This window comes from Pelomonas cellulosilytica (genome assembly GCF_021353265.1).
Classification (GTDB): domain Bacteria; phylum Pseudomonadota; class Gammaproteobacteria; order Burkholderiales; family Burkholderiaceae_C; genus Pelomonas; species Pelomonas cellulosilytica.
Map to the genome: position 1 here is coordinate 112798 of NZ_JAJTWU010000006.1, position 57074 is coordinate 169871.

Genomic DNA, 57074 nt, shown 5'->3' on the forward strand with positions numbered 1-57074 from the left:
CAGCCGCTCAACGGCCGGGTCATCAAGGCCAGCGAGTAAGTTCAGCCTGCGGCTAAGAGCAGGGCCTGCAGGCCGGCCTCGTCGAGCACCGGTACGCCCAGCGTGCGGGCCTTCTCGAGCTTGCTGCCTGCCTCTTCGCCGGCGATCACATAGCTCGTCTTCTTGGACACCGAGCCGCTGACCTTGCCGCCGGCGGCCTCGATGAGGGCCTGCGCCTCGTCGCGCGTCAGCGTCGGCAGCGTGCCGGTCAGCACCAGCGTCTTGCCCAGCAAGCGCCGCGGGCGATCGTCGCCCTCGCCTTCGCTCTCCCGCGGCGCGACGCCGGCGGCCAGCAACTGTTCGATGACCTCAACGTTGTGCTGCTGGGCAAAGAAGGTGTGCACGCTGGCGGCGACGATAGGGCCTACGTCGGGCACTTCCAGTAGTTGCTCGACGCTGGCGTTCATCAGCTTGTCCAGCGTACCGAAATGCCGTGCCAGGTCCTTGGCGGTCGTCTCGCCCACCTGGCGGATACCCAGAGAAAGCAAGAAGCGCGCGAGCGTCGGCGTCTTGCTCTTCTCCAGTGCGTCGACCAGGTTCTGCGCGCTCTTCTCCGCCATGCGCTCCAACACGGCCAGCTTGGCGACGCCCAGCTTGTAGAGGCCCGGCAGGCTCTGCACGATGCCCGCATCGACGAGTTGCTCGACGAGCTTGTCGCCCAGCCCCTCGATGTCCATCGCGCGGCGGCCGGCGAAGTGCAGGATGGCCTGCTTGCGCTGCGCCGGGCAGAACACGCCGCCGGTGCAGCGGTACTCGATGCCGCCCTTCTCGCGCACCACGTCGCTCCGGCAGACCGGGCAGTGGCGCGGCATGTGGAAGTTGAGTACGTAAGCCGGCCGCTCGCCGGGCACGCGTCCGACGACCTCGGGAATGACGTCACCCGCGCGCCGGATGACGACCTTGTCGCCCACTCGCACGCCCTTGCGGCGCATCTCGAAGACGTTATGCAGCGTCGCGTTGCTGACCGTCGTGCCGCCGACGAATACCGGCTCCAGCCGCGCCACCGGCGTCAGCTTGCCGGTCCGGCCGACCTGCACGTCGATGGCCAGCAGCGTCGTCACCTGCTCCTGCGCCGGGTACTTGTGCGCGACCGCCCAGCGCGGCTCGCGCGTCTTGAAGCCCAGCCGCTGCTGATGTTCCCGGCTGTCGACCTTGTAGACGACGCCGTCGATGTCGAACGGCAGCGCGTCGCGCGCCGCCGCGACGCGCTGGTGGAAGGCCATCAGCCCGGCCGGCCCGCGCGCGACCTCGCGCAGGTCGTTGACGGGCACGCCGAAGGCAGCAAGCGCATCCAGCAGGCCGGACTGCGTGGCCGGCAACGCCCAGCCCCGCACCTCGCCAATGCCGTAGGCATAGAAGCTCAGCGGCTTGTCGCGCGCCTGGCGCGAGTCAAGCTGGCGGATCGCGCCGGCGGCGGTGTTGCGCGGATTGACGAAGGTCTTCTCGCCCTTGGCACGCTGGCGCTCGTTCAACGCCTCGAAGGCGTCGCGCCGCATGTAGACCTCGCCGCGCACCTCCAGCACCTGCGGTGCGTCGCCACGCAGCCGCAGCGGGATCTGGCCGATGGTGCGCACGTTGTGCGTCACGTCCTCACCGGTCTCGCCGTCGCCGCGCGTGGCGGCCTGCACCAGCACGCCGGCCTCGTAGCGCAGGTTGATGGCCAGGCCATCGAACTTCAGCTCGGTGTTGTAGTCCACCGGCGGGTCCGCGTCGGTCAGCCCCAGCTCACGGCGCACGCGCGCGTCGAACGCGATGGCGCCGCCTTCGGTCGTGTCGGTCTCCGTCGTGATCGACAGCATGGGCACGGCATGGCGCACTGGCGTCAGCCCCGGCAGCACGGCGCCGATGACGCGCTGGGTTGGCGAGTCGGCCGTCTGCAGCTCGGGATGCGCGGCTTCCAGCGCCTGCAACTCCTGGAAGCGCTTGTCATACTCGGCGTCCGGCAGCTCGGGCGCATCGAGCACGTAGTACAGGTGGGCGTGATGGTGGAGCAGATCGCGCAGCTCTTGTGCGCGCTGGGCAGGGGTCGCGGTCATAAGGGCATTGTCGCGGCCGGAGAATCGCCGGATGAGCTCCCGTACCGTCCTACATGCCGGCCCGGCCGTCGGCTTCGACCAACCCTTCGAGATGCTGGCCGCCTGCCACGAGCGGGTGCGACGCACGTTGGACCTGCTGCAGCGCCTGCAGGCGCATGTGCAGTCCCACGGCGCTGACGCCCAGGCGCAGAGCGCGGCGACGGACGTGTTGCGCTACTTCGACATCGCCGGTCCGGCCCACCACGAGGACGAAGAGCGCCACGTGCTGCCCCGGCTGCGCGAGGCCGGCGAAGCGACGCTGGCCGACCGGCTGGCGGCGGATCATCGCGAGATGACGCGGCTGTGGACCTCGATCCGTGCGCCGCTGCAGTCCTGGGCCGCTGGACAACCGGCGCTCCTGGATACCGACCTGTTGGCCGCCTACTCCCGCAGCTACGAGGATCATCTGAGCGTTGAGGATGCGCGGGCGTTCGCGATCGCTCGCGCTGCCACGGAGCCCTCGGCGCTGAAGCCCATGGGGGAAGAAATGGCCGCAAGGCGCCAACGCTGACGGCGCCGTCGCCAAACGCCGACATGTCAAGCCGTGCGCTTGCCCGCGCCCGGTGGAAGTCCTTCGGCACCACGGGCCCGCCCCAGTTCCGCAGCACGACTTGAGAGCGCTACCATCGCCGCCCAGGCCGGCCGGGCTCCCCGGCATGACCTTCCCGGTTCCGCACAGCGTGCACCGGGATCGGCTCGATCCACGGAGATGGTGCGGTATGGATCGATCCACCCCATCCACCACCGTCCGCCTCCTCGCGGGGCGGCTGCTTCATGGACGATCCAGTGACCACTTCCGCCGCCCTCACCCGACGACATCTCCTCCTCACCACCGCAGGCATGGCCAGTGTCTGGGGCGCGCCTACGCTCGCCGCCACTACGCCAACGCCCGCCGTCAAGGGCACCATCGACACCCGCCAGCGATTCAAGCCCATCAACCCGTACCTCTACGGCGGCTTCCTGGAACACGGCGCCAACATCATCAACCACACGATGTGGGCCGAGATGCTGCACGACCGCAAGTTCTTCTACGGCGTGTTGTCGGCCGAGGAGCCCAGGCCTGACCCGAAGGACTTCCGCGCGTCGATGGCCTACATCCACAAGTGGACGGCGGTCGGCCCGATGGACAGCCTCTCCCTCGACAAGGCGGACGCCTACGTCGGCGAGCACAGCCCGGCCATCGGGCTGTCACCCACCGAGCCGCGCGGCATCACACAGGGCCACATCGCGCTCGTCAATGACAAGGCCTACACCGGTCGCATCGTGTTGAAGGCGGCGCGGCCGACGACGGTCACATTGACGCTCGCTGAAGGCCGTGGCCGCGAGCAGACGGTCAAGGTCCAGGCCACATCGGCATGGAGCACCATACCCTTCACGTTCACCGCCACCGGCGACACGATGGACGCGCGCCTGAGCATCACCGCAACCGGCTCGGGCACGCTGCTGATCGGCGCCGTCTCGCTGATGCCGGCCGACAACATCAAGGGCTTCCGTGCCGACACCATCGCGTTGATGAAGGAGATGGACTGCAAGATCCTGCGCATGCCGGGCGGCAACTTCATCTCGGGGCCTTACGACTGGAAGAACACCATCGGCGACCCCGACAAGCGACCGCCCGTCTTCGACCCCGTCTGGAAGGCGTTGCAGCCCAACGACGCCGGCCTGGATGAGCTGCTGCAGATGTGCGAGCTCATCCGTTGCGAGCCCTACTGGTGCGTCAACACGGGCTTCGGCGAGGCGCGCTCGGGTGCCGAGATCGTCGAGTATGTCAACGGCGCCGCCAACACCTTCTGGGGCGCCAAGCGCGCCGCGAACGGCCATGTACAGCCCTACAAGGTCAAGTACTGGAACATCGGCAATGAGATGTACGGCCACTGGCAGTTCGGCCACATGGCGCGCGAGCAATACGTCATCAAGCACAACCAGTTTGCCGACGCGATGCGCAAGGTGGACCCGTCCATCTACATCGTCGCCCCCGGCGGCTTCGTCGACGAGATGACGACCGGCCAGGGCATCTTCGTGGCCGGCCAGCCTGAGGTTAAGGTCGGCTCCGACCGCGACTGGGCCTACGGCATGCTGAAGTTCTCCAAGGGCAAGTTCGACGCGCTGGCCACGCACGCCTACCCGCCCGAGAACAAGCGCTTCGACCTGCAGAGCGGCAAGCTGTTCGACGTGAAGCAGACGCTCACCGAATGGGCGCGCCAGCCGGCCCAGCGCGTCGCGACGATGGTCGACGCCTGGGAGGAGTACAAGAAGCGCTTCCCCGAGTTGAACGACGGCAAGGTCAAGGTCTTCTTCGACGAATGGGCCTTCAGCTTCCGCGACAGCTACAAGGGCACGCTGGCCATCGCGCTGGCCTTCCACGAGTTCTTCAAGCACACCGACTTCATCGACATGGCGGGCTACACGATGGCCACCGCGTGGCTGAACGTCAGCCCGACGGGCTCCGTCATCAGCACCAAGGGGCGCGTGTTCCAGCTCTACAACCGGCACTTCGGCAGCATCCCCGTGGCCGTGGGCGGCAACTCGCCGCAGCCGGCGCCGGCCTACCCCGTCGGCGGCGATCAGCCAAAGGTGAACACCGGCAGCGCGACCTATCCGCTGGACGTGATGGCCGCGCTGACGAAGGACGAGAAAGTGCTTACCGTCGCCGTGGTCAACCCGACCGAGGCGGTCCAGAACCTCGAACTGGCGCTGGACGGCTTCAACAGCGGCGCCAAGGGCCGGACCTTCGCCCTCGTCGGCAAGAGCCTGGACTCGACCAACGCGGTCGACGCCCCGCCCGAGGTGGTCATCCAGGAAGACAGCTTCGACGCGCGCACCCGCCGCTTTGAAGTCACTCCGGCCTCGATCAGGATCTTCCACTTCCCGCGCTCGGCCTGAGGCCCGGTCGATGGCCAACGCGTCGAACGCCGGTCACGCCAGCGACTGACGGCGCGATGGCCGACCGGCGCCGTCAGTCGGCGAAGCGCTCGCGGATGAGGCGGCGCGCCTCGTCGTCGGCCAGCAGGGCGTCCACGCAGGCCGCATCGATCAGTCCCCGCTCGGCTTGGCTGCGCAGCTCCACCGCACAGCGGTCTTCATCCCAGGGTTGCTTGTACGGTCGCGTCGACGACAGCGCGTCGTACATGTCGGCGACCGCCACGATGCGCGCAGGCACGGGGATGTCGGCCATGCGTAGGCCGCGCGGGTAGCCGCTGCCGTCGCCGCGTTCATGGTGGCCGGCGACGACCTGCCACATGATTTCCGCCGCCGTGTCGCCAGCCAACCCGAGGTCACTGACGATGTGGCCGATGAGCTCCTCGCCGATGGCGACATGCTGCTGCATCAGCTGCCACTCGTCGGCATCGAGCTTGCCGGGTTTCAGAAGGATGGCGTCGGGGATGCCGACTTTGCCGATGTCGTGCAGCGGCGCGAACAGATGCAGGTATTCGATGGCCTCGTCGCTGAGCCCGTAGCGCTCGGCCACACCGCGTGCGATGAGTCGCGAGTACTTGGCCATGCGCTCGAGGTGGTGGCCCGTCTCCACGTCGCGGATGCGGGCCAGGCCGGTGGCAATGTCCACCGCGCCGATGAGCTGCTGCACGGCGGAGATCCGCAGCAGGTAGAGCTGCGAGACGATGTCTGCGAACTGGTCCAACACCTGCGTCACGGCCGGCACGAAGGCCGCGCGCCGGGTCGAGTCGAAGAACAGGAAGGCGGCCAGCTCGGTGCCACGAAAGATGGGCAGCGTGTAGCTGCTGCGAAACTCCTGTGCCTTCAGCCACGCGGTGTGCGCCGCGGCGGCATGGAAGGATTCTTCGATGTCGTCGACGACGCGCGCAGTGCGCTCCTGGCGAAGGCGCAACAGCGATGGCACGCTGGACAGCGTGGCCTCGTACTGCTGCAGCGTGCGGCCATTCAGATTGCTGCTGACGAAGGTCTTGAGCAGATCGGTGGCCGGGTCATAAAGCGCCAACGCCACGCGCTCGATGATCGGATAACGACCGCGCAGCAGGCCATGCAGGCTCTGCAGGCGTTGCCCGAAGCCGGAGCGCTCGATCTCGGCGCGATGAAGGACGTGTGCGGATGAGCTCATGGCAACACCGTCAAGACGACGCGACGATGTTAGGCCGGCACCCTCGGGCCGCCGTTCACTTCAAGTCGGCCCGAAGCGGCAATTCTTCCCGGTCCAGGGCTGGCCGTAGGCGCTGGATGCGGCCCAAAGGCGTGGCTCGCCCGGCTCAGGCCCGGGTTTGATGGCCTGCGGCGCCACCGGCACGGATGATCATGACCTGGTCCACCCTGTAGGCGTCCACGTCGACGACCTCGAAGCGCCAGCCCTCCCACTCTACGACGTCCGTTCGGCGCGGGATGCGGCGCAGCATCACCATCAGGAAGCCGGCCAGCGTGTCGTAGGTACCGGCATGCGGCCAGCCTTCGATGCCCAGCGCCCGCTCCACATCGGGGATGGGCGTGATGCCGTCGGCAAGGAACGAGCCGTCCTCGCGCCGCACGATCTGCTCCTCGTCGTGCGGCGCGACGAGTGAGCCCATCACCGTGCTCATCACGTCGTTCAGCGTCACGACGCCCACGACGAGGCTGTACTCGTTGACGATGACGGCAAAGTCCTCGTGCGCCTCGCGGAACTGGATCAGCATCTCCGACAACGTCAGCCGGTCGGGCACGATGAGGACCTTCTTGACGAGGTCGCCGCCCGCCAGCGACAGCGGCTCGCCGCGCAGCACGCGCTGGAACAGGTCGGTGGCATCCACATAACCCGCGACTTGGTCGATGTCGCCGTCGCCGTCGCAGACCAGGTAGGTCGAATGCGGCGTCTCGGCAATGCGGTTGCGGATTAGCGCATCGTCGTCATCGCGGCTGAAGAACACGATGCGCTCGCGCGTCGTCATCACCGTCTCCACGGTGCGCGTGTCCAGCTCGAAGACGTTCTCGATGACCTGCTGTTCTTCGTCGGCCACGACGCCAGCCTGGTAGCCGGCTTCGGTCAGCGCGAGGATATCGCGGTAGGTGATGGTCTCGTCGCGCTTGGCCGGCAGGCCCAGCAGCCGGATCAGGCCCTCGGTGATGCTGCTGAAGAACCAGGCCAGCGGCTTTAGCAGCCGGCACAGCAGCAGCATCGGCCCCACCAGCGCCATCGCGACGCGCTCGGGCTCGTTCATCGACAGCCGCTTGGGCACGAGGTCCGCCATGACGATGAACAGCGCCGTGATGCTGACGAACGAGCCAGCGAAGCCCAGCGTAGCCGCCGCCTCGGGCGCCAGCACGACGCTCAGCGCCGCCTCGAAATGAGGCGTGAAGGCCCCCTCACCCACGATGCCGGCGAGGATGGCCACGGTGTTCACGCCGATCTGCACGACGGTGAAGTAGTGGCCCGGGTGCGCCTGAACGGCCAACACCTGGGCGGCTCGCGTGTCGCCGCCGTCGGCACGCTGCTGCAGGTTCAGCCGCCGCGATGCGGCCAGCGACAGTTCCGCCATCGAGAAGAAGGCGCTGGCAAGGATGAGCAGCCCGATCAGCAGCAGCGAGGTAGCCACGGTTCAAGCCCTCGCAAGAACGAGACCGGCCGCACGGCACAGCCCAGCCGGCCATCGCGCTGGGGGCAAGCTCCGTGCTGGCGTGGAGGCTCGCATCGGTTCAGCTGAAGAGGCGCCTCGCGGCGGGAGAGCCCGCGGCAAGATCCCGGGCGGCCAGCGCTTCGTAGAGCTTTTTAAGCTCCACATCGATGGCGGCGAAGGCATGCAGGCCGAGCGCCTGGCCGCGGTCGTCGCAGACCTCGGCCTCCAGGTCGCGCGCCAGCGCGCGCGCGGATTCCTGCCACGCCGCGAACGGCTCCTGCTCGGACGGCGTCTGCGGCACGTCCAACGCCAGCGTCAGCTCGCGCAGCGACAGTGCCTCCGGATCCTCCGCAAGCGCGGCCTGCGCGTCGAACTGCAGCGTCAGCACCGGCGGCGCGCCGTCTTCGTGCGATGGCAGCACCAGGCGACCAGGCAACGCGCCGGCCACGAAGCCGTGCCGTGCGGCGGCCTGCTGGACGAAGCCGGGCGTCCACGCCGCAGCCCTTGCACGCAGCAGCAGCGCGAGCTGGGCATCGTGGCTGGCGGCGAACTGGTCCAGTTCACGGGCGCGGGCCACGACGTCCAGCATGTCCGGGAACTGCACGAAGCCGCCCAGACCCTCGGCAAACGCCTGGATCTTCTGCACGAACTCGGAGTACTCGATCTCGTTGAGCGCACCGCCGCGGTTGGCCATCTTGAGACCGGCCTGGAACTCGCTGTAGCGCTGCCCCGGCCCCGGCAGTTCCCAGTCGCCGGTCCCGGCATTGAGGCCCTCGATCTGGAAGGGCTTGGTACCGGCGCGGCGGCTGCCGGGCTGATGCTGCAGCGCCATCTCGCCAGACACGGGCTGTTCGACGGTGATGGTGGCGATGGCGTCGATCAATGCGTCGATGCGGTTGGACGGGCGACGCACCGGGCGGGCGACGGCGGGCACCGTCACGTCCATGGAATCCGGCGACACGACGGCTGCGGCATCGGTCGCCTCGGCCGCAGGGGACGGATTGTCGAAGTGCGGTTCTTCCATCGGCGGCACGGCACGCTTGGGGCCGGCCTTGCGCGCGGCCCAGGCGCCGTGGGCCACGACGCCGGCCAGCACCACGCCGCCGGCCATCGCGAGAAGTTCAGTGAGGGTGACGCTCATGCGATTTCTGCCATGGCGAGGGCCTTGTCCATGTCGACGGCGACGATGCGGGACACGCCCTGCTCCTGCATCGTCACGCCGATCAGCTGTTCGGCCATCTCCATCGCGATCTTGTTGTGCGAGATGAAAAGGAACTGGGTGCCGGCGCTCATCTGGGCCACCAGCTTGGCATAGCGTTCGGTATTGGCGTCGTCCAGCGGCGCGTCGACCTCGTCCAGCAAGCAGAACGGCGCGGGGTTCAGCTGGAAGATCGCGAACACCAGCGCAATGGCCGTCAGCGCCTTCTCGCCGCCCGACAGCAGGTGGATGGTGCTGTTCTTCTTGCCCGGCGGCTGGGCCATGACCTGCACGCCGGCGTCCAGGATCTCGTCGCCTGTCATCACGAGCTTGGCCTGGCCGCCGCCGAACAGGCTGGGGAACATGCGACCGAAGTGGTCGTTGACCTGATTGAAGGTCGAACCCAGCAGGTCGCGCGTCTCCAGGTCGATCTTGTGAATGGCGTCTTCCAGCGTCTTGATGGCCGCGTTCAAGTCGGCGCACTGCGAGTCGAGGAAGGTCTTGCGTTCGCGGGCAGCGGTCAGCTCGTCGAGCGCGGCGAGGTTGACGGCTCCCAGCGCCGCGATCTCGCGATTGATGCGGTCGATCTCGCCCTGCAGGCCGTACAGCTTCACACCGCCTTCCTCGATGGATTTGGCCAGCGCGTCGAGATCGACGGCCGCCGCCTCCAGCTGCTCGCGGTACTGCGCGCCGCCCAGCTGCGCGGCCTGCTCTTCCAGCTGCAGCTTGGTGATGGCCTCGCGCAGCGGGTCCAGGCTGCGCTCGAAGGTCATGCGCTGCTCGTCGGCCTTGCGCAGCCGCAGGCTGAGGTCGTCGTAGCTGGAGCGCACGGCGGCCAGCTCCTGTTCGCGCTGCACCTTGAGGGCCAATGCGTCCTGTAGGCCGGCCTGCGCGGCGGCGTCGTTGAGGCCGTCCAGCTCCGCCTGCAGGTTGGCGGCGGAGCCGGCCACGGTGGCGATTTGCGCCTGCGCCGTTTCGATGCCGCGCTGCAACTCGCCGCGCCGCGCGGCCAGCGTCTGCGTTGCAAAGCGTGCCTCCTGCACGCGGCGCTCCAGCGCGCGCAACTGCTCGCGGGCATCGGCCAGCTTGCGTTCGGCCGCGATGACGCCGTCTTCCAGCTCGGCATGGCGCTGCTGCGCGTCGCCCAGCTGGATGTCCAGCTCCTCGAAGCGCGCCTCGCCGACGGCGCGGCGCTCCTGCAGCGCCTCCTGCTGTCCGGCGATCTCGGCCAGTTCGGCATCCAGAGCGCTGCGGCGCTGCTGGCTGGCTTCGGCCTGCTGCGTTAGGCGCAGCAACTCGACGTGCAGCTGGTGAGCGCGCGTCTGCGACTCGCTGGCTTCGCGGCGCAGCGCGGTCAGGCGGCCGTTGGCGTCGTTGAACTGGTGCTCGATACGGCTGAGCTGCACACGCGCCTCTTCGGCGATGAGGTGCTGCGCGCGCGCTGCGGTCGTCAGCTGCTCGATCTCCTGCGCGCGGGCCAGCAGGCCGGCTTGCTCAGAGTCGGGCGCGTAGAAGGTCACCGAGAACTGACCGACCGCATGGCCTTGCGGCGTCAGGATCAGCTCGCCATGCGTCAGCTGGCCGCGCGCGGCCAGCGCAGCGTCCAGGTTCGTGGCCGTGTAGACGCCTTCGAGCCAGTCGTTAAGCAGCGCGACAAGGCCGTCATCGTTCAGCTTCAGCAGCGACGTCAGCTTGGGCAGCGTCTCGTGCGTGTTGGCGATGGACGCGGCCGGCGTCGAGTAGAAAGCCAGCCGCGCCGGCGGCGCGTCCTTCTCGAAGGCGCGCACCGTGTCGAGCCGGCCGACGCTGAGCGCGCCCATGCGCTCGCGCAGCGCGGCTTCCAGCGTGTTCTCCCAGCCGGGCTCGATGTGCAGCTTCGTCCACAGGCCCTGCAGCCCGTCGAGGCCGTGCCTGGCCAGCCAGGGCTTGAGCTTGCCTTCGGTCTGCACCTTCTCCTGCAGGGCCTTCAACGCGTCCAGCCGGGCCGACAGTTCCGATTGCTTGGCGAGCTGCGCATTGGCGTCCTGCTGGGCCGCGCGGCGCCGCTCTTCCAGCTGCGGTAGTTGCTCGGCCAGCTCCTGCAGCCGCGCTTCGGCGAGGTCGCGCGCCTCGACGGCCTCGGCGCTGCGGGCCTTCAAGGATTCCAGCGCGTCATGGTCCGGCGCACCAAGGGCGCGGCTCTCGGCCGTCAGGCGATCCTCCCGCTGGCGCAGCGCCCTCGCCTGCTCGTCCACGCTCCGGCTCTCGGCCGCCAGCACCTGGATCTGCTGCTGCACCTGGGCCACCAGCGCGCGCTGCTCATTGGCACGGGCCTGCGCGGCGCGCAGCGCATCCTCGTTGAGCGGCAACTGCGCCTGCTGCTCCTCGGCCTGCGCGGCCAGGATCTCACTCTGCTCGTCGGCGCCGGCTATCTGCTCGGCAATGCCTTCCAGCTCGGCGGTGGAGTCCTCGACGCGCTGGCGCCATTGCTGGTCCTGCGCATGCAGCTCGGCCAGCCGTTGCTGGGCGCGGTTGCGGCTTTCGACGACGAAGCGGATGCGCTCCTCCAGACGACTCACTTCCAGCTGGGCTTCGGCATGACGGCTTTGCGAGGCGTGCAGCTCGTCGCCGGCGGCGTAATGCTGCTGGCGGACCTCCTCCAGCGTCGCTTCAACCGCGCGTAGCTCGGCCAGGCGCGACTCCAGCGCGTTCTGGGCCTCGGCATGCGCCACCTTCACACGCGTCGCCTCGGTGCCGGCATCGCGCAGCTTCAGCCACCACAGCTGATGCAGCTTCAAAGTGCCGGCGTCCTGCAGTTGCCGGTAGCTGGCGGCGACCTCGGCCTGGCGTTCGAGCTTTTCGAGGTTGGCGTTCAACTCGCGCAGGATGTCGTCGACGCGCGTCAGGTTCTCGCGTGTGTCCTTGAGCCGGTTCTCGGTTTCGCGGCGGCGCTCCTTGTACTTGGAGACGCCGGCGGCCTCCTCCAGGAAGAGTCGCAGCTCCTCGGGCTTGCTCTCGATGATGCGCGAGATCGTGCCCTGGCCAATGATGGCGTAGGCCCGCGGGCCCAGGCCCGTACCGAGGAACACGTCCTGCACGTCGCGGCGGCGCACCGGCTGGTTGTTGATGAAGTAACTGCTGGTGCCGTCGCGAGTCAGCACGCGCTTGACGGCGATCTCGCTGAACTGGTTCCACGGGCCACCAGCTCGCGCGCTGGCGTTGTCGAACACCAGCTCCACGCTGGCGCGGCCCGCGGGCTTGCGGTTGCCGGAGCCGTTGAAGATGACGTCCTGCATGGACTCACCACGCAGCTCGCTGGCCTTGCTCTCGCCCAGCACCCACCGCACGGCGTCCATGATGTTGGACTTGCCGCACCCGTTGGGCCCCACCACGCCCACGAGCTGCCCGGGCAGCTGGAAGGTGGTCGGTTCGGCAAAGGACTTGAAGCCGGCGAGCTTGATCGAGTTCAGCCGCATGTAGGAGGCGCTAAGCCGTTGATTTGGCTAAAGAAAAGCGCCTTCAAGGGGCGCTTCGATGGGGTCGGATGATAGCATTCGCCCCCTCTTAGAAAGCTCCGACCATGGCCACGAAGAAGTCCGCCGCCACTCCTGCCAAGAAGAACAGCAAGCCCAAGATGCGCGAGGTGCCCAAGAACCCGCCGAGCAAGCCCAGCAAGGACCTGCTCGTGTTCCCGAACCCCAACCCCGAGCGCGACTACGTCATCCAGTTCCAGGTGCCCGAGTTCACCTGCCATTGCCCGTTGACCGGCCAGCCCGACTTCGCCCACTTCACGATCGACATGATTGCGGACGAGCTCTGCGTGGAACTCAAGAGCCTGAAGATGTACTTCTGGAGCTACCGCAACGAGGGTGCCTTCCATGAAAAAGTCACGAACGCCATACTCGACGACATCGTCAAGGTGACCGACCCGCGCTTCATCCGCATCACCGCCAAGTGGTACGTGCGCGGCGGCATCTACACCAACGTCGTAGCCGAGCACCGCAAGCCCGGCTGGACGCCCGCCCAGCGTGTGGACCTGCCGGCGCACGGTTTCGAGTCGGGGATGCTGGGCTGACATGAACCCCTTGCTGGAGAGGCTGCAGCCCTACCCGTTCGAGCGCCTGCGGCAACTGACCGCGGGCATCACGCCCAACCCCGAGTTCGCACCCATCTCGCTCGGCATCGGCGAACCCCGCCATGCCGCGCCGGCGTTGATCGAGGAGGCGATCAAGGGCGCGATGGTCGGCCTGTCCGGCTACCCGGCCACGGCTGGCACGCCGGCGCTGCGCGAGGCCATCACAGGCTGGATCTCACGCCGCTACGGCCTCACGCTGGATGCAGCCACGCAAGTGCTGCCCGTCAATGGGTCGCGCGAGGCGCTGTTCGCCATCGCGCAGACGGTGGTGGACGCCAGCCGCCCGGGCGCAACGGTCGTCTGCCCCAATCCGTTCTATCAGATCTACGAAGGCGCCGCGCTGCTGGCCGGCGCCGACGTGGCCTACGCCAATTCGGACCCGGCGCGCAACTTCGCCGTCGACTGGCGCCAGATCGACGAAGCCACCTGGGCCCGCACGCAGCTGATCTACGTCTGCTCGCCGGGCAACCCCAGCGGCGCGGTCATGCCGCTGGACGAATGGCAGGCGTTGTTCGAGCTGAGCGACCGGCACGGCTTCGTCATCGCGTCGGACGAGTGCTATTCGGAGATTTACTTCCGTGACGACGCGCCGCTCGGCGGTCTGGAGGCGGCTGCCAAGCTGGGCCGCGGTGACTTCAAGAACCTCATCGCGTTCACGTCGCTGTCCAAGCGCTCCAACGTGCCGGGCCTGCGTTCCGGCTTCGTTGCCGGTAACGCGGCGCTGCTGAAGAAGTTCCTGCTCTACCGCACGTACCACGGCAGTGCGATGAGCCCCCTGGTGCAGGTGGCCAGCATCGCTGCCTGGGGCGACGAGGCCCATGTCGTGGAGAACCGCGCGCGCTACCGCGCGAAGTTCGCCGAGGTCACGCCACTGCTGTCCGGCGTGCTGGACGTGGCACTCCCGGACGCCGGTTTCTACCTCTGGGCGGCAGTTCCAGGCGGTAACGATGTCGCCTTCGCCCAGGGCCTGCTCGCTCAATACAATCTCGCGGTCCTGCCGGGCAGCCTGCTGGCCCGGCCCGCCCATGGGGCCAACCCCGGCGCCGGGCGCATCCGACTGGCGCTCGTCGCCGACGAGGCCGAATGCCTCGAAGCCGCCCGCCGCATCGTCTCCTTCACCCAATCGCTCCGATGAACACCGCCGAACTGCAAAGCCTGATCGACCTCGCCTGGGACAACCGCGCGTCTCTGGACCCCACGAACGCGCCGGAGCTGCGCCAGGCTGTCGAGCATGTGATCGCCGAGCTGGACGCCGGCCGCCTGCGCGTGGCCACGCGCGAAGGCGTCGGCCAGTGGACGGTGCACCAGTGGATCAAGAAGGCCGTGCTGCTGTCCTTCCGCCTGAACGACAACCGCCTGATGGGCGACAAGGACCTGACCTTCTTCGACAAGGTGCCCACCAAGTTCGCCGGCATGAGCGAAGCCGCGCTGCGCGCCACCGGCGTGCGCGTCGTGCCGCCGGCCGTCGCCCGCCGCGGCAGCTTCCAGGCGAAGAACGTCGTGCTGATGCCCAGCTACGTGAACATCGGCGCCTACGTCGATGAAGGCGCGATGGTGGACACCTGGGCCACCGTCGGCTCCTGCGCGCAGATCGGTAAGAACGTGCACCTGTCCGGCGGCGTCGGCATTGGCGGCGTGCTGGAGCCACTGCAGGCCAACCCGACCATCATCGAGGACAACTGCTTCATCGGCGCCCGCTCCGAGGTCGTCGAAGGCGTCATCGTCGAGGAGAACTCGGTCATCTCGATGGGCGTGTACATCGGCCAGAGCACGCCGATCTACGACCGCGCGACCGACACGGTGAGCTATGGCCGCATCCCGGCCGGCTCCGTCGTCATCTCGGGCAGCCTGCCCAAGGACGGTGGCCGCTACTCGCTGTACGCCGCCATCATCGTCAAGCGCGTCGACGCCCAGACGCGCTCCAAGACGAGCATCAACGAACTTCTGCGCGCCTGATCATGGCGACCAGCGGCAACATGGAGCGCATCCTGCGGCTGATGGCCGAGAAGGGTGCATCGGATTGCTATCTCTCGGCCAACATGCCGGTGCTGATCCGCATCAACGGTCAGACGGTGCAGCTGTCCGACCAGCTCCTGACGCCGCCCCAGCCGCGCCAGCTCATCGCCGAGGTCATCGACCCGGCCAGCCTCGCCGAGCTCGACAACACGGGAGAGCTGAACCTGGCCGTGTCGGTCAATGGCGTCGGCAGCTTCCGCCTGTCAGGCTTTCGCCAGCGCGGTTCCATCGCCGGCGTGTTCCGCCACATCCCGCACGACATCCCGACCATGGACAGCCTGGGCCTGCCGCCCATCCTCGGCACCATGATCAAGGAGAAGCGCGGCCTCATCCTGATGGTGGGCGCCACCGGCACCGGCAAGAGCACGACGCTCGCCTCCATGCTGGAGCTGCGCAACCAGACGATGACCGGGCACATCCTCACCATCGAGGACCCGATCGAATACCTGTTCAGCAACAAGCGCTCGGTCGTCAATCAGCGCGAGGTGGGCCGCGACACCGCGTCGCTGCAGATCGCGCTGAAGAACGCGCTGCGCCAGGCGCCGGACTGCATCCTCATCGGCGAGATCCGCGACCGCGAGACGATGACGGCGGCGATCTCGTACGCGCTGTCTGGCCATCTGGTGCTGGCCACGCTGCACGGCAACAACACCTACCACGCGCTGAACCGCATCCTGTCGTTCTACACGCCAGAGTCGCGCCCGGCGCTTCTGAACGACCTGGCCGCCGGCCTGAAGGCCATCGTGTCGCAGCGCCTCGTGCGCGCCACGTCTGGCGGCCGCGTGCCAGTCGTCGAGATCCTGTTCAACACCAAGCTGACGTCCGAACTGATCGAGCAGGGCGATTTCGCCGGCGTGAAGGAGGCGATGGAGAAGTCCATCGCCGAAGGCTCACAGACGTACGAAGAGCACTTTGCAAAGCTGATCGGCGATGGCGTCATCACCCGCGAGGAAGGCCTGGCCTTCGCCGATTCGCCAACAAACCTGCTGTGGCGGCTGCAAAACGAGTCCAGCGCCCAGCGCCTGGTCTCCGCGCCACGCAAGGAAGAAAAGGCCGGCGACGAAGCCAGCTTCACCGAAATCACCCTGGACGTCCGCGGCACTTGAAGCTGATCGACTGCATTGACACCCAAGCCGCCCGCCTCGCCCAGGCGGGCTTGTTTTTTGGCCACGGCACTACGAACGCCTTCGACGAAGCGATGTGGCTGGCGCTGTGGCGGCTGGGCCTGCCGCTGGACACGCTGGACGAGCACGAAGACCGCGAGCTGACCGAAGCGGAGGTTGCTTCCATCTCCGCGCTGATCGATGAGCGCATCACGACGCGCAAACCGGCTGCCTACCTGACCGGCGAGGCCTGGCTGCAGGGTGTGCCCTTCACGATCGACGAGCGCGCCATCGTGCCGCGCAGCTTCATCGCTGAGCTGATCGCCGACGCGAGCATCGACCCCTGGCTGAACCCCGACAGCCGCCGCGTGCTGGACCTGTGCACCGGCAACGGCAGCCTGGCCGTGCTGGCCGCCATGGCCTGGCCGGACGTCGACGTTGATGCGCTGGACATCGACACCCATGCGCTCGCCGTGGCCAAACTGAACGTCGAGCGCCACAACCTGGCCCTGCGCATCCGCCTGCTGCAGGGCGACGGCCTCGGCGCCGTCATCGATCAACGCACCGGCCCCTACGACTTGATCCTCTGCAACCCGCCTTACGTCAACAGCGCCAGCATGGCCGCGCTGCCCGCTGAATACCGCGCCGAACCCGAACTGGCGTTGGCCGGCGGGAGCGACGGCATGGACTTCATCCGCGAGATGCTGCGCGCGGCACCCGCGGCACTGGCCGACGACGGCGTGCTCGTGCTGGAGATCGGCAACGAGCGGGCGCATTTCGAGGCGGCATTCCCCAGGCTCGAGGTCGTCTGGATGGACACCTCCTCCGGCAGCGACCAGGTGCTGCTCGTCACCAAGGACCAACTGCTGTGATCACGCTGCGCGACATCACGCTGCGTCGCGGCGTCAAGATGGTGCTGGACGGCGCTTCGGCGACGCTGCAGCCCGGAGAAAAGATCGGCCTCGTCGGCCGCAACGGCGCGGGCAAATCCAGCCTGTTCGCGCTGCTGACCGGGCGCCTGTCCAATGACCGCGGCGACGTGGAAGTGCCCCGACACTGGATGCGCGCCGAGGTCGCCCAGCACATGCCCGAGACCAACGACGGCGCGACCGACTTCGTGCTGGAAGGCGACGTCCGGCTGGAGGCCGCCAAGGCCGCACTGGTCGCCGCTGAAGCCGCCAACGATGGCCACGCGATGGCGGACGCCCATGCGCTGCTATCCGATGCTGGCGCTTTCGACGCCCGCGCCCGCGCGCAGACGCTGCTGATGGGCCTGGGCTTCAGGACCGAGCAGCTCGATGCGCCGGTCAACAGCTTCTCCGGCGGCTGGCGCATGCGGCTGCAGTTGGCCCGCGCGCTAATGTGCCCGGCCGACCTCATGCTGCTGGACGAGCCGACCAACCACCTGGACCTGGACGCCCTCGTCTGGCTGGAGGCCTGGCTGCAGCGCTACGAGGGCACGCTGATCGTCATCAGCCACGACCGCGAGTTCCTGGACGCGATCACCAAGGTCACGCTGCATCTGGACGAAGGCAAGCTGGTGCGCTACGGCGGCAACTACACCAGCTTCGAGACGCAACGTGCCGAGCGCATGGTGCTGCAGCAGGCCGCGTTCGCGAAGCAGCAGGAAAAGGTCGCCCATCTGCAGAAGTTCATCGACCGCTTCAAGGCCAAGGCCAGCAAGGCGAAGCAGGCGCAGAGCCGCGTGAAGGCGCTGGAGCGCATGGAAAGGCTCGCGCCGGTGCTTGCGTCGGCCGACTTCAACTTCGAGTTCCGCGAGCCGGTCAGTCTGCCCAACCCGATGCTGATGTTCGACGACCTCAGCGCGGGCTACCGCACCGACGACGGCGACAAGATCATCGTGCGTGGCGTGGACCGCTCGGTGCTGGCAGGCCAGCGCATCGGCATCCTGGGCGCCAACGGCCAGGGCAAGTCCACACTGGTCAAGACCATCTCCCGCGCGCAGGCGCCGATGGGCGGCACGATGACCGAAGGCAAGGGTCTGTCCATTGGCTACTTCGCTCAGCAAGAGCTGGACGTGCTGAGGCTGGACGAAGGACCGCTGGAGCACATGGTGCGGCTCGCGCGCGACGTCGGCCCGGCAGGCCGCGAACAGGAGCTGCGCGACTTCCTCGGCCAGTTCCGCTTCACCGGCGACATGGTCAGCCAGCAGGTCGGAAGCCTGTCCGGCGGCGAGAAGGCGCGGCTGGTGCTGGCGATGCTGGTGTGGCAGCGCCCCAACCTGCTGCTGCTGGACGAACCGACCAACCACCTGGACCTGAACACCCGGGAGGCGCTGTCGCTGGCGCTCAACGAGTTCGAAGGCACGGTCATGCTCGTCAGCCACGACCGCGCGCTGCTGCGCGAGGTCTGTGACGAGTTCTGGCTGGTGGCCGACGGCGTCGTCAAGCCCTTCGACGGTGATCTGGACGACTACCAGCGCTGGCTGCTGGACCAGAGCAGGGAAGCCGCCCGCGCCGCGAAGAAACCCGCCGCCGCGCCGGCGCCCGTGGCCGTCGTCGCGGCACCGCCACCGGCCGCTTTGCGCGAAGACCGCAAGGCCGCAGGCCAGGCCCGCGCGAAGCTCGCCGAGCAGACCCGCCCGCTGCGCAAGGAGATGGACGCTATCGACAAGCGGCTGCACGCGCTGGCCCAGGAGCGCGCCGACATCGAAGCGCAACTTGCCGAAGGCGCAGCCTCGTCAGCTATCGCCGAGATGGGCCGTCGCCTGAAAGCCATCGGTGACGAGCAGGAAGCGGCCGAGATGCGCTGGCTGGAACTGGGCGAGCAGATCGAGGCGCTGAGAGCCTAGTTCAGTTCCGTTGACTCGTCGCAAATTTCTTGCATTTGCATTCGGCATCGTTCGAACAGGAGATGCCGACTTATAGACGGGGCGACCGAAGGCCGATCTGGTCCTCAGCGAGGCGGAGCGAGCGCAGTTGAGCTCGATAGTGCGCTCGTTCCATGCCTGTGGCGGCATCGCTGCGTTCGCGCATCGTGCTGGCAGCAGCCGTCGGCGATGCCGACAGTGAGATCGCCAAGCGGGTGCAGCTGACCCGTACTACGGTCGGCAAATGGCGACGCCGCTCCATCGAGCGGAGCATGAACGCGCTGCGCGACGAACTGCGTCCGGCAAGCCAAGCAGCATTGACGACGAGCGGGTGGCGGATCTGATAAACAAGACGCTGTGCACCAAGCCCACCAATGGCGCTACGCCCTGGAGCGTCCGTGGCATCGCAGCAGAGACCTCGATGTCTGCGACCAGCGTGCATCGCTGCTTCAAGCTCCGGGGGGCTGCAACCGCACAGCACCGAATCGTTCAAGCTGTCCACCGATCCACTGTTCATCGAGAAGCAGCGCGATGTGGTGGGTCTGTATTTGACTCCTCCAGAGAACGCCTTGGTCATGTGCGTGGACGGGAAGAGCCAATGCCACGCTATAGAGCGCACGCAGCCGATGCTGCCATTGGGTCTGGGCTACGTCGAAGGCTCACGCACGACTATGTGCGCCATGGCGCCACAACGCCGTTCGCCGGTCTACTCGTCCGGCGCGCCATCCGCACGCTGATGAACTGGGACGTCGAGGTCGACGAGGCCATGTTCCTCGGCGGCCCGGCCAAGGGCGAGTTCCTCCGCGTGTTGGAGCCCGACTTCTTCTTCGACGACCAGGAGCGCCATGTCGAAAGCGCCGCCGTGCAAGTGCCGGCGGGGCAGGTGGCGGCAGGGGTCGCGGCGAGCCGAGCGGCTGGAAGCGAGCGACTCCGGAAGACTTCAAGTAAGGGGGGGCCGGCTCCATCGCCAATCTTGGCGTGCGCAGCCCATCAGAATCCCGGCCACCCCAACGTCTCTCAGGAGCAACATGTCGATCCGTGGCCTCGCCCTTGCCTTCTCCCTGTTCGCTGCAGCGTGCAGCGCCCATGCCCAATCGGTGCCACTGGTGATGGAGACGATGGGCCTCAAGATTGGTCAAACCGCCGCCGAGGTCGAGCAGGTCGTGCGTGCCCTGGGCTACAAGCAGGCCCGCGCGACCGCTTACCCGGCCAAGTTCGGTTTGCCGCAACGCATGGCTGAGGTGACGTTCGAGCGACAGAGGCAGGAGCTCAGGTCCGAAGACTTCATCATCGTTGCCTACGGCGCCATGACTGGCAAGCTGACCGCCATCAGCCGCTCCGAGACTTACGCAGAGCCCTTGATCGTTGGCGAAGTCGTGAAGGCGCTGGACCAGAAGTACGGCCCGCACAACGGTCGGCCCGGCACAGGCCAGTTCGGCTGGGTTGACCGCGCGGCCGGCGCGCAAGGGTCTCTGCCCGGCTACTGCCATGCGATGAGGGGCACGGTCAACTACATGGCCATCCTGGACAATGCGACGGCGGCTGGCTGCAAACGCGCCATTCGCGTTGACATGAACACGCAGTCCGACAACCCCAACGTGCCTTTCAAGCAGATCCTCGTCAGCATGGTCGACTTCGAAACGATGGCCGCAGAGGGACGCCAACTGGGCAAGCTGCTGGCACAGGAGCGCGAAGCGGAGTTGAACAAGCAGAAGCAGCAACCCTTGCCCAAGCTGTAAGCCACGCTGGCCTGTTTCTAAGGCCCATACCGCACCAGCACCTCCCCGCGCCCTCGGCAAGCTTCAGCGGCACCGCGTTGTTGGCCAGCCAGCGCTTCATGAACGCTGCGTAGCGCACGCCGCCCGGCTGGTCGCTGAGGGCGCCGGGCCAGTCGTTCTCCGCGTGCGTCATGCACCCGCTTGGCGATCTCGCTGTTGGATATGCCACGAATTAACGGAACGGGACACTAGTTCAGCAGCACGGCGGCCAGCGTGATTGCGCCTGGCAGCGCCTGCACGAACAGGATCTTGCGCGACGCAGTGGCTGCGCCGAACACGCCGGCCACGATGACGCAGCCCAGGAAAAACACGAGCCAGGGACGGCCCGCGCCCGCCGCGCCCTGCAAGACACCCCACGCCAGTCCGGCGGCCAGGAAGCCGTTGTAGAGCCCCTGGTTGGCGGCCAGCACGCGCGTCTGCTCGGCGAAATCGGCCTTGAGCCCGAAGGCCTTGCGTCCCTGCGGCTTCGTCCACAGGAACATCTCCAGCACCAGGATGTACACGTGCAACAGCGCCACCAGCGCAGCGAGCACGTTAGCAACCATCGCCATCCCGCTTCTCCTCTTTTGTTGGGGGTCGCGCATCCTCTCAGATCCTGACAAGCTCCAAGTCTCCCGCGGCGCGATCACGAAAGACCATTTAAGTTGTGTGCAATTGAATTGCTCACTACATTAATGCCATGGCACGCAGCAACGCACCCACACCCGACGATCCCCGCGATGAATGGTTGCGGTTGGACCGGCAGCTGTGCTTTGCGCTGTACAGCAGTTCGCTGGCCATGACCAAGATCTACAAGCCGCTGCTGGCCCCGCTGAGCCTGACCTACCCACAGTACCTCGTCATGCTGGTGCTGTGGGAGGCTGACGGCGCGGAGGCGGTACTTAGCGTGGGCCAGCTCGGCCAACGACTCTCGCTGGATTCCGGCACGCTAACGCCGCTGCTCAAGCGCCTGGAAGCGCTGGGTTATGTCGAACGCCGCCGCGCCCGCGATGACGAGCGCCGCGTCGACGTGCTGCTGACGCCTTCCGGCCGCAAGCTGCGCAAGCTGGCGCGCGACATCCCCGGCCAGCTCGCCGGCGCCAGCGCCTGCGAGCTCGACGAACTCGTCTCGCTGACGCAGCGGCTCCAGCTGCTGCGCCAGCAACTTCACCGCGCCGCCGAGGCCGCCGCCTGACCCCGTCCTTTTTTCCCCGCCCCCCCCAACCACCTGAAGGAGCCCACCATGGCCATCGAAAAAGCCCTCTATACCGCCACCGCCACTGCCACCGGCGGCCGCGCCGGCACCGCCAAGTCGTCGGACGGCGTGCTGGACCTCGTGCTGACCACGCCCAAGGAACTCGGCGGCAACGGCGCCACCGGCACGAACCCAGAGCAGCTGTTTGCCGCCGGCTACTCGGCCTGCTTCATCGGCGCGCTGAAGGCTGTCGCCGGACGCCAGAAGATCAGCCTGCCGGCCGAGGTCTCCATCACTAGCGACGTGGCCATCGGCCCGCACGCCAACAAGCCCGGCGCCTTCGGCATCCAGGTCGACATGCGCATCTCCATCCCCGGCATCGACCGCGCGACGGCCGAGACGCTGGTCGCGACGGCCCACGAGGTCTGCCCGTACTCCAACGCCACGCGCGGCAACGTCGACGTGACGCTGACGCTGGTCTGACCCCGCGTTCGAGTGGCAGGCGCGCTGGCGCCTGTCACGCCGCCGTCATGCGGGCTGGCAAGCATCCCGGGTTCCCCATTCCTCAGGAGACCCGTCATGCGCCCCAGCCTTGTCACCACTGCCGTCGCCGGCGCCTTGCTCGCCCTGTCGGCGGGCACCCGGGCCGCCCAGCCCGTACTGATCGCGACCGGCAGCCTGAGCGGTGCGCTGAATGACCTCTCCGGGCTGAACTACTCGCTGGAGAACGGCGCCTCGGCCAGCTTGCTCGGCGGTCTGGGTTCCGGGCTGGCCTGGGCCGGCGGCAACACCTTCCTGGCACTGCCCGACCGCGGCCCCAACGCGACGTCGTGGAATGCGGCGGTGGACGACACGACGTCCTTCATCCCGCGCTTCCAGACGCTGCAGCTGAATCTCACCGCCAGCGCCCCTGGCACCACGCTGCCGTTTACGCTGACGCCGACGCTGCAGAACACGACGCTGCTCTACAGCAGCTCGGCTCTGAACTACGGCGCCGTCGCACCGACGACGACCGGCCTCGTCGCCAGCAATGCGCTCAACGCCGGCGGCAAGTACTACTTCTCCGGCCGCTCGGACAACTTTGCCGCCGGCCTGTCCACCAACCCGGCCAATGCCCGCTTCGATGCCGAAGGCCTGCGCGTCTCGGCCGACGGCAAGAGCGTCTTCATCTCCGACGAGTACGGCCCCTACGTCTACCAGTTCGACCGCGCCACCGGCCAGCGGCTGCGTAGCTACGCGTTGCCCGACTCCTTCGCGATCAGCAAGCTCAGCGCGAGCAAGGACGTGGAGTTCACCAACACCAGTGGCCGCGTGACCAACAAGGGCATGGAAGGACTGGCGATCTCGCCCGATGGCAAGACGCTGTTCGGCTTCATGCAAAGCCCGCTGATCCAGGACGGCGGCGATGGCGGCAGCTTCAACCGCATCGTCAAGATCGACGTCGCCTCGGGCGCCGTCAGCCAGTTCGCGTTCAACAACGTCATCAACGGCAAGAGCTACAACAGCAGCGAACTGCTAGCGCTGAACGACCACGAACTGCTGGTGCTGGAGCGCGACGGTAAGGGCCTGGGCGACGGCTCGCCGGGCTCCAATGCAGCCGTCAAGCAACTGATCAAGGTCGACCTGACCGGCGCCACCGAGGTCAGCGGCATCGCCGACCTGCGCACGCAACCCGGCGCCGCCGTGGCCGGCACGCAGTTCCTCGACATCCGCGCCGCGCTGAACGCCGCCGGCATCTCCGACGCGCAGATCCCTTCAAAGCTCGAGGGCATCGCGTTCGGCGAGGACGTTGTCGTCGACGGCGTCACGAAGCACACGCTTTACCTGGCCAACGACAACGACTTCCTCGGTGCCGTGACGCCCAAGGGCGGCAAGGTCGCCAGCCAATACAACAACCAGTTCTTCGTCTTCGCGTTCGACAGCAGCACTTTCGTGCCGCAGGCCTTCACGAGCGCAGTGCCTGAGCCGGGCAGCTACGCGATGCTGGCCGCCGGCCTCGGCGTGCTGGGCGTCATCGCCCGCCGCCGCAAGGCTTAAGACGCCAGAAGGGCCAGCAGCATCTCAATCCTGGCCTTGACCGGGCTCAGCGCGCCGGCCGCTGGCAGCTGGCCCGGCAGGTTCATGACGGGGCCGGCATCGCAGCGGGTGCTGCGCAACACGCGCGCACCCGCTGCCTCGGCTTCGCGCAAGGCGGCGTCGAGCGGCGCGGCCAGCGTGCCGTTGCCGGTTCCTGCAGCAACGATGCCGTCCACGCCCGCCGCCACCAGGGCACGCACGATGCGGCCATCGGCCCCCGCGTGGTTGAGCACGATGTCCACCCGCGGCCACAGCGCCACGGGCCGGGCAATATGCGCGAGCCCCAGCGCATCACCTGCCGGCCAACGGCCCAGCAGTCTCACGGCGCCCTCCTCTACGCGCGCGACGAGCGCACCGTCGGCGGACTCGAACGCGTCGACGCGATAGCTGTGCACCTTGCGCACCTGCGTCGCGTCGTGCACCCGCCCGGCGAGCGCCACCACCACGCCCGCCGCACCCGGCGCGCGCGCGACCTGCACGGCGTCGAACAGGTTCTGCGGGCCGTCGGCAGCCAGAGCGGTCGCCGGTCGCATTGCTGCGGTCAACACCACAGGCTTTTCAGGCGCCAGCACGCGGTGCAGAAAATAGGCCGTCTCTTCCAGCGTGTCGGTGCCGTGGGTGATGACGATGCCGCCCACCTCGGGCCGTCGCAGGTGCTCGTCGACGGCCTGCGCCAGTCGCTGCCAGGTCGCGCCGTCCATGTCCTTGCTGTCCAGTTGCGCCACCTGGTGCGCCTCCAGCGGCTGACCGGCCAGGCCCGGCACGGCGGCGAGAAGGTCGTCCACACGCAACTGCGCGGCGGTGTAGCCGACCCCGTCGCCTGCGGTTCGGGCGGTGCCGGCGATGGTGCCGCCCGTCCCCAGAATGACGGTCAAACGGTCAAGGGTTTGCAATTCACTGGTCTCCTGGACAAAAATACAGGTGCTGGACAAATTGCCAGCCATCAAAAAGGCCGCCCGTGCAAGACCGACCCAAGCTTACCGCCCGCCAGCAGCAGATCTTCGACCTTGTCCGCCACACCATCGAAAGTACCGGCGCCCCGCCCACCCGAGCGGAAATCGCCACCGAGCTGGGATTCAAGTCGGCCAATGCGGCCGAGGAGCATCTGCAGGCGCTCGCGCGAAAGGGCATGCTGGAACTCGTGGGCGGCACGTCGCGCGGCATCCGCCTGAAGTCCGACGCGCTGAATGCCGTCAATCGCGCCCGGCAGACGCACCTGCCGCTGCCCACGCTGGCCCAGCTCACACTGCCGCTGATCGGCCGTGTCGCCGCGGGCGCGCCCATCCTCGCGCAGGAGCACGTGGAGCAGACCTACACGGTCGAGCCCGCCCTCTTCGCCCGGAAGCCCGACTACCTGCTCAAGGTCAAGGGCATGAGCATGAAGGACATCGGCATCCTTGACGGCGACCTGCTCGCCGTGCAGTCCGCCAAAGAGGCGCGCAATGGCCAGATCGTCGTGGCCCGCGTCGGCGAGGAAGTGACGGTCAAGCGATTCAGGCGCGGGCCGCAGGGTATCGAACTTCTGCCTGAGAACCCCGACTTCGAGCCCATCCGCGTCGACGAGACGGCAGACCACTTCAGCATCGAAGGCTTGGCCGTCGGCCTGATCCGCGGCCAGGGTTTCAACTGAGCCGCTGAAGCCGGTCGACCTCGCGGGCACGCGCCCTTCCCTCCGGCGGCCATGGGCAGCAGGGCACCGGCGCCGCGAGGCGACATCCGCATCGGCATCTCCAGCTGGCGCTACGCGCCGTGGCGCGGCGTGTATTGCGCGAAGGGCCTGTCGCAACGGCGTGAGCTGGAGTTCGCCTCCCGCATGGTGGCGACGATCGAGATCAACGGCTCGTTCTATTCGCTGCAGCGGTGCGGGACGCACTGGCGGGCTTCACCGGCGGACGCGACGAAGCGATCGCCAAGCGACGGCTTCTGCTACTTCGACAACGATGTGAAGGTCCACGCGCTATACGACGCCGCGGCACTCAGCCGCAAGCTGGGCGTCGCCAGCGCGCTCGGCGAGCGGGGCGCCGCGTTGCCCGCGGGCTGGGCCGAGGAGACGCCGCGGCCCCGCGCGCCGGGCTTTTGGCCGACACGCTGAACGACCCGACGCCCGCCGCGGGGCCACTGCCCCTGCTTTGGGCGACAACCTGAACCTGCTCCGGCAACCTGCGACCCCACGAGCCGCGCATACTGCCGCGCCCGTCGACTGCGACGTTTACCCGCACGCTGTCATGCCGTTCCTGCCGCAACTTCCAGATCGACCTGCACTGCGGCTCCTCGTCGCCGCGCTCGCATCGCCGTTGGCGCCGGCCTGGGCTGCGCCAGCCGCGCCGGCACTGCCCACGCAGCTCGTCTGCAAGCCCGACGTGAATCACGTCTTCAGCGTCAGCCGCTATGCAGTGGGCACGCCGCTGGCGGTGAGCGCAAGCGTCAGCGCCGGGACCCGGGATTGCGACTTCGCCAGCACCGGGTCGCCGACGGCGCTGCCAGGTGGCGCATGGCGGTTCGAATGGGATGACGAGACGCTGGGCCAGCGCCAGCGTGTCGACGTGAGCCGGGCTGGCGCCGATGGCTACACGGTCGCCTTCAATCCCGCCACCTGTGGCGCACTGCGGCTGCCCGCCTCGGTCGCGCTCAGCCCCAGTGGCAGGGGCTGCGCTGTGTCGGTCGACCGCGATGGCGCGTTCGTGCAGTTCTGGCAGCAGCTGCGCGACGCGCTGGCGCGACGCGACGGTGACTTGCTGCAGCGGCTCTCGCTACCGCAGCTTGAGTTCGTCGACGGGCCCGACATCGTCAAGGCCCCGTCGTCGATTATGCGCACGGCCGCCCGTTGCCTGCCCGGCGTACCGGCGACGACGAAGGCGCTGGACCTGGGCGAGATCCTGCGTTCCGCCGAGGCACCGCGGCTGGACATGCCGCCGCTGTCGCGTCGAGGCGATGCGCGCATCGACTTTGCCGGCGCGATGAGCCTGACCTGGACGCCTCAGGGCTGGCGCATGGACGGCTTCAACGCCAGCCCGGGCGTCTTCAGTCGCTGCGAGACCCGCTGACCAGACACGGCCGCCGGCCGGGCCGCCCGCCACACGCACTACCATCCCGCCCCTGATTCGAGGGACATGAAGCATGCAGTGGATGGATTTCGCTGAGGGCCTCACATGGGCGTGAGGCTGCTCGTGGGGCTGGTGTGGCTGCTGAGCTGGCTGCCGTTCCGCGTCATTTCGGCGCTGGGCTGGCTGTTCGGCCAGCTGATCGCCGCACTGCCAACGTCCCGCCGCCACATCGGCGAGGTGAACCTGCGGCTGTGCCTGCCGGAGTGGACGGAGGCCCAGCGCCGTCGCCTGCTGCGCCGGCATTTCGTGGCCATGGTGCAGATGCTGCTGGAGTACGGCTACGGCTGGTTCGCGTCGCAGGAGCAGCTCAAGCGCCTGGTGCGCATCGAAGGCATTGAGCACTTGCGGGCGCTCGAAGGACGCAACGTCATCCTGATGATGCCGCACTTCACCGGCCTGGACCTGGCCGGGCTGCGCATCTCGCTGGAGACGCCCGTCGTCAGCATCTACTCGGTACAGAAGGACCCGTGGCTGGACGCCTTCTTCCGGGCGAAGCGGCTGCGCTTCGGCACCGGCATCATCTTCGCGCGCCAGCAGGGCACGCGGCCGACGCTGCGCGCGCTGAAGGACGGCTACCGCCTGTACTACCTGCCCGACCAAGACTTCGGCCACCGCGACTCGGTCTTCGTGCCCTTCTTCGGCGTGCCGGCGGCCACCATCGGCGGGCTGTCGCGCATGGCGGCAGTCACGAAGGCTGCCGTGCTGCCCTGCTACCCGCGCCGCGAGGCCGATGGCTACACGCTGATCATCGAGCCAGCGCTGGACAACTTTCCCACCGATGACCTCGTGGCCGACGCGACGCGCATGAACGCCGTCATCGAAGCCCAGGCCAGAAGACAATTGCACCAGTACTTCTGGCTGCACAAGCGCTTCAAGTCCCGGCCGCCCGGCGAACCGGACTTCTATTCCTCATGACTCACGACGTCCCGTACATCAAGCTCGCCATCGTCGCGGCCTTCATCGCCAGCACGGTCTACGTGCACTACCGCGGCCGCGTGCGGCTGCGCTTCTTCCGCCAGTTGATGGATCACTCCACCTTCATGGCGCCGATCAACTGCCTGATGTACATGTTCTCGCGGCTGCCGGCCCGACCCTACCTCCCGGTGGCGAGCTTCCCCGAGCTCAAGCTGCTGGAGGACCGCTGGAAGGACATCCGCGCCGAGGCCTTCAAGCTGGCCGAAGCCGGCGAGATCAAAAAGAGCGACAAGTACAACGACGCTGGCTTCAACAGCTTCTTCAAGACCGGCTGGACTCGCTTTCACCTGAAGTGGTATGACGACGCGCACCCGTCGGCCAGGGCGATGTGCCCGGTCACGACCGAGCTGCTGCAGCGCATCCCGAGCGTGAAGGCCGCGATGTTTGCCGCGCTGCCGCCCGGTGGCCGGCTGGTGACGCACCGAGACCCGTTCGCCGGCTCGGTGCGCTACCACCTGGGACTGGTGACGCCCAACGACGACCGCTGCTACATCTCGGTCGACGGCGAGCGCTACTCCTGGCGCGACGGCCAGGGCGTCATCTTTGACGAGACCTACCTGCACTACGCCGAGAACCAGTCGGACCAGATGCGCATCATCCTGTTCTGCGATGTCGAACGGCCGCTGAACAACCCGGTGGCGCGCTGGTTCAACCGCTTCATCAGCGGCACGCTGATCCGCGCGGCCGCGGCCCCCAATTCGGACACCGACCGCACCGGCGGCATCAACCGGCTGTTCGCCTACGTGCAGCAGGTGCGCCTGTTCGGCAAGCGCATCAAGGCACGCAGCCGCTTCGCCTACTACGGGCTGCAGTGGCTGATATTCGGCGGCCTGCTGGTCTGGTGGCTGTTCGGCTGAAACCAGTGGCGAACCTTGTCCACCCGTGACGAACGGTGGGCAAGTCAGCCTTGTTTAGCATCGAAGGCTTGGTCATTTCACCCGCCTTCGATGTCCCGACTGACTGCCACCCCGGCCCTGCTGCTGGCCGCTGCCCTCGCCGCCCACGCCCAGCCGGCGCGCCAAGACTCTGCCGCCGCCCCGGCTGTGGCGGCGTCGGCCGCCTGGAACGTCAATACGCCGCCCGGCGTGCCGAAGACGGCCCGTATCGACGTCACCACCGGCACATGGATGAGCGTGGACGTCAGCCCTGACGGCAAGACGCTCGTCTTCGATCTGCTGGGTGACCTTTACACGCTGCCGATCAGCGGCGGCGAGGCCCGGCCGCTGACGCATTCCATCGCCTGGGAACAGCAGGCGCGCTTCTCGCCCGACGGCCAGCGGATTGCCTTCCTGTCCGACGCGGGCGGCGGCGACAACCTCTGGGTCATGGATGCCGATGGCCAGAATGCCCGCGCCGTCACGAAGGAAGACTTCCGGCTGCTGAACAACCCCGTCTGGCATCCCGGCGGCAAGTTCTTGCTCGCCCGCAAGCACTACACCGGCACGCGCAGCGCCGGCTCGGGCGAGATCTGGCTCTACGCGGTGAACGCCGACGCCGCCACGAACAAAGGCGTGCAGCTCAACGAGAAGCCCAACTGGCAGAAGGACCTCGGCGAGCCTGCCATCTCGCCGGACGGCAAATACCTCTACTACTCGCAAGACACGACGCCCGGCCGCGTGTTCGAGTACAACAAGGACGGCAACCGCGAGATCTACAAGATCTTCCGCCAGGACCTGGCCGACGGCTCGGTCGAGCCCTTCGTGCAAGGCCCCGGCGGCGCTGTGCGCCCGACGCCATCACCCGATGGCAAGTACCTCGCGTTCGTGCGCCGCGTGCGCAACCAGAGCACGCTGTTCCTGAAGGACTTGCAGACCGGCGTCGAGCGCCCGGCCTGGAGCGGCCTGTCGCGCGACCTGCAGGAAATCTGGGCGATGTGGGGCGTTTACCCGAGCTTCGCGTGGATGCCAGGCAGCAAGGAGCTGGTCGTCTGGGCCGAGGGCAGAATCTGGCGCGTCGACCCATTCAAGGGCAGCGCCGCCGAGATCCCGTTCCACGTGAAGGACACGCGCGAGCTGCGCGAGCCGATGCGCTATGCGCAGACCGTCGCGCCGGACAGGTTCCCGGTGCGCCAGGTGCGCGGCGCCCAGGTGTCGCCGGATGGCCGGCGCGTCGTCTACTCGGCGCTGGGCTCGCTGTACGTCAAGGACCTGCCCGACGGCACGCCGCGCCGCCTGACCAGGCAGACCGAGGCCTTCGAGTTCGACCCGCGCTGGTCGCGCGACGGCAAGAGCCTCGTCTACGTGACGTGGCGTGACGACACGCAGGGCAGCGTCCGCCGGCTGGACCTGAGCACCGGCAAGGACACCTTGCTTGTCAAGGAGCCCGGTAAGTACCTGGAGCCGCAGCTGTCGCCAGACGGCCGACAGGTGGTCTACCGCAAGGTCAAGGGCGGCGGCCTCACCAGCCCCTGGTACAGCCTGGACACCGGCCTCTACATTGCCGCGGCCGATGGCTCCGGCAAGCCGGAACGCTTCAGCAAGGACGGCAGCGACCCGCAGTTCGGCGTGCGCAGCGACGAGGTGTTCTTCACGAAGACCAGTAGCAACAGCGAGGTCGAGCAGCGCTTCTCGCTGATGCGGCTGAACCTGCGCGACCGCAGCGAAACCGAGGTGGCGCGCAGCGAGGCCGCCAGCGAGTACAGCGTCTCGCCCGACGGCCAGTGGCTGGGCTTCGTCGAGCGTTATCACGCCTACGTCACGCCGCTGCCGCATGCGCAGGGCCAGGCCGGCAAGACGCTCACAGTCGGCGCCAAGATGGACGCGCTGCCGGTAAGGCAGCTGGACGTCAACGCCGGCCATGACCTGCACTGGAGCGGCGACAGCCGCCTTCTGCATTTCACGCAGGGCGACGAGCTGTTCACCGCGGCGGCCGAGGGCAAGGACAAGGCCACGGGCCAGAAGATCGGCTTCGACCAGGCCAGCGACAAGCCGACCGGCCGCATCGCGCTGACCGGCGCGCGGCTCGTGACGATGAAGGGGGACGAGGTCATCGAAGATGGCACCGTCGTGATCGACGGCAACCGCATCGTGGCCGTCGGCAAGGACGTCGCCATCCCGGCCGACGCGCAGCGCATCGACGCCCGCGGCAAGACCATCGTGCCGGGCTTCATCGATGCCCACTGGCACGGCGCGATGAACGACTCGGGTCTGATCCCGCAGCAGAGCTGGGTCAACCTGGCGTCGCTGGCCCTCGGCGTGACGACGCTGCACGACCCGTCCAACCTCAGCTCAGCCGTCTTCACGCAGGCCGAGATGCAGCGGGCCGGCATCGTGCAGGGGCCGCGCATCTACTCGACCGGCACCATCCTCTACGGCGCCCGCACGCCGTTCTACTCCAACGTCAACGGCCTGGACGACGCCCTCACGCACCTGAACCGCCAGAAGTCCGACGGTGCCATCAGCGTGAAGAGCTACCAGCAGCCGCGCCGCGACCAGCGCCAGCAGGTGCTGGAAGCCGCTCGCCAGACCGGCCTGATGGTCGTGCCCGAGGGCGGCGCGCTGTTCCAGAACAACATGACCATGGTCGTCGACGGTCACACGACGGTGGAGCACGCCTTGCCCATCGCCGAGGTGTGGGACGACGTCAGGCAGCTGTGGGGCCAGCAGGCCACCGGCTACACGCCGACGCTGAACGTCGGCTATGGCGGCCTGGACGGCGAGCACTACTGGTACGCGCGCACGGACGTCTGGAAGCATCCGCTGCTGAGCCGCTATGTGCCGCGCGCAGTGCTGGAGCCGCGCTCGATACGCCGCGAGACCGCGCCGGAGGAAGACTTCAACATCATCCGCGTCGCCCGCACCGCCACGGCATTGTCGCGCGCTGGCGTGAACACGATGATCGGCGCGCACGGCCAGCGCGAGGGCCTGGGGGCGCACTGGGAGATGTGGATGTTCGTGCTGGGCGGCATGACGCCGATGGAGGCACTGCGCACCGCCACCATCAACCCGGCGCGCAACTTCGGCTTCGACAAGGACCTGGGGTCGCTGGAGCCCGGCAAGCTGGCCGACCTCGTCGTCATCGATGGCAACCCGCTTGCCGACATCCGCCAGAGCGACCGCATCGCCCAGGTCATGCAGAACGGCCGGCTGTTCGACGCCGCGACGCTGAACCAGCTCGCCCCGGTGGCCAAGGCGCGCAAGCCGCTGTTCTTCGAGACCGCCGATGGCCGGACCATGCCCATCGACGGCGAGGCGCTGGAGAGTGGGCACCTGGGGGACTGAGCCGGCTACAATGCTCGCTTGTCAGGAGAGCGCCCCGGTGCAGGTGGGGGCCGCCGAAGGCGCAGGGTCTGCCGACCCGAACGCTCAGGCAAAAGGACTGACAAAACGCCGGACGTGGCAGACACTGACGGCGTTCCTCACTGGAGAGCGGCCGGCCGATTGCTGATCGGCGCCGGCCCACCGAAGGGGCAAGCGAGCGCGGGACCGGCCACCCGCTCGTCAATCTCTCAGGTACCAGGGACAGCGAGGACATCCAAACCCGAAATCCGTCGGAGCTCATGATGTCCTCTCTGCTGCGCACTCCGCTTCACGCCCTCCATGTCGAACTCGGCGCCAAGATGGTGCCCTTCGCCGGCTATGACATGCCGGTGCAATATCCCACCGGCGTGATGGCCGAGCACAAGCACACACGGGCGGCCGCGGGCCTGTTCGACGTGTCGCACATGGGCCAGGTCCGCCTGGTCGGCGTGGACGCCGCCGCTGCGCTCGAAACGCTGGTGCCGGTCGACATCGTCGACCTGGGCGTTTTCAAGCAGCGCTATGCGCTGTTCACGAACGACCAAGGGGGCCTGCTGGACGACCTGATGGTCTGCAAGCGGCCCGACGACCTGTTCGTCGTCGTGAACGCCGGCTGCAAGGACCAGGACATCGCCCACATGCAAAAGCATCTGGCCGGCCGCTGCGAGGTGATCCCCATGCCCGAGCGCGCACTGTTGGCGCTGCAAGGTCCGCAGGCCGTGGACGTGCTGTCCCGACTGAACCCGGACGTCGCCAAGCTGACCTTCATGACCGGCGGCTTTTTCAAGCTCGACGGCATCGACACCTTCCTGACCCGCTCCGGCTACACCGGCGAGGACGGCTACGAGATCTCCGTCCACGAGGACGATGCCGTTGCCCTCGCACGCAAGTTACTGAACCACGCCGAGGTCAAGCCCATCGGCCTCGGCGCACGCGACTCGCTGCGCCTGGAAGCCGGCCTGTGCCTGTACGGCCACGACATCGACACGGCCACCACGCCAGTCGAGGCTTCCATCACCTGGGCCATCCAGAAGGTGCGCCGCGCTGGCGGCGCGCGGGCCGGTGGCTACCCCGGCGCGGCTGTCATCGATGCGCAGCTCGCCAACGGCCCGACACGCAAGCGCGTGGGCCTGGTCGGCAAGGAGCGCATGCCAGTGCGCGAGGGCAGCAAGATCGTCACCGCCGATGGCACCGAGATTGGCGTCGTCACCAGTGGCACGCTGGGCCCGACGGTCAACCAACCGGTGGCGCTCGCCTACCTTTCGACCCCCCATGCGGCACTGGGCACCGAAGTCTTCGCCGTCGTGCGCGACAAGCGCACGCCCATGGTCGTTTCGGCCACCCCTTTCACCCCCAACCGCTACTACCGCGGCTAATCCACTCGGAGCCTGAACGATGAGCATCAAGTACACCCCCGACCACGAATGGATCGAAGTCCACGGCGACGGCACCGCCACGGTCGGCATCACCGTGCACGCTCAGGACGCGCTGGGTGACGTCGTCTTCGTGGACCTCCCCGAGGTCGGCAAGACCTACGCCGAGAAGGAAGTCGCCGGCGTCGTCGAATCCGTCAAGGCCGCAGCCGACGTCTACATGCCGGTCGACGGCGAGATCACCGAGGTCAACGAAGCGCTGCGCGATGACCCGGCGCTGGCCAACTCCGACCCGCTGAAGGCCGGCTGGTTCTTCAAGGTGAAGCTGGCCAACCCCGCCCAGCTGGACGCCCTGATGGACTCCACCGCCTACGACGCCCTGCTCAAGACCCTCTGAACTTTTCGCCGCTTTGCCCGCCATGCCGACGCCGCTCTCCATCCTCGAAGACGCCACCGAATTCCACGCCCGCCACATCGGGCCGGATGCCGTCGATGAATCTCTGATGTGCGCCGCGATCGGCGTGGCCGGCCGCAGCGCGTTGATCGACGCAGTCGTGCCCGCGGCCATCCGCCGCAGCGCCGGCATGGCGCTGCCTGCGCCCGTCACCGAGGCCGATGCGCTGGCCGAACTGAAGGCCATCGCCGCGAAGAACCAGCTCCACAAGAGCTTCATCGGCCAGGGCTACTACGGCACGCACACACCGGGCGTCATCCTGCGCAACATCCTCGAGAACCCCGCCTGGTACACGGCCTACACGCCTTACCAGGCCGAGATCTCGCAGGGCCGCATGGAGGCCCTCGTCAACTTCCAGACGATGGTGACCGACCTCACCGGCATGGACATCGCCAACGGCTCCATGCTGGACGAGGCCACGTCGGCCGCCGAGGCGGTCACGCTGGCCAAGCGCTCGGTCAAGAGCAAGAGCCACACGCTCATCGTCGCCGGCGACGTGCACCCGCAGACCATCGAGGTCATCCAGACGCGCTGCAAGCCGCTGGGTCTGGAGGTCAAGGTCGGCATGGCGCCCACGCTGATGGCCGAGAACGATTACTTCGCCGTCGTCTGCCAGTACCCCAGCACCACCGGTCTCATCCATGACCTGAAGGCCTTCACCGAGCAGGCCCACGCCAAGCAGGCCGCCTTTATCGTCTGCGCCGACCTGCTGGCGCTGACGCTGCTGCAGGCGCCCGGCGAGTTCGGCGCCGACATCGTCGTCGGCAACACGCAGCGGTTCGGCATGCCCATGGGCTGCGGCGGCCCGCACGCGGCCTTCCTGGCCTGCAAGGACGAGTTCAAGCGCTCCATGCCGGGCCGGCTGGTGGGCGTGAGCAAGGACGCGCAAGGCCACCCGGCAATGCGCTTGGCTCTGCAGACCCGCGAGCAGCACATCCGCCGCGAGAAGGCGACGAGCAACATCTGCACGGCCCAGGTGCTGCCGGCCGTCGTCGCCAGTATGTACGCTGTCTACCACGGCCCGCAGGGTCTCAAGCGTATTGCCGAGCGCGTGGCCAGCTTCACGGCCATCCTCGCCGACGGGCTGGGCAAGCTGGGCGTGAAGGTCGTTACGCCAGCCGCGTTCGACACGTTGGCCGTCGAGTGCGACGCCGCTGCCGTGCTGGCCCGCGCGCTGGCTAGCGGCGCCAACCTGCGCCGGCTGTCCGACACGCTGGTCAGCGTGTCGCTGGACGAAACCACCACGCGCGCCGATGTCGAGGCGCTGTGGACCTGGTTTGCGCCGGCCAGCACGCTGAAGCTGGCCGACTACTCGGCCGGCATCGAGAGCCTGATCCCCGCCACGCTGCGCCGCACCAGCGCCTACCTGACGCACCCGGTCTTCAACACGCACCACAGCGAGACCGAGATGCTGCGCTACATCCGCGGCCTGTCCGACAAGGACCTCGCGCTGGACCGCAGCATGATCCCGTTGGGCTCGTGCACGATGAAGCTCAACGCGACGGCCGAGATGATCCCCATCACCTGGCCCGAGTTCGCCAACCTGCACCCCTTCGCTCCGCAGGACCAGCTGGCCGGCTATGCCGAGTTGGACGCGCTGCTGCAGCAGTGGCTATGCCAGGCCACCGGCTACGCCGGCATCAGCCTACAGCCCAACGCCGGCTCGCAGGGCGAGTACGCCGGCCTGCTGGCCATCAAGGCGTGGCATGAGTCGCGCGGCGACCACCAGCGCACCGTCTGCCTGATTCCCGAATCCGCCCACGGCACCAACCCGGCGTCGGCGCAGATGTGCGGCATGAGTGTGGTCGTCACCAAGTGCGACAAGGAAGGCAACATCGACCTGGTCGACCTCAAGGCCAAGTGCGAACAGCATGCCGACAAGCTCGCCGCGATCATGATCACCTACCCATCCACGTACGGCGTGTTCGACACCCACGTGAAGGAGATCTGCGCGCTGGTGAAGGCCCACGGCGGCCGCGTCTACGTGGACGGCGCCAACATGAACGCGCTGGTCGGCGTGGCCGCGCCGGGCGAGTTTGGCGGCGACGTGAGCCACCTGAACCTGCACAAGACCTTCTGCATCCCCCACGGGGGTGGCGGCCCGGGCGTCGGCCCGGTCTGCGTCGTCGAGGACCTCGTGCCCTTCCTGCCGGCTCACCGCACGGCGGGCGTTGGCCAGGCCACGAATATCGGCGCCGTCAGCGCCGCGCCGCTGGGTAACGCGGCCGTGCTGCCGATCTCGTGGATGTACATCCGCATGATGGGCGCGGAGGGCCTCAAGAAGGCAACTGAGGTCGCCATCCTGAACGCCAACTACGTGGCGGCACGCCTGGCCGGGCACTACGACATCCACTTCAGCGGTGGCATAGCCGGCGTGAAGGGCGGCGGCGTGGCCCACGAATGCATCCTGGACCTGCGTCCGCTGAAGGACAGCTCCGGCATCAGCGCCGAGGATGTCGCCAAGCGGCTGATCGACTACGGCTTCCACGCGCCGACGCTGAGTTTTCCGGTCGCCGGCACGCTGATGGTGGAGCCCACCGAAAGCGAGAGCCGCGCCGAGCTGGACCGCTTCATCGACGCGATGATCCAGATCCGTCACGAGATCGCCGACGTCGAGGCCGGCAAGCTGCCGCGCGAGGACAACCCGCTCGTCAACGCGCCGCACACCTCGATGGTGGTCAGCGCGACCGAGTGGCCGCATGCCTACCCCCGCGAGGTCGCCGCCTTCCCGCTGCCCAGCCTGCGCCGCCAGAAGTACTGGTCACCAGTGGGCCGCGTGGACAACGTCTACGGTGACCGCAACCTGTTCTGCAGCTGCGTGCCACTCTCCGAATACGAAGAGGCCTGAGCCCTCTTCACGGGAACAAACACCCAGCGCTGCACATCGGCGATGGGCGTTTTGCTGCTGAGTCGGGGCGGCCAAAAGCTGCCCCGACTTCTTCTACTGCATCGAGGTAGGCATGGCGGTTTCTGTTTTTGACCTCTTCAAGATCGGCATCGGCCCGAGCAGTTCGCATACGGTCGGGCCGATGCGCGCCGCGCGGCTGTTCGGCCTGCGCCTGCAGCATGACGGCCTGCTCGACGCCACCACGCGCATCCAGGTCATCCTCTACGGCAGCCTGGGCGCCACCGGCAAGGGCCACGGCAGCGACAAAGCCGTGCTGCTAGGTCTCGCCGGCCACGAGCCCGACACGGTGGACGTCGAGGCCATCCCGGCGCTGCTAGAGGCCATCCGCACGGGCCGGCTGAACTTGATCGGCGAGAAGCCCATCGCCTTCGATGAAGCGCGAGACCTCATCTTCAAGCGACGCGAGACGCTGCCCTTCCATGCCAACGGCATGCGCTGCATCGCCCTCGACGCCGAAGGCACCGAGATCGCCAGCCGCATCTACTACTCGGTCGGCGGCGGCTTCGTCGTTAGCGACGAAGTGGCGGCGGACGGCAGCAAGCAGAAGGTCATCGCCCCCGACGCGACCGTCCTGCCCTACCCCTTCAAGACCGGGGAGGAGCTGCTGGCGCTGACGAAGAAGTTCGGCCTGTCCATCGCCGAAGTCATGCGCCGCAACGAGGGCCACTGGCGGCCCGACGCCGAGACGCGCGCCGGCCTGCTGAAGATCTGGGGCGTCATGCAGGCCTGCGTGCAGCGCGGCTGCCGGACCGAGGGCATCTTGCCCGGCGGCTTCAAGGTCAAGCGCCGCGCGCCCAGCCTGTACGCCAGCCTCACGTCCAACCCCGAACAGGCACTGCGCGACCCGCTGCAGGTGATGGACTGGGTCAACCTCTACGCACTGGCCGTCAACGAGGAGAACGCCGCGGGCGGACGCGTCGTCACCGCACCCACCAACGGCGCGGCAGGCATCGTGCCAGCGGTGCTGCACTACTATCACCGCTTCGTCCACGGCTCGAACGACGAAGGCGTCATCGACTTCCTGCTCACCGCCGCGGCCATCGGCATCCTATACAAGGAAAACGCCTCGATCAGCGGCGCGGAGGTCGGCTGCCAGGGCGAGGTGGGTGTCGCTTGCTCCATGGCTGCCGGCGCGCTGTGCGCCGTCATGGGCGGCACGCCGGAGCAGGTGGAGAACGCCGCCGAGATCGGCATGGAACACCACCTGGGCCTGACCTGCGATCCGGTCGGCGGTCTGGTGCAGATCCCCTGCATCGAGCGCAACGCCATCGCGTCGGTCAAGGCCATCAACGCCGCGCGCATGGCGCTGCGCGGCGACGGCACGCACTTCGTCAGCCTCGACAAGGTCATCAAGACCATGCGCGACACCGGCGCCGACATGATGACCAAGTACAAGGAAACGGCACGGGGCGGCCTGGCGGTCAACATCGTCGAGTGTTGAGCGGCGCTGCGCCGCAAGACAACTTCGTGCAAACCGAGTGAGCGAACGGCCGCAACAATGCCAGCGTGACGAAGTTCCACGCCTTCTTCGCCAGCGTGTTCGTGCTGGCCACCTCCGCCGCGCCGGCCCAGACGGCGCCCCCGCCGCTCTCCCCTGCAGCGCCGGCCAGTGCGGCCAGCGCGGTGGCCGGGCATGCGGCCCATCACCATGCCATCGAGATCCGCGCCGCCCGCGTTCGTGGCCTGTCCGAGCAGATGAACCGGCCCGCCGAAGAACTCACGCAGAGCTGCCGCTTCGAGTCGGACATCACGACCCCGCCGCCGGCCGGCCTGGTGTCGCTGACCTTCGACGACGGCCCCGAGCCCGGCGCCACCGAAGCGATCCTGGCGCTGCTGGACCAGCACCACATCCCCGCCAGCTTCTTCTTCATCGCTGCCAAGGCACAGCGCCATCCGGAGCTGGCCGCACTCGTCAAGGCGCATCCGCTGGCGCTGGTGGGCAACCATTCGTGGTCGCACCCGAACTTCCATGACATCGGCGTACCCACGCAGACGAGCGAACTGGTGCGCAGCGATGCCTCACTCGCCGCGCTGGTGGCACCCAAGCTGTTCCGCTACCCTTACGGCAACGCCAGCTGCGAGGCCAATGCCGAGTTGCAGCGGCTGGGCTACCGCATCGTCGGCTGGCATGTGGACAGTTGCGACTGGGCCTTCGACAAGACCGGCAGCATCGATGCCCACGAGGCCAAGATTTGCGGCGTGGACAAGGCCCACCGCAATCATTTCGTCGACCATGTCGTCGCTGCGCTGAAGGCCCGCAAGGGTGGCATCGTGTTGATGCACGAGATCCATCCGCATACGCTCGCGCAGCTGGGCGCGCTCATCGAACGGCTGCTGGCCGAGGGCTTCCAGTTCGCGCCGCTCACGCACCCCGCCTTCGAGCCGTCCCTGCGCTGAACGCCTGAAGCTGCCCATGTGCCTCGCCGCCATCGCGCTGGACGACCATCCCCGTTTCCCGCTCGTCATCGCCGCCAACCGCGACGAGGTCTTCGCCCGCGCCGCGGCAGCCATGGGCTGGTGGCCGGCCCGACGCGACACCCTCGCCGGCCGCGACCTGTCGGCCGGCGGCACATGGTTCGGCCTCACGCGGGCCGGCCGGCTGGCACTGCTGACCAACGTGCGGGAACCCTCGCGCCAGCGCGCCGACGCGCCCACTCGTGGCACGCTGGTGCTCGACTGGCTGTCCAGCACCGACGACGCCCCTGCGTTCGCCCGCGGGCTGGCGCCGGGCTACAACGGCTTCAATCTCATCGCAGCCGATGTGGCCAGTGGTCACTGTCACTGGATCAGCAACCGCGCCGCCGCACCCGTGGCGCTGGCGGCAGGCATCCACGCGCTGTCGAACGCGGCGCTGGACACGCCCTGGCCCAAGACGGTGGGCCTGAGTGCCGCCATGGCCGACGCGCTGGCGCAGGCCCGTAGCGCGGACGACCTGGCCGATCGGCTGCTCGACGCGCTCACCGACTCCTCGCCCGCACCCGACGCCGCGCTGCCGGACACCGGCGTAGGCCTGCTGCGCGAACGCCAGCTGTCACCGCGCTTCATTCGCATCACCGCGGATGAGGCGCCGGGCATTGCCCGCTATGGCACGCGCTGCTCGACCGTGCTCGTCCGGGAAGCCGGCGGCGCCACGCTGGTGATAGAGCGCACGTTCAACGCCGACGGGCGCGGGCTGCCGCCGGTCGTCCACCGACTGGCCGCCTGGCCCTGAGCGTCATGGACTGATGACCTGCTCGAACGGCAGCGCCGGCAGCTGCGAGCCACCGTCGTACAGCGTGCAGGTCGGCGCATCGCTCCAGCAGTAGCGCACCTTCGTCGCGCCAGGCAGGCCGCGCAGCACGACGTCCCGGCCCGACACCTCGGCCTCTGCCCAGCGGCAGCCCTGCGATCCGCACAGCTCGAAGCCGATCGGCCGCGGCCCGCCGTAGACGAGCCAGTCGCCTTCCAGCCCGTCGAAGCTGACGATCACGCGCTCCCCCTCGCGCACGGCAGCCCGTGGCGCCGGGCCGGAGGCCGAGCCTTTCTCGCCGTACAGCGCGATCGCCACCGCCCGCGCCAGCCGGCGCCCCAGCACCTCCTTGTTGGCGGGGTGGATGTCAGTCGGCTCGCCCAGGTCCACGGCGGTGGCCAGCACGGCGTGACGGTCGGCCGCGACGGCGCGGCGCTGCTCCTCGCGCAGCAGCGCCCAACCCGACTCCACCGGCTGGGCATTGCGGGCGCCGTAGTTGGCCAGCTGCACGACGGCGAACAGAAGGCCGTCGCCGAACTGCGCGCGCCAGTCGGTGAACAGGCGCGACAGCCAGCGCTGGTACGGCTGGCCGACATTGCTCTCGCCCTGGTACCAGACGGCCGACTCGAACCGGAACAGCCCCATCGGCGCCAACATGCCGTTATGCAGCACGCTGATGCCAGCCATGGCGTCCCACGGCGCTCGCGGCGGCGACTTCTGCGCGGCCGGCACGGGCTGCCAGCGCCAGCCCACGAGCGGCAGCTTCGTGCCGTCGGCCAGCACCAGCTCGCGCGGGCCGTCGCCGTAGAAGCCGCCATAACTCCACAAGTCCACAACGTTGACGACCACCGTGTTTAGACCGGCCTTCAGCGCCCCGGCCGGCACCGCGTAGCGGCGCTGCGTGCCGCCGCCGGACGTGAAACCCACCGGCTGACCATTCAGCCATGTCAGGTCGATGTCGTCGATCAGGCCCAGTTCGAGCCGTGCGGCCTGGGCCGCTTGAGTCGGCGTCAGCTCCACCGCCGCGGCGTACCAGACGGCGCCGTCGTAGGCCGCCAGCTCCGGCACGCCCCACTTCTCCCACGGCTGACTGACGTCCGGCACCGGCCGCCAGGCCTGCAGCGCGCCGGCCGTGCTGGCCCACGGCGCACCAGAGCCCCCGGTGCTGCGCCACCACTGCTCGAAGTCACGGGCAAACGCGACATTGGCCAGCCCGGCGTCGCGGGCATGCAGCTTCAGCAGTTCCTGCTGCTTGGCATAGTCAGGCAGCGAGGCGCCGGGAGACAGCCAGGCCGACAGCGCCGAGCCGCCCAGCGACGCATGCACCAGACCGATGGGCACGCCGGTACGCTGCTGCAGCGCGGCGCCGAAGAAGTAGCAGGTGGCCGACCAGCCCGCCACCGTCTGCGGCGATGCGGCCTCCCACTTCAGCGGCGATGCGAAACGGCTCAGTGGCGTTGGCGACGGACTCACGGCGACCGTGGCCATGCGCAGCTGCGGGTTAGCCGAGTTGCCGATGACGACATCCGAGTTCAGCGCGCGCGTCACCGGCACCTGCATGTTTGACTGCCCCGAGCACAGGTGCACGTCGCCGGTCAGCACGTCGTTCACGGTGACCTGCGCGCCCGACGCGGCCGTGACGTTCAGCGCGCCGGCCCGCCCAGCCGCCAGCTCCGGCAGCGCGACGCTGAAGCGCCCGGCGGCATCGGCCATCGCAGTGCGTGTCTGGCCGAAGGCCGACACAGTGATGCGTTCGCCCGCCGCGGCACGGCCGGAGACCCGGGCCTCGTGGCGCGGCAGCACCATGTGATCCTGGAAGAGGCCGTCGAGTTCGAGCGGCGCGGCGCCAGCCCCGGCGTGGGCCGCGGCCAGCAGCGCCGCGAGTGAGAGTTGCTTCAGGGTTCGCATGGCGCCGATTGGACCGCCGCGGACTGTCGCGCGCCATTGGCAATGGCCCTCGGCCGAACGGCACGTTCGGCTGGCACACAATCCATCGCAGTGACCGCCGCCCTCCGCCGCCACCCGCCGCCCGACCCGCGCCTGATGCAGCGCTGCCTGCTGCTGGCGGCGCTGCTGCACGTCTGGTTGGTGCTCGTCTTCGGCAACGCCACCGGCAGCGCCGCGCCGGGTCAGGGCGTCTGGGGCAGCCTCAGCGTCCGGCTGCTCAACCGCAGCGGTGGCGCCCCCGCGGAGGCGCCATCAGCCGACACCCCGGCGCCGGCATCACCCGGCGGCACCGAGCGCAACGGCTCACCGTCGCCAGCGGCCCCACTCGCGACTCAACCTGCGCCCCAGGGCACCGACACGCCGGCAGATACCCAGCCGAGCCCAGGGCCCGGCGAGCCCGCGCCGCCGAGCACCGCCACGCTGAGCCTGCCAGAGGGGTTTCGGCCCGTCGAGCGCCAGGACCTGGGCGCCGGGCCGGCGGTGGCCGCCGTGCCCACGCCGGAACTGCCCCGGCTCGTCAACCGGCTGGAGGTGCAGCCCGACACGCGGGCCGCGCCGTTGCCCCGTCCGGACAGCCTGCGCACGCCGGTGCGGCCCGCCGAACTCCCGGCGCCCGCCGAGCTACCTGCGCCCGTCAGCCGCCTGGATGCGACAGCCGCCCCCACGCCAGCGACGCTGCCGCGCCCGGACGCCTTGCGCACCGCAACGCCCGTCGTGGAGCTGCCGCCGCAGACACCGGAACTTCCTGCGCCCGTCAACCGGCTGGACCCCGCACCCGCGGCGCCGGCGACGACGCTGCCGCGGCCTGTGGAACTCCGCCCGCTGCCTGGCGTGACGCCTGCGGTGACGCCGCTCGAAGGCCCGCTGCCCGCGGCCGTTCGGCGCCTGGAGGCGGCACCGGCTCTGGAGCCCGGCGCACCGGCCGCCCTGCCCCGCCCGGCGGACCTGCGCGCCACACCGACGAGCGGGCTGGCCGACACTGCGCCTGCTGGTGCACTGCCGGCGCCCGTGCAGCGGCTCGAAGTGCCAACGGCTGCGGGCTCGACGGTGACGCGGCTGGCACGCCCCTCCGACCTGCTCACGCCAACCGCCGCCACACCTTCGGCCGCGGCGCTGCCCAATGCGGGCGACGTGCCGAGCGCCGTGCGACGACTGGAACCCGGCGACGCGGCGGCCGGCGTGACGCGCGCCCAGCCCGCCGCCACAGCGCGGCCCGCAACGTCCACACAGCCGGCGGGCACGTCGCTGTCGGAGCTGTACGGGAACGTGCCTGGCGCTCCCGGCATTCCGCCGGGCAACCCCGACGCACCGAAAGGCACGGCCGGCATGCCTGACGCCACGCCTCGCCTGGGTCCCAACCTGCCGTCCCCGCCGACCGCCGCCGCCAGCGCGCCGCGGACGCCGCTGAACCTGTCGCTGCCACGCGGCGAGCTGACCTCGCGGCGCGGCACCGGCCTCGTCGAGCTGCTGCCAGCGCCGCCGGAACGAAAATCCAAGCTGGAGCAGTCTGTCGAAGAGGCGGCCAACGCGGACTGCCGCAAAGCCTACGGCAATGCCGGGCTACTGGCGGTCGTGCCGCTGGCCATCGACACGGTGCGCGGCAAGGGCTGCAAGTGGTGAGTCATAGCAGCGCCTCCAGCGCCAGCGCGTTGCCCAACGCGGCGCCGGAGGCGGTGTTGTCGAAGATGGCCCAGACGTCAGGGCGCGCCGGTGCGGCCGCCAGCGCCCGCAGGGCCTGCACCCGCGTCGCCAGCCATTCCTCGTCATACACCGAGCGGTAACGCTGCGGCGAGCCGTGCCAGCGAAAGTAGGCCGTCGACGGAGCGCCCGCCGGCAGGTCGGCACCAGGCCAGCTTGCCGGGTCCGCGGCGACCCGGGCGACACGCAGCGCCCCGAGCCGCCGCTCGACATCAGGCGTGAACCAACTGGCATGGCGAGGCTCGCAGACGACCGCGCCGCCAAAGCGGTCGTGCACCCGCTCGAAGAAGCGCGTCGCCGTGTCGGCATGCCAGGCCAGCGACGGTGGCGTCTGCACCAGCATGACGGCCCAGCGGGGCCCCAGCGCCGAGGCCTCGCCAATGAAGCGCGCCAGCGCCTCGTCGGCACCATCGAGCCGGGCATCGTGTGAAATGGCCCGCGGGCATTTCACGGAGAACCGGAACTCCGCCGGCGTGCTGGCCGCCCAGCGCTCGTACGTGGCGGGCCCGTGCGGGCGGTAGAAGGAGGAATTGATCTCCACGCCGCGCAGCACGCCTGCATACCGCGCCAGATGTGTGCCGTCACCGGGAAAGGCGGCTGCATGGGCCGCCGGGATCGACCAGCCCGCTGTGCCGACGGTAAACGCCACGGCGTCAGCGGTCCGGGTCGGCCGTGGCGTTGAGCGCCTGGATGGCTTCGGACACCGGCGTCAATTGCTCGCCGGGCGCCGGCGAGTCGGCGGCCAACGCCTGCGCAGCCCGCGCATCGGTCGCGGGGTCGCGCTCGTCAGGAGCCATCGCCCCGACTTCATCAGCGTCCGGCTCGTCGGGCGCCGCATGGGTGGCCGCCAGCGTCAGCGGCGCCGCCAGGGCCCCGGCGATCGCGCCCGCCAGCCCACCGGCGACCTCAGCCATGCCGGTGGCGATGACCTGCATGACCTGGCCTCCAGCATCTGTCAGCACCTGAGTGCCGTCCGGCACATTCGCCATCTGCGCGGGGGCGGTTTCGACAACTTCCGCCTGATGGCCTTCACTTCCGTTCATGGCTGCTTCATTCGAGGGTGGATGCACCCCATCGGCAAGCGCCATGCCTTGATGGCATGCCGCCGGGAAGCTCAGCGCGGTCCGAACCCACCATGCAGCACCACCTTGCCGCGCATACGCCCCGACTCCACCAGCGCATGCGCCTGGCGCAGCGTGGCGGCGTGGATGGGCGTCAGCCGCTCGCTGACGGTCGTGCGCAACCGTCCGGCATCGACGAGGGCCGCCACACGGGCCAGTAGCCGCCCTTGCTCGCCCACGTCGGGCGTGTTGAACATGGGCCGGCCGAACATCATTTCCCAGTGCAGAGACAGCATCTTGGGCTTGAGCACGCTCACGTCCAGCGGGCCGCTCAGGTCGTCGATGATCCCGATGCGCCCCTGCGGCGCCGTCCCATCGACGATCGAGGCCCAGTGCTGCCCGGTGTGCGTCAGGCTGGCGACCCGCTCCACCTCCGCGACGCCGGCCGCGACCAGCTGCGGGCGCCACGGCTGACTGTGGTCGATGACCGTGTGCGCGCCCAGCTCGCGCACCCAGGCCTGCGTCTCGGGCCGGCTGGCGGTGCCGACGATGCGCAGCTGCGTCAGCTCGCGAGCCAGTTGGACGAGGATGGAACCCACGCCGCCGGCGGCGCCCACGACGAGTAGCGTCTGGCCCGCACCGCCGCCTTCGGGCACGCCCAGGCGGTCGAACAGGAGCTCCCAGGCGGTGATGGCCGTCAGCGGCAGCGCGGCAGCGTCTCCGTCGTCCAGGCGGGTCGGCGCGCGAGCGGCGATGCGGTGGTCCACCACGTGCAACTCGGCATTGGCCCCGGGCCGGTCGATGGCGCCTGCGTAATAGACGCGGTCCCCGACGGCAAAGCCCGTCACCGCGTCCCCCAGCGCCTCCACCGTACCCACAGCGTCCCAGCCGAGCACCTCGGGCCGGCCGGACTGCGGTGCGCGGTGGCGACGCACCTTGGTGTCGACGGGATTCACCGAGACGGCGGTGACGCGCACAAGCAGGTCGCGCGGGCCCGGTTCGGGCGGCGGCAAAGACAGATCCACCAGGGATTCCGGGTGGTCGATTGGCAGGGATTGCAGGTAGCCGACGGCTTTCATGGCGGGTCCTTTCGAGGGGGTGATGACCAGAGCCGCCATGCTCGCCCGTTGCATTTCATGCAGAAAGCCTAGGATCGCCGAATCAGTTTCATCAGGAACATGAAAATGGACCGCTTGGCTCCGCTGCATCTCTTTATCGCCGCCGTGGAGGCCGGCAGCTTCTCCGCGGCGGCACGGCGGCTGGACGTCGGCGCCGTGCAGGCCAGCGCCACCATCGCCCGGCTGGAGAAGGAGCTGGGCACGCGGCTGTTCGAGCGCTCCACACGCCGATTGCGCCTGACCGAGGCCGGTGAGCAATGGCTGCCACACGCGCGCCAGCTGCTCGCCGCGTGGGAGGCAGGTCAGGCCGCATTGCGCGGAGCCGGCGACGCGCAGCCGCTGAGCGGCCGCCTGCGCGTCAGCCTGCCGAGCGACCTCGGCCGCCAACACCTGTGGCGCTGGATTGAGGACGTGGCCGCCGCCGAAGGCGCCGCGAGCCTGCAGCTGGAGCTGCGGCTGAGCGACCGCCTGACCGACCTGGTGCAGGAGCCGGTGGACCACGCGGTGCGCTATGGCGAGCCGCCCGACTCCAGCCTCGTCGCGCTGCCGCTGGCACCCGCCAACCGCCGCGTGCTGTGCGCGAGCCCCGCGTATGTCGCCCGGCACGGCGCCCCTCGCACTCCGTCCGAACTGCACAGCCACGAGGCCCTGCGCTTCGTGCTTGGGGACAGCCTGCACGGCCGCTGGCGCTTCACGTCACCCTACGGCGAGACCACCGTGGTGGACGTTTCGGGCAGTCGCATCGCTGACGACGGTGGCGTCGTGCGCGAATGGGCACTTGCCGGGCTGGGCATTGCCTACAAGAGCGGGCTCGATGTCGCCAGCGACCTGGTGGCAGGCCGCCTTGTGGCGCTGCTGCCCGGCTGGCTTGGCGAGCCCGCACCGCTGCACTGGATGGCGGTCGGGCGCCACCGGCTCACGCCGGCATTGCGCCGGCTGGCAGCAGCGCTGCGCGGACACTGCGAAGCGCTGCTGCCTGCCCAAAGGCCAGCGAGCAACTTGACGTCCGGCGAACCGAACCCAGAACCCAACCGCAGCGCAGGCGGGTTATAGCGGTAGCCAGCGTGCGAACCGCGAAGGCAGCTGGCTCGGCGGCAGCAACGGGGCGCGCGAGGCGATAGCGCGCGAAGCAGCCGCCCCCAGCGGCAAGGCGTGGTCCGCGAAGCGGGACACCACCAGTTCACAACCACAAGACCAGGCTGCGAGTGGTGGTGCGCCGCCACGCCAGTTGGGCATCGGCGATGTCCGCACGCCGCTCGTCATTTGTGAGGAGTGCAACCCTTCAGTGTAGGCATAACGTCGTCCGCACAGGTACTTTCAACCTGGGCAGCGGGCAGTGACCGCTGCCCGCCACTGGAGCACTGCCATGAGCGAAGACCTTTCCGATGGCGTCCAGCCGGTGCAGACAACCGGCCGCTACATCGTGACCTACAAAGACGGCGCGCAAGGCGACGGCCTGGCCCAGCTGAAGAAGCGAGCCGGCCTGACGAAGGCGCGGACACTGTCCATCGCAGATTTCGGAGAAGGTGGCGTGGACTTCTCGCAGCTGCCCGAGTCTGGCGGGCTGATCCTCGAGCACATCGGCATCGCCGTCCTGAACATCGACCCGGAGGCGGCCGGCGCGATGGTGATGGAAGCGGGTGCGGATTCCCCCATCCTGGCCGTCGAACCCGAAGGCGTTATGTACGCCTTGTCAGAGGTGTCGCCGCTGTCGTTGGACTACCTACGAGGCTTCCGGGACGCTGCCGACAGCATCTTCGTCCAAGCCAACACACAGCCCGAAGGACACGACCTCGAAACCGAGGCCGCCTTCGCGGATACCGCAGCACTGACGTGGGGCTTGCAGGCCACCAAGGCGAGCGCCTCACGCTTTTCGGGTAACGGCATCCGCGTTGCCGTACTGGACACCGGGCTGGCTTCCGGGCATCCCGACTTCGCCGGCCGACCCGTCGTGGCGAAATCCTTCGTCCCAGGCGCCAACACTGCTGACGATGGCCACGGGCATGGCACGCATTGCATCGGTACCGCGTGTGGCCCGCTGGGTCCATCGACCGGCAGGCGATACGGCGTGGCGCACCGGGCGCAGGTCTACGTGGGCAAAGTGCTATCGGACCAAGGCAGCGGTGGCGATGCAGCCATCCTGGCCGGCATCGACTGGGCCATCGCCAACGGGTGCAGCGTGATTTCAATGTCGCTCGGAGCCAATGTGCCGACCTCCACAATCGCCTACGAGACGGTCGGTCAGCGAGCACTCAACGCCGGCACGCTCATCGTCTCCGCCGCGGGCAACGGCGGCGACCGGGCGTCGGGCCAGTTCGGTTTCGTCGGCCGCCCGGCCAACAGCCGGACTTTCATGGCCGTAGCCGCGCTCGACAGTGCCCTGCGCGTCGCAGGCTTTTCAGCTCGCGACACGGCACGACAGCCCGGCACGGCAGTGGACGTGGCGGCGCCGGGTGTCGCGATCTACTCCAGCTGGCCCATGCCTGCCCGCTACAACACCATTTCCGGCACGAGCATGGCAACCCCGCACGTCGCAGGGATCGCAGCACTGTGGGCCGAAGCTACCGGGGCCCGCGGTGCAGCGCTGTGGCAAACGCTGGTGGTCAACGCGCGCACGTTGAGCGCCCCCGTGGTGGACGTCGGCCGTGGCCTCGTCCAGGCACCCTAGATGCGGCGGCGCCACTACACTGAAGCAAGCTCGCGCGAAGGCCCGCCATGCCTCATTCACCCACACGGCTCGTCGAGATGGTCGTGACCGTCGCAGACTCGCACCGGGAGTCACTGTCTGGCCTGGTACAGCAACTCCAGGCCAGGGGCTTGACGGATGCGACAGCGCTGGAAGCAGCCGGACTGATCACTGGCCACGCGCCCATCGAAGTGCTCAAGGATCTGCAGGACGTACTGGGTGTCAGAGCGGTGGAGACGTCGGGCATGACTCAATTGCCACCGCCGGATTCCAAGATCCAGTGACCTCTCCGGCAGTTCGCCCAAAGGCCGCATGAGCGCGGCAAGTGAAGAGGACAACGCCACCACCACGCCTGCGCGCGGGCGGGTCGTTCAGCAACCCGTCGTCGACAGCGATCCTGCAGCCTGCTGCCGCGCGGAAGCCCGTGGCGAGGGTGGGTGGTAGCGATAGCCATAGCGCGCGAACAGCGAAGTCAGCCGGCTCGGCGGCCGCAACGGGCGCGTGAGGCGATAGCGCGCGAAGGCGGCTGCCCCCAGCGCCACGGCCTCATCCCCGAAGCGCGACACGGTCACCTCCGGCGGCACGCGGCCCGCGACGCGGGCCTGCTCGGCCAGCGCCGCCAGCGCTGGCGCCAGCAGCGGCGCCCCCAGTGACGCGGCAGGCCCGGCGACGACGATGCGCCCTGGATCGTGGCTCATCCACAGGTTGCCGAGCACCACGCCCAGATGACGGCCCGCCCGCTCGACGGCCCGTGCTGCGTCAGCCTCGCCCAACCGCTGCGTCACGGCCACCATCGAGGCGGCTTCGCCGGGCAGAATCATCGCGCGCAGCCCCACCATGGCTTCGACACAGCCCCGCCGCCCGCAGCGGCAGGCCGTGCCATCGAGGGACAGCGTCATGTGTGCCAGCCCCGGCAGCAGCCGGCATGGACCATCCGGCCCGTCCCCCACCAGAGCGGCCTCCACCCGTTCGCCAAGCCAAAGCGACAGCAGCGGCAAACGAGGCCGGGACACGCCGAACTCCAGCTCGCCCACGCCAGCCACCTGCGCGCCGCCCTGCACATGCAGCGCGCAGCGCTGTAGCGGCGTGCCGCGCAGGTGCTCGCCAAGCCGCCGCGCCACCGGCACGCCGGCCCAGGCGCACGGGTGCGTGGCACTGACGCAGCCGGTGAACTCATCGATGCGCCCGGCCAGCCCGGCACCGATAGCCACGACGCTGCGGCCGAGCGCCGCGACGCGGGCGTGAGCTCCGAGCAGCAACCGGGCCGCCCGCGCGAGCATCGCTTCAGCATCGTCCACGCAGGCGCACGGTTCATGGAGGCGCGCCAGCACGTCGCCCGTCAGCGAGGTGGCCAGCACCCGCACGCCGTCGTCCCCTACTTCGGCGCCCAGCAGTACCAGCCGGTCGCGTCGCAGATGCAGTAGGGCGGAACGGCGGCCCGCGTGCGCGGCTTCCACCCCGGCGTGCTCCTGCAGCCAGCCCTGGTCGAGCAGCTTGCGAACGAGCGCGATGACGGTGGGCCTGGGCAGCGAGAGCGCGTCCGCCAGCGCGCCGCGGGACTGTCCGGGTTCGGCGCAGATGAGGCGCAGGACAGCCTGCGCGCTGATGTCCCGGAGCCGGAATTCGTCGCTGTCGAGGTTCATGGGTCTTAAGGCCGGGGGCCTGAGCCGCGGCGATGCTAGGAAGGCGGCCCGACCGGAACCAATCACTTTTGCCCGGCCCTCGATGCCGACTTCGGTATCGCCCGATGGCGCCGTGGCCGAACGAGGCCCGCAATGCCCGTCGCCCACGAGCCACCCGACCTGAGGGCCACACCTCAGCGTCGCGCCGGCCGACCCCAAAGGCAGGCGATGATGCGCCGCGGCGCATGCCGCGGGTCGCAAGGCCCGGCCCCGGATCAACGAAAAAACTCGAGCATGACTGAGACAACTATTGGCAGGTACAGGTGGACCATCTGCGCGCTGCTGTTCTTTGCCACCACCGTCAACTACCTCGACCGCCAGGTGCTGAGCCTGCTGGCGCCGGCGCTGTCCAAGGAGTTCGGCTGGTCCAATTCCGATTACGCCAACATCACCGCCGTCTTCCAGTTCGTCTACGCGATCGCGATGCTCTTCGCGGGCCGCTTCATCGACGCCATCGGCACGCGACGGGCCTTCGTCATCGCCGTGGCCGTCTGGTCGCTGGGCGCCGTCATGCACGCGTTCTCGGTGCCTATCGGCGGCATGCTCGCGGCGCTGGGCGTCGCGCTGCCGGTGTCGGTCGCCGGCTTCATGGCGTCGCGCGCGGTGCTGGCCATCGGTGAGGCCGGCAACTTCCCTGCCGCCATCAAGGCGACCGCCGAGTACTTCCCGAAGAAGGAGCGGTCCTTTGCCACCGGCATCTTCAATTCCGGCGCCAACATCGGCGCCGTGCTCGCGCCGCTGACGGTGCCGTGGATCGCCGCCACCTGGGGCTGGCAGATGGCATTCATCGTCATCGGCGCCATCGGCTTCCTGTGGATCCTGCTGTGGCTCGTCTACTACGACACGCCCACCCGCCAGCGCCGCCTGAGCGCCGCCGAACTGGCCTACATCAACAGCGACAACGACACCGCTCCGACGCAGCCCGCGGCCGACGGCGGCCAGCGCCTGTCGTGGTTCCGCCTGTTGGGCTACCGCCAGACCTGGGCGTTCGCCTTCGGCAAGTTCATGACCGATGGCGTCTGGTGGTTCTATCTGTTCTGGCTGCCCAAGTACCTCTCCAGCCAGTACGGCATGAGCACTACCGCCATCTCGCTGCCTCTAACCGTGCTCTACAGCATGACGATGGTGGGCAGCATCGGCGGCGGCTGGTTCCCGGCGTACTTCCTGCGCCGCGGCATGGCGCCGTATGACGGCCGCATGCGCGCGATGCTCGTCATCGCGTTCTTCCCGCTGGCCGTACTGCTGGCGCAGCCGCTGGGAGGCGTCAGCTTCTGGCTGCCGGTGCTGCTGGTCGGCATCGGCGCATCGGCGCACCAGGCCTGGTCGGCCAACCTGTTCACGACCGTGTCCGACATGTTCCCCAAGCGCTGCGTCGGCTCCGTCATCGGCATCGGCGGCATGGCGGGTGGCCTGGGCGGCGTCCTGGTGTCCAAGCTGGGCGGCTGGATTTTCGACGCCTATGGCGCGCGTGGCGACCTCAGCACCGGCTACATGATCATGTTCTCGATCTGCGCGCTGGCCTACCTGGGTGCCTGGATCGTCATGAAGGCGCTGGTGCCGCGGCACGAGGAAATCCGCGCGGACTGAACTGGTCAAGCGGCACGGCGCAGAGGGCGGTCCCTTCCTCGCCGCGCCCCAGGCGAGTCAGCGTCCGTTCGGCGTGATGAGAGTCGTCCTGGTCCGCTGAGCAGCGCAGGCTCAGTCCGTGCGCTCCGCCGGCAGCGAGCGCAGGTTGCCGATCAACAGCAGCAGCGTAGCGCCGACAGCTACACCGGCGATGCCGGCCCAGTGCATCTGTTCGCCCAGCCAGTCCTCCGAAGACAGGGCCAGGCCGCCGCCCAGCATCGCGCCGACGCCCGCGAAAATGGCGTCAAGCAGCAGCCGCTGCCTGCCCATGGTGTCGCGGCCCAGGCTACCGAGCCAGGCCACCAGCATGCCGGTGAACAGCCAGAAGATGACGTTCATGGAACATATCCGGCCGGGTCAACGGGTGTTGGAGGCCGCAGCCGCCTGGCGGTCGGCCGCGTTGTCGTTGCCCCGGTGACCGCCGTTGCCTGGTGCTGCTCGACGCGGCGCACCTGCGCCAGGACCGGCTGGAGCGAATTGTTCATGCGGGCGCACGCATGGCCGGAATTGAGCGCCTCCAGCTCCAGCCCATTGAGCAGGATGATGTGGACACGGCTGCAGGCGTCGTCATTGAGCTTGCTGATCGGCTTCTGGACCATGTCGCGCCAGGTGAAGCGCTGTCGGTCAAGCGTGACGCCGCGGTTGTCCATGAGGTTGAGTCCCATTGCTGTTGCTCCTTGCTGGCTGGTTTGGGCGCGGCGCGGGCCGCCGTCGCTGTGCCCGGTGCGGCAACCGCCATACCCTGGCAGGTCGGCAACCCGATGCAGCAATTGCTGAATAGAACGGCAGCTATTGCGTGTTCGATCCGTCAGAAGGCCGGCGACCGCATAGTTCACGAAAGCGGTCCGATGCTCCATCAACTTCACCGCGTGCCGCCCGAAGATGCTCCGAAAGGAGTACCCCCGTGCCGCGTTTCCTGCTGTCCGCCGCCTTCGCCCTGCTCTGCGCTACGCTGCAGGCCGCCCGTGCGGCGGACCTCTCGCCGCTCGAAACCCGCTGGCTGCAGGGCATCTCCCCGGTCGTGCTGCATGCCCGGCAGGCGCTGGCGCTACCGCTGGACGTGGTCGTGCAGCCGCAGGACGCGCCCGGCGCAGCGCCGCTGGCGCTGGCCTTCGTCGACGGCCGCTGCAAGTTGGTGCTGTCCATGCGCGGGAACCCGGAGGGCGAACGCCAGATCGACGCGCTGGAACCGGCCCTGCGCAGCGCGGCGCTGGAACTGATGGCCGCGCACGAGCTGGGCCACTGCCGCCGCTACCTGGATGGTGCCTGGACCCGCATGCCGGCCGGCTTCGTCGCCGCCCGCGCGCCCGAGACGCTGCCCCCCGACCTGCAGCGGGCGTGGCTGGACATGCGCTCCACGCGGCGCGAGGAAGGCTATGGCGACCTCGTCGGGCTCGCCTGGACACGCCAGCAGCACCCCGAGCTGTATGCCCGCCTGCATGGCTGGCTCGTCAGGGAGCGCTCGACCGACCTGCTGCCCGGCAGCCACCACGATACGCTGGCGTGGCTGGCGCTGGCGCGCGAACCCGAGTCATTTGACGGCCAGCCCCTCTTCGATGCCGCCGAGGGCGTCTGGCAGCGCGGCCTGGCCGACTGATCAGTCCAGGCTCGGATGCGGCCAGTCGGGCGCCGCGCTGGCCGGCATCTGCCTGCCGCTGTCCCAGGCGGCCAGCCAGTCGGCCACTGGCCACGCGCTGCCGTCGGACAACCCGCGCACGACGCAGCCCGCGCTGGCTCCAGCTGCCGCCACCAGGCTCAGCTGAGCCGGCGCCAGCACGCCGCCAATACCCACCACCGGCGCCGGTGCCATCGCGGCCCACCAGGCCAGGTTGGCGAGCCCTTGCGGGCGCCACGGCATGGCCTTGGTCAACGTGGGCCACACCGGACCGCAGGCCACGTAGTCCGGCGCCCACGCCACCGCACGCGCCAGCTCCCAGAGGCTGTGCGAGCTGATGCCCAGCCGCAGGCCGCCGCCCCGGGCAGCAGCCAGCTCGCGGCGCTCGGCGGGCGACAAGGCCAGCAGGTCCTCCTGCCCGAGGTGGACGGCGTCGACACCGGCGGCAAGCGCCTCGCGCCAGTGGTCGTTGACGATCAACAGGCCGCCCGCCCCGCGCGCGGCGGCAATCTCGGCGTGCAGACGGGTCGGCCAGTCGGCCTCCTGATCGCCACGCTTGATGCGCAGCTGCACGGTGCGCAGGCCGGCACCGAAGAGCCGGGCCGCGTGCTCACCACGGTCCGTGATGCCGTACACGCCCTCGACCGCGGCGCCACCCGCAGGAGCCGGCCAGCGCGCCGGCGGCTCGGCGTCGTCGAACAGCGCGGGCAGCAGCGTGGCGTCGGTGATGAAGTCCGGCACCGGCCTCACCGGGCCTGGCCCGGTGCCGGGCGTCTTCGCGTCGATATGCAGGCCCGAGGTTGTCAGCATCTTGGCGATGACAGCGGCATCCGCCGCGACGAAGCCGCGTGCCAGCGCGGCGGCGAGCGCGGTGGCAAAACAGCAGCCCGTGCCGTGGTTGTGCCGGGCGTCGCGCCGCGGCAGCGCCAGCCAGCCGCTGGCGTGCTCGCTGGCCAGCCAGTCCAGCGCGAGCGCCCTGCCCTCATCGCCGCCGGTGATGCACACCGACGCCACGCCCAGCGCTTGCAACGCGAGCGCCTGCGCGGGCGCCGGCCCGTCACCGACCAGGCGGCCCGCCTCGCGGCGGTTGGGCGTCGCCACGGTAGCGCGCGGCAGCAGCTCCTCGCGATAGGCACGCAGCAGTGCCTCGTCGGCGAAGCTCGCGCCGCTGGAGGCGCGCAGCACCGGGTCGACGACGAGTGCCACCGGCGCCCGCTCGCGCAGCCGGTCGATCCAGCGCGCGACGACGCGCAGCTGGGCCACGCCGCCGAGCAGGCCCGTCTTCACTGCGACCGGTGGCAAGTCCTCGGCCAACGTGGCCAGCTGGGCGGCGAGCTGCTCGGGCGGCACCGGGAACACCGCGTCCACCGCCACGCTATTCTGCGCCGTCAGCGCCGCCGCGACCGGGCACAGGTGCACGCCGGTGGCGTCGGCCGCGCGCTGGTCGGCCGACAGGCCCGCACCGCCACCGCTGTCCAGCCCGGCGACGCTCCAGACGATGGGCGGCTTCATGCGATGAGGAAGGGCCGGCCGTCCACCGGCGTGCTGGCAACGGCCATGTCCTGCCGGGCCATGATGCCGGCCTCGTAGCCCAGCCGCCCAGCTTCGATGGCGCCGCGGAAGGCCGCCGCCATGCAGACCGGGTCGCCAGCCTGCGCCACTGCCGAGTTCAGCAGCACGGCGTCGAAGCCCAGCTCCATCGCCTGCGCGGCATGCGACGGCGCGCCGATGCCGGCATCGACGATCAGCGGCACGCCCGGCAGCCGCTCGCGCAGCGTGCGCAGCGCAAACGGGTTCAGTAGCCCCTGTCCAGAGCCGATCGGCGCGCCCCAGGGCATCAGCACTTCGCAGCCGACGTCCAGCAGGCGGCGGCACGTGACGAGGTCGTCCGTACAGTACGGAAAGACCTGGAAGCCGTCCTTCACGAGCTGCTCGGCCGCAGCGACGAGCTCCCACGGATCGGGCTGCAGCGTGTATTCGTCGCCGACCACCTCGAGCTTGATCCACGGTGTCTCGAACAGCTCGCGGGCCATCTGCGCGAGGATGATGGCCTCCGTGGCCGTGCGGCAGCCGGCGGTGTTGGGCAGCAGGTGGCCGCCAGACTGCCGCAGCTCGGCCCGCAGCGCGGCGACGAAGCCGTTGTCCCCCGCTGCCGCCAGCGTGCGCCGCAGCCCCAAGGTGACGACTTGCGCACCGCTGGTCCGCACGGCACGCCGCAGCACGTCTGGTGAGGGATAGCCGGCAGAGCCGAGCAGGAATCGGCTGCTCAGAAGCCGGCCGTAGAGGGTCCAGGTCATGCGGCGTTCTCCGCGTGGGCGAGGGTCTGGGGATGACGGCAGCAGCAGCCGGCTTGCAGGTCGCGTGATGGCATTCAGCCTCCCGTGATGGGTTGAATCAGCGTCAGTGCGTCGCCCGGCTGGATCAGCGTGGACGCGCGCCGTGAGCGGGGCAGGAAGACGCCGTTCAGCGCGGTGGCCACGGCGTCGGCCTCCCGGCCCTGCTCGGCCAGCAGCGCCGCCACCGTCAGGCCCGCGCGCCATGGCTGCGGCTGCTGGTTGACGGTGAATTCATGCATGACGCAGCGCATCCTCCGCGAGTGCTGGTGCGAGCAGCCAGCCATGGCGGAACAGCCCGTTGATGCGAAGCAGGCCCGCCGCGGCGTCGATGCGCGGGCGGTGGTCCGCGAAGGCCGGGCGCAGGTGCGTGTCCAACTGCACGATGCGCGCCTCGGCCAGCGCCGGCAGGACGCTGTGCGCCGCGGCCAGCAACTCGACCGCACTGCGCAGGCTCACCGGCGAGCGGTCCTCGCTCTCCACCTCGGACGCACCGACGACGACGAGGTCCCCGGGCCGCGGCACGAGGTAGACGCGGTGGCGCGGGTGCATCAGCCTGACAGGCCGATGCAGCGGCACGCCCGGCGCATGCAGCCACAGGATCTCGCCGCGCACACCGCGCAGTCCGACGACATCGGGCCGGGCGCCGAGGCCGCGGGTGTCGATGGCGAGGTCGACGTCCACGTGCGAGCCGTCGTCGAGCGCGATGCGATGCGGCTGCACGGTCTCGGCGTGCCGGCCCCAGCGCCAGTCCACGCCGGGCGCCTGCTCGGCCAGCGCAACCAGCATTTCACGCGGCAGCACCTGGCCTTCGCCCGGCAGCAGCCAGGCCTTAAGGCCCGGTGCCAGCGACGGCTCCAGCCGCGCCAGCGCGGCCCGGTCCAGCGGCTCGGGGCCGTCGCTGAGGCGCGCCAGCACGCGCTGCGCCGCGCCGAGGTCGCTGCCATGGGCCAGCAACAGGCTGCCGTCGACCCTCACGAGCTCGGGCCGGCCCAGCGCCTGAGCGATTCGCGGCCACAGCTGCAGCGAACGCCAGCCCAGGGCCGCCACCTCGGGCCCGGCATGT

General features: G+C 69.0%; 48 protein-coding genes, 3 pseudogenes and 2 riboswitches (2 of these 53 only partly in view). Of the genes and pseudogenes, 33 read left to right on the forward strand and 18 right to left on the reverse strand.

Annotated elements, in window-relative coordinates; translation table 11 throughout:
• On the forward strand, positions 1-39 hold the 3' portion of the coding sequence (locus LXT13_RS15915) for a carbonic anhydrase (RefSeq protein WP_233372950.1). Its footprint begins 756 nt before the window's first position; 39 of the gene's 795 nt are visible here — the last part of the coding sequence; its start codon lies beyond the left edge, outside the window; its stop codon occupies positions 37-39.
• Positions 40-41: 2 nt separating this feature from the next.
• Here LXT13_RS15915 and ligA read toward each other — a convergent pair whose 3' ends face one another.
• Positions 42-2075, reverse strand: a complete 2034-nt coding sequence (gene ligA / locus LXT13_RS15920; protein WP_233372951.1) for an NAD-dependent DNA ligase LigA — start codon at positions 2073-2075, stop codon at positions 42-44.
• A gap of 31 nt (positions 2076-2106) precedes the next feature.
• On the opposite strand from ligA, the gene LXT13_RS15925 reads away from it, so the two are divergent.
• The gene (locus LXT13_RS15925) at positions 2107-2625 is read left to right on the forward strand and encodes a hemerythrin domain-containing protein (RefSeq protein ID WP_233372952.1); all 519 of its coding nucleotides are present in this window, start codon (positions 2107-2109) and stop codon (positions 2623-2625) included.
• A 329-nt stretch (positions 2626-2954) separates the two neighbouring features.
• Complete coding sequence (locus LXT13_RS15930; RefSeq protein ID WP_233372953.1) at positions 2955-4997, forward strand: hypothetical protein; 2043 nt, start codon at positions 2955-2957, stop codon at positions 4995-4997.
• Positions 4998-5070: 73 nt separating this feature from the next.
• On the opposite strand, the gene LXT13_RS15935 is transcribed toward LXT13_RS15930, so the two are convergent.
• From LXT13_RS15935 to smc, 4 genes are all read right to left on the reverse strand, one after another.
• Positions 5071-6192: an HD-GYP domain-containing protein gene (locus LXT13_RS15935; protein ID WP_233372954.1), complete on the reverse strand. Its 1122-nt coding sequence runs from the start codon at positions 6190-6192 to the stop codon at positions 5071-5073.
• 145 nt (positions 6193-6337) lie between these two features.
• Positions 6338-7651: a polyamine export protein PaeA gene (gene paeA, locus LXT13_RS15940; RefSeq protein WP_233372955.1), complete on the reverse strand. Its 1314-nt coding sequence runs from the start codon at positions 7649-7651 to the stop codon at positions 6338-6340.
• 100 nt (positions 7652-7751) lie between these two features.
• Positions 7752-8813 (reverse strand): cell division protein ZipA C-terminal FtsZ-binding domain-containing protein, encoded by a 1062-nt coding sequence (locus tag LXT13_RS15945; RefSeq protein ID WP_233372956.1) that lies wholly within the window; start codon positions 8811-8813, stop codon positions 7752-7754.
• Entirely contained in the window at positions 8810-12325 is a 3516-nt protein-coding gene (gene smc, locus LXT13_RS15950) for a chromosome segregation protein SMC (protein ID WP_233372957.1), read from the reverse strand. Before smc ends, LXT13_RS15945 begins: the two co-directional genes overlap by 4 nt.
• A 158-nt stretch (positions 12326-12483) precedes the next feature.
• On the opposite strand from smc, the gene queF reads away from it, so the two are divergent.
• The 9 genes and pseudogenes from queF to LXT13_RS15995 all read left to right on the forward strand — a co-directional run bounded on the left by queF (position 12484) and on the right by LXT13_RS15995 (position 20672).
• Entirely contained in the window at positions 12484-12924 is a 441-nt protein-coding gene (queF, locus tag LXT13_RS15955) for a preQ(1) synthase (RefSeq protein ID WP_233373213.1), read from the forward strand.
• Position 12925: 1 nt separating this feature from the next.
• Positions 12926-14119: a succinyldiaminopimelate transaminase gene (dapC, locus tag LXT13_RS15960; RefSeq protein ID WP_233372958.1), complete on the forward strand. Its 1194-nt coding sequence runs from the start codon at positions 12926-12928 to the stop codon at positions 14117-14119.
• Positions 14116-14940: a 2,3,4,5-tetrahydropyridine-2,6-dicarboxylate N-succinyltransferase gene (gene dapD / locus LXT13_RS15965; protein ID WP_233372959.1), complete on the forward strand. Its 825-nt coding sequence runs from the start codon at positions 14116-14118 to the stop codon at positions 14938-14940. Before dapC ends, dapD begins: the two co-directional genes overlap by 4 nt.
• 2 nt (positions 14941-14942) lie before the next feature.
• Positions 14943-16106 carry a PilT/PilU family type 4a pilus ATPase gene (locus LXT13_RS15970; RefSeq protein WP_233372960.1) on the forward strand — a complete coding sequence of 388 codons (1164 nt, stop codon included), beginning with the start codon at positions 14943-14945 and terminating at the stop codon, positions 16104-16106.
• Positions 16103-16975: a 50S ribosomal protein L3 N(5)-glutamine methyltransferase gene (prmB, locus tag LXT13_RS15975; protein ID WP_233372961.1), complete on the forward strand. Its 873-nt coding sequence runs from the start codon at positions 16103-16105 to the stop codon at positions 16973-16975. Before LXT13_RS15970 ends, prmB begins: the two co-directional genes overlap by 4 nt.
• The gene (locus LXT13_RS15980) at positions 16972-18915 is read left to right on the forward strand and encodes an ATP-binding cassette domain-containing protein (RefSeq protein ID WP_233372962.1); all 1944 of its coding nucleotides are present in this window, start codon (positions 16972-16974) and stop codon (positions 18913-18915) included. The genes prmB and LXT13_RS15980 overlap by 4 nt, the downstream gene beginning before the upstream one ends.
• Positions 18916-19012: 97 nt before the next feature.
• Positions 19013-19648, forward strand: a pseudogene (locus LXT13_RS15985) (transposase); the annotation flags it as partial.
• Positions 19649-19834, forward strand: a pseudogene (locus LXT13_RS15990) (5'-nucleotidase); the annotation flags it as partial.
• Positions 19779-20672, forward strand: a complete 894-nt coding sequence (locus LXT13_RS15995; RefSeq protein WP_233373226.1) for a hypothetical protein — start codon at positions 19779-19781, stop codon at positions 20670-20672. The pseudogene LXT13_RS15990 and the gene LXT13_RS15995, both read left to right, overlap by 56 nt.
• 227 nt (positions 20673-20899) lie before the next feature.
• Here LXT13_RS15995 and LXT13_RS16000 read toward each other — a convergent pair whose 3' ends face one another.
• Entirely contained in the window at positions 20900-21262 is a 363-nt protein-coding gene (locus LXT13_RS16000) for a DUF1304 domain-containing protein (protein ID WP_233372963.1), read from the reverse strand.
• A gap of 128 nt (positions 21263-21390) precedes the next feature.
• On the opposite strand from LXT13_RS16000, the gene LXT13_RS16005 reads away from it, so the two are divergent.
• The 3 genes from LXT13_RS16005 (at position 21391) to LXT13_RS16015 (ending at position 23922) form a co-directional block, all read left to right on the forward strand.
• Positions 21391-21885 carry a MarR family winged helix-turn-helix transcriptional regulator gene (locus LXT13_RS16005; protein WP_233372964.1) on the forward strand — a complete coding sequence of 165 codons (495 nt, stop codon included), beginning with the start codon at positions 21391-21393 and terminating at the stop codon, positions 21883-21885.
• A 48-nt stretch (positions 21886-21933) separates the two neighbouring features.
• Complete coding sequence (locus LXT13_RS16010) at positions 21934-22368, forward strand: organic hydroperoxide resistance protein (protein ID WP_233372965.1); 435 nt, start codon at positions 21934-21936, stop codon at positions 22366-22368.
• Positions 22369-22464: 96 nt separating this feature from the next.
• Positions 22465-23922, forward strand: a complete 1458-nt coding sequence (locus LXT13_RS16015) for an esterase-like activity of phytase family protein (RefSeq protein WP_233372966.1) — start codon at positions 22465-22467, stop codon at positions 23920-23922.
• Here the strand turns inward: LXT13_RS16015 and LXT13_RS16020 are convergent.
• On the reverse strand, positions 23919-24854 hold the full coding sequence (locus LXT13_RS16020; RefSeq protein ID WP_233372967.1) for an asparaginase: 936 nt from the start codon (positions 24852-24854) through the stop codon (positions 23919-23921). The genes LXT13_RS16015 and LXT13_RS16020 overlap by 4 nt on opposite strands.
• A 65-nt stretch (positions 24855-24919) precedes the next feature.
• Between LXT13_RS16020 and lexA the strand changes: the two genes are divergently transcribed.
• The 12 genes and pseudogenes from lexA (at position 24920) to LXT13_RS16080 (ending at position 40224) form a co-directional block, all read left to right on the forward strand.
• Entirely contained in the window at positions 24920-25591 is a 672-nt protein-coding gene (gene lexA / locus LXT13_RS16025; protein ID WP_233372968.1) for a transcriptional repressor LexA, read from the forward strand.
• 51 nt (positions 25592-25642) lie between these two features.
• A pseudogene (locus tag LXT13_RS16030) lies at positions 25643-25822 on the forward strand (DUF72 domain-containing protein); the annotation flags it as partial.
• A 364-nt stretch (positions 25823-26186) separates the two neighbouring features.
• Positions 26187-27005 (forward strand): hypothetical protein, encoded by an 819-nt coding sequence (locus tag LXT13_RS16035; protein ID WP_233372969.1) that lies wholly within the window; start codon positions 26187-26189, stop codon positions 27003-27005.
• Positions 27006-27110: 105 nt separating this feature from the next.
• Entirely contained in the window at positions 27111-27980 is an 870-nt protein-coding gene (locus LXT13_RS16040) for a lysophospholipid acyltransferase family protein (protein ID WP_233372970.1), read from the forward strand.
• Between the two features lie 17 nt (positions 27981-27997).
• Positions 27998-28897: an aspartyl/asparaginyl beta-hydroxylase domain-containing protein gene (locus LXT13_RS16045; RefSeq protein ID WP_233373214.1), complete on the forward strand. Its 900-nt coding sequence runs from the start codon at positions 27998-28000 to the stop codon at positions 28895-28897.
• A gap of 90 nt (positions 28898-28987) precedes the next feature.
• Positions 28988-32260: an amidohydrolase family protein gene (locus tag LXT13_RS16050; RefSeq protein ID WP_233372971.1), complete on the forward strand. Its 3273-nt coding sequence runs from the start codon at positions 28988-28990 to the stop codon at positions 32258-32260.
• 12 nt (positions 32261-32272) lie between these two features.
• Positions 32273-32370, forward strand: a riboswitch (glycine riboswitch).
• 20 nt (positions 32371-32390) lie between these two features.
• Positions 32391-32514: riboswitch (glycine riboswitch) on the forward strand.
• A 27-nt stretch (positions 32515-32541) separates the two neighbouring features.
• Positions 32542-33654, forward strand: coding sequence for a glycine cleavage system aminomethyltransferase GcvT (gene gcvT / locus LXT13_RS16055; RefSeq protein ID WP_233372972.1), 1113 nt, complete (start codon positions 32542-32544; stop codon positions 33652-33654).
• Positions 33655-33673: 19 nt separating this feature from the next.
• Entirely contained in the window at positions 33674-34048 is a 375-nt protein-coding gene (gene gcvH, locus LXT13_RS16060) for a glycine cleavage system protein GcvH (protein WP_233372973.1), read from the forward strand.
• 22 nt (positions 34049-34070) lie between these two features.
• Positions 34071-36953: an aminomethyl-transferring glycine dehydrogenase gene (gene gcvP, locus LXT13_RS16065; RefSeq protein WP_233372974.1), complete on the forward strand. Its 2883-nt coding sequence runs from the start codon at positions 34071-34073 to the stop codon at positions 36951-36953.
• Positions 36954-37065: 112 nt separating this feature from the next.
• The gene (locus tag LXT13_RS16070; RefSeq protein ID WP_233372975.1) at positions 37066-38454 is read left to right on the forward strand and encodes an L-serine ammonia-lyase; all 1389 of its coding nucleotides are present in this window, start codon (positions 37066-37068) and stop codon (positions 38452-38454) included.
• 65 nt (positions 38455-38519) lie between these two features.
• Positions 38520-39410, forward strand: a complete 891-nt coding sequence (locus LXT13_RS16075) for a polysaccharide deacetylase family protein (protein ID WP_233372976.1) — start codon at positions 38520-38522, stop codon at positions 39408-39410.
• Positions 39411-39426: 16 nt separating this feature from the next.
• On the forward strand, positions 39427-40224 hold the full coding sequence (locus LXT13_RS16080; protein ID WP_233372977.1) for an NRDE family protein: 798 nt from the start codon (positions 39427-39429) through the stop codon (positions 40222-40224).
• Positions 40225-40227: 3 nt separating this feature from the next.
• Here LXT13_RS16080 and LXT13_RS16085 read toward each other — a convergent pair whose 3' ends face one another.
• The gene (locus tag LXT13_RS16085; protein ID WP_233372978.1) at positions 40228-42150 is read right to left on the reverse strand and encodes a sialate O-acetylesterase; all 1923 of its coding nucleotides are present in this window, start codon (positions 42148-42150) and stop codon (positions 40228-40230) included.
• 90 nt (positions 42151-42240) lie between these two features.
• Between LXT13_RS16085 and LXT13_RS16090 the strand changes: the two genes are divergently transcribed.
• Complete coding sequence (locus tag LXT13_RS16090) at positions 42241-43809, forward strand: hypothetical protein (protein ID WP_233372979.1); 1569 nt, start codon at positions 42241-42243, stop codon at positions 43807-43809.
• A gap of 1 nt (position 43810) precedes the next feature.
• On the opposite strand, the gene LXT13_RS16095 is transcribed toward LXT13_RS16090, so the two are convergent.
• Genes LXT13_RS16095 through LXT13_RS16105 form a run of 3 tightly spaced genes read right to left on the reverse strand, consistent with a single transcriptional unit; the run spans position 43811 to position 46027 of the window.
• The gene (locus LXT13_RS16095; protein ID WP_233372980.1) at positions 43811-44536 is read right to left on the reverse strand and encodes a DUF72 domain-containing protein; all 726 of its coding nucleotides are present in this window, start codon (positions 44534-44536) and stop codon (positions 43811-43813) included.
• 4 nt (positions 44537-44540) lie between these two features.
• Positions 44541-44975: a hypothetical protein gene (locus LXT13_RS16100; protein ID WP_233372981.1), complete on the reverse strand. Its 435-nt coding sequence runs from the start codon at positions 44973-44975 to the stop codon at positions 44541-44543.
• A gap of 26 nt (positions 44976-45001) precedes the next feature.
• Entirely contained in the window at positions 45002-46027 is a 1026-nt protein-coding gene (locus LXT13_RS16105; protein ID WP_233372982.1) for a zinc-binding alcohol dehydrogenase family protein, read from the reverse strand.
• Between the two features lie 105 nt (positions 46028-46132).
• Between LXT13_RS16105 and LXT13_RS16110 the strand changes: the two genes are divergently transcribed.
• The 3 genes from LXT13_RS16110 to LXT13_RS16120 all read left to right on the forward strand — a co-directional run bounded on the left by LXT13_RS16110 (position 46133) and on the right by LXT13_RS16120 (position 49036).
• On the forward strand, positions 46133-47119 hold the full coding sequence (locus LXT13_RS16110; protein WP_233372983.1) for a LysR family transcriptional regulator: 987 nt from the start codon (positions 46133-46135) through the stop codon (positions 47117-47119).
• 313 nt (positions 47120-47432) lie between these two features.
• The gene (locus LXT13_RS16115; protein WP_233372984.1) at positions 47433-48734 is read left to right on the forward strand and encodes a S8 family serine peptidase; all 1302 of its coding nucleotides are present in this window, start codon (positions 47433-47435) and stop codon (positions 48732-48734) included.
• Positions 48735-48781: 47 nt separating this feature from the next.
• Entirely contained in the window at positions 48782-49036 is a 255-nt protein-coding gene (locus tag LXT13_RS16120; protein ID WP_233372985.1) for a hypothetical protein, read from the forward strand.
• Between the two features lie 87 nt (positions 49037-49123).
• On the opposite strand, the gene LXT13_RS16125 is transcribed toward LXT13_RS16120, so the two are convergent.
• Positions 49124-50395, reverse strand: coding sequence for an ROK family transcriptional regulator (locus LXT13_RS16125; RefSeq protein WP_233372986.1), 1272 nt, complete (start codon positions 50393-50395; stop codon positions 49124-49126).
• A 273-nt stretch (positions 50396-50668) separates the two neighbouring features.
• On the opposite strand from LXT13_RS16125, the gene LXT13_RS16130 reads away from it, so the two are divergent.
• Positions 50669-52021, forward strand: a complete 1353-nt coding sequence (locus LXT13_RS16130) for an MFS transporter (RefSeq protein WP_233372987.1) — start codon at positions 50669-50671, stop codon at positions 52019-52021.
• A gap of 111 nt (positions 52022-52132) precedes the next feature.
• On the opposite strand, the gene LXT13_RS16135 is transcribed toward LXT13_RS16130, so the two are convergent.
• Positions 52133-52399, reverse strand: coding sequence for a hypothetical protein (locus tag LXT13_RS16135; RefSeq protein WP_233372988.1), 267 nt, complete (start codon positions 52397-52399; stop codon positions 52133-52135).
• Entirely contained in the window at positions 52396-52926 is a 531-nt protein-coding gene (locus LXT13_RS16140) for a hypothetical protein (protein WP_233372989.1), read from the reverse strand. Before LXT13_RS16140 ends, LXT13_RS16135 begins: the two co-directional genes overlap by 4 nt.
• Before the next feature lie 38 nt (positions 52927-52964).
• On the opposite strand from LXT13_RS16140, the gene LXT13_RS16145 reads away from it, so the two are divergent.
• Entirely contained in the window at positions 52965-53657 is a 693-nt protein-coding gene (locus LXT13_RS16145; RefSeq protein ID WP_233372990.1) for a hypothetical protein, read from the forward strand.
• Here LXT13_RS16145 and LXT13_RS16150 read toward each other — a convergent pair whose 3' ends face one another.
• The 4 genes from LXT13_RS16150 to LXT13_RS16165 form a co-directional block, all read right to left on the reverse strand.
• A complete protein-coding gene (locus LXT13_RS16150; RefSeq protein WP_233372991.1) occupies positions 53658-55187 on the reverse strand; it encodes a PfkB family carbohydrate kinase in 1530 nt (509 codons plus the stop codon).
• Positions 55184-55972, reverse strand: a complete 789-nt coding sequence (locus tag LXT13_RS16155) for a thiazole synthase (RefSeq protein ID WP_233372992.1) — start codon at positions 55970-55972, stop codon at positions 55184-55186. Before LXT13_RS16155 ends, LXT13_RS16150 begins: the two co-directional genes overlap by 4 nt.
• A gap of 74 nt (positions 55973-56046) precedes the next feature.
• A complete protein-coding gene (gene thiS, locus LXT13_RS16160) occupies positions 56047-56250 on the reverse strand; it encodes a sulfur carrier protein ThiS (protein WP_233372993.1) in 204 nt (67 codons plus the stop codon).
• A protein-coding gene (locus LXT13_RS16165) for an FAD-dependent oxidoreductase (RefSeq protein ID WP_233372994.1) crosses the window boundary here: on the reverse strand, positions 56243-57074 show its 3' portion. The gene runs 170 nt beyond the window's last position; 832 of the gene's 1002 nt are visible here — the last part of the coding sequence; its start codon lies off the right edge, out of view — the gene reads right to left on this strand; it ends in the stop codon at positions 56243-56245. The genes thiS and LXT13_RS16165 overlap by 8 nt, the downstream gene beginning before the upstream one ends.

Bases quoted from the DNA above. Each gene is read 5' to 3' on its own strand.
- ligA (WP_233372951.1), bottom strand. From the start codon at position 2,075: ATGACCGCGACCCCTGCCCAGCGCGCACAAGAGCTGCGCGATCTGCTC.
- LXT13_RS15925 (WP_233372952.1), top strand. From the start codon at position 2,107: ATGAGCTCCCGTACCGTCCTACATGCCGGCCCGGCCGTCGGCTTCGAC.
- LXT13_RS15930 (WP_233372953.1), top strand. From the start codon at position 2,955: ATGGCCAGTGTCTGGGGCGCGCCTACGCTCGCCGCCACTACGCCAACG.
- LXT13_RS15935 (WP_233372954.1), bottom strand. From the start codon at position 6,192: ATGAGCTCATCCGCACACGTCCTTCATCGCGCCGAGATCGAGCGCTCC.
- LXT13_RS15945 (WP_233372956.1), bottom strand. From the start codon at position 8,813: ATGAGCGTCACCCTCACTGAACTTCTCGCGATGGCCGGCGGCGTGGTG.
- smc (WP_233372957.1), bottom strand. From the start codon at position 12,325: ATGCGGCTGAACTCGATCAAGCTCGCCGGCTTCAAGTCCTTTGCCGAA.
- queF (WP_233373213.1), top strand. From the start codon at position 12,484: ATGCGCGAGGTGCCCAAGAACCCGCCGAGCAAGCCCAGCAAGGACCTG.
- dapC (WP_233372958.1), top strand. From the start codon at position 12,926: ATGAACCCCTTGCTGGAGAGGCTGCAGCCCTACCCGTTCGAGCGCCTG.
- dapD (WP_233372959.1), top strand. From the start codon at position 14,116: ATGAACACCGCCGAACTGCAAAGCCTGATCGACCTCGCCTGGGACAAC.
- LXT13_RS15970 (WP_233372960.1), top strand. From the start codon at position 14,943: ATGGCGACCAGCGGCAACATGGAGCGCATCCTGCGGCTGATGGCCGAG.
- LXT13_RS15995 (WP_233373226.1), top strand. From the start codon at position 19,779: ATGTCGAAAGCGCCGCCGTGCAAGTGCCGGCGGGGCAGGTGGCGGCAG.
- LXT13_RS16000 (WP_233372963.1), bottom strand. From the start codon at position 21,262: ATGGCGATGGTTGCTAACGTGCTCGCTGCGCTGGTGGCGCTGTTGCAC.
- LXT13_RS16005 (WP_233372964.1), top strand. From the start codon at position 21,391: ATGGCACGCAGCAACGCACCCACACCCGACGATCCCCGCGATGAATGG.
- LXT13_RS16010 (WP_233372965.1), top strand. From the start codon at position 21,934: ATGGCCATCGAAAAAGCCCTCTATACCGCCACCGCCACTGCCACCGGC.
- LXT13_RS16015 (WP_233372966.1), top strand. From the start codon at position 22,465: ATGCGCCCCAGCCTTGTCACCACTGCCGTCGCCGGCGCCTTGCTCGCC.
- LXT13_RS16035 (WP_233372969.1), top strand. From the start codon at position 26,187: ATGCCGTTCCTGCCGCAACTTCCAGATCGACCTGCACTGCGGCTCCTC.
- LXT13_RS16040 (WP_233372970.1), top strand. From the start codon at position 27,111: ATGGGCGTGAGGCTGCTCGTGGGGCTGGTGTGGCTGCTGAGCTGGCTG.
- LXT13_RS16050 (WP_233372971.1), top strand. From the start codon at position 28,988: ATGTCCCGACTGACTGCCACCCCGGCCCTGCTGCTGGCCGCTGCCCTC.
- gcvT (WP_233372972.1), top strand. From the start codon at position 32,542: ATGTCCTCTCTGCTGCGCACTCCGCTTCACGCCCTCCATGTCGAACTC.
- gcvH (WP_233372973.1), top strand. From the start codon at position 33,674: ATGAGCATCAAGTACACCCCCGACCACGAATGGATCGAAGTCCACGGC.
- gcvP (WP_233372974.1), top strand. From the start codon at position 34,071: ATGCCGACGCCGCTCTCCATCCTCGAAGACGCCACCGAATTCCACGCC.
- LXT13_RS16070 (WP_233372975.1), top strand. From the start codon at position 37,066: ATGGCGGTTTCTGTTTTTGACCTCTTCAAGATCGGCATCGGCCCGAGC.
- LXT13_RS16080 (WP_233372977.1), top strand. From the start codon at position 39,427: ATGTGCCTCGCCGCCATCGCGCTGGACGACCATCCCCGTTTCCCGCTC.
- LXT13_RS16085 (WP_233372978.1), bottom strand. From the start codon at position 42,150: ATGCGAACCCTGAAGCAACTCTCACTCGCGGCGCTGCTGGCCGCGGCC.
- LXT13_RS16100 (WP_233372981.1), bottom strand. From the start codon at position 44,975: ATGGCGCTTGCCGATGGGGTGCATCCACCCTCGAATGAAGCAGCCATG.
- LXT13_RS16105 (WP_233372982.1), bottom strand. From the start codon at position 46,027: ATGAAAGCCGTCGGCTACCTGCAATCCCTGCCAATCGACCACCCGGAA.
- LXT13_RS16110 (WP_233372983.1), top strand. From the start codon at position 46,133: ATGGACCGCTTGGCTCCGCTGCATCTCTTTATCGCCGCCGTGGAGGCC.
- LXT13_RS16115 (WP_233372984.1), top strand. From the start codon at position 47,433: ATGAGCGAAGACCTTTCCGATGGCGTCCAGCCGGTGCAGACAACCGGC.
- LXT13_RS16120 (WP_233372985.1), top strand. From the start codon at position 48,782: ATGCCTCATTCACCCACACGGCTCGTCGAGATGGTCGTGACCGTCGCA.
- LXT13_RS16125 (WP_233372986.1), bottom strand. From the start codon at position 50,395: ATGAACCTCGACAGCGACGAATTCCGGCTCCGGGACATCAGCGCGCAG.
- LXT13_RS16130 (WP_233372987.1), top strand. From the start codon at position 50,669: ATGACTGAGACAACTATTGGCAGGTACAGGTGGACCATCTGCGCGCTG.
- LXT13_RS16135 (WP_233372988.1), bottom strand. From the start codon at position 52,399: ATGAACGTCATCTTCTGGCTGTTCACCGGCATGCTGGTGGCCTGGCTC.
- LXT13_RS16150 (WP_233372991.1), bottom strand. From the start codon at position 55,187: ATGAAGCCGCCCATCGTCTGGAGCGTCGCCGGGCTGGACAGCGGTGGC.
- LXT13_RS16155 (WP_233372992.1), bottom strand. From the start codon at position 55,972: ATGACCTGGACCCTCTACGGCCGGCTTCTGAGCAGCCGATTCCTGCTC.
- thiS (WP_233372993.1), bottom strand. From the start codon at position 56,250: ATGCATGAATTCACCGTCAACCAGCAGCCGCAGCCATGGCGCGCGGGC.